The 56,431-nt window shown below is 63.9% G+C and carries 52 protein-coding genes (1 of these 52 cut by a window edge); 20 read left to right on the forward strand and 32 right to left on the reverse strand.

Annotated elements, in window-relative coordinates:
- Positions 1-240: 240 nt before the first annotated feature.
- From LPA37_RS09445 to LPA37_RS09475, 7 genes are all read right to left on the reverse strand, one after another.
- Complete coding sequence (locus LPA37_RS09445; RefSeq protein WP_229012388.1) at positions 241-927, reverse strand: hypothetical protein; 687 nt, start codon at positions 925-927, stop codon at positions 241-243.
- Positions 924-2,318 (reverse strand): selenium-binding family protein, encoded by a 1,395-nt coding sequence (locus LPA37_RS09450; RefSeq protein WP_229012389.1) that lies wholly within the window; start codon positions 2,316-2,318, stop codon positions 924-926. Before LPA37_RS09450 ends, LPA37_RS09445 begins: the two co-directional genes overlap by 4 nt.
- Positions 2,319-2,577: 259 nt before the next feature.
- Positions 2,578-3,285: an MgtC/SapB family protein gene (locus LPA37_RS09455; protein WP_229012390.1), complete on the reverse strand. Its 708-nt coding sequence runs from the start codon at positions 3,283-3,285 to the stop codon at positions 2,578-2,580.
- Positions 3,286-3,763: 478 nt separating this feature from the next.
- A complete protein-coding gene (locus LPA37_RS09460) occupies positions 3,764-4,831 on the reverse strand; it encodes an AI-2E family transporter (protein ID WP_229012391.1) in 1,068 nt (355 codons plus the stop codon).
- A gap of 91 nt (positions 4,832-4,922) precedes the next feature.
- Positions 4,923-7,115 (reverse strand): glycogen debranching protein GlgX, encoded by a 2,193-nt coding sequence (glgX, locus tag LPA37_RS09465; RefSeq protein ID WP_228983758.1) that lies wholly within the window; start codon positions 7,113-7,115, stop codon positions 4,923-4,925.
- Between the two features lie 167 nt (positions 7,116-7,282).
- The gene (locus LPA37_RS09470) at positions 7,283-7,453 is read right to left on the reverse strand and encodes a hypothetical protein (protein ID WP_407672504.1); all 171 of its coding nucleotides are present in this window, start codon (positions 7,451-7,453) and stop codon (positions 7,283-7,285) included.
- 119 nt (positions 7,454-7,572) lie between these two features.
- Positions 7,573-8,739: a metallophosphoesterase gene (locus LPA37_RS09475; RefSeq protein WP_229012392.1), complete on the reverse strand. Its 1,167-nt coding sequence runs from the start codon at positions 8,737-8,739 to the stop codon at positions 7,573-7,575.
- A gap of 397 nt (positions 8,740-9,136) precedes the next feature.
- On the opposite strand from LPA37_RS09475, the gene LPA37_RS09480 reads away from it, so the two are divergent.
- On the forward strand, positions 9,137-9,484 hold the full coding sequence (locus tag LPA37_RS09480; protein WP_407672505.1) for a hypothetical protein: 348 nt from the start codon (positions 9,137-9,139) through the stop codon (positions 9,482-9,484).
- A gap of 58 nt (positions 9,485-9,542) precedes the next feature.
- On the opposite strand, the gene LPA37_RS09485 is transcribed toward LPA37_RS09480, so the two are convergent.
- The gene (locus tag LPA37_RS09485; RefSeq protein ID WP_228983764.1) at positions 9,543-10,127 is read right to left on the reverse strand and encodes a malonic semialdehyde reductase; all 585 of its coding nucleotides are present in this window, start codon (positions 10,125-10,127) and stop codon (positions 9,543-9,545) included.
- Between the two features lie 132 nt (positions 10,128-10,259).
- Here LPA37_RS09485 and LPA37_RS09490 point away from each other — a divergent pair, with 132 nt between their 5' ends.
- The 5 genes from LPA37_RS09490 to yjfF all read left to right on the forward strand — a co-directional run bounded on the left by LPA37_RS09490 (position 10,260) and on the right by yjfF (position 15,846).
- Complete coding sequence (locus LPA37_RS09490; RefSeq protein ID WP_228983767.1) at positions 10,260-10,850, forward strand: alpha-ketoglutarate-dependent dioxygenase AlkB family protein; 591 nt, start codon at positions 10,260-10,262, stop codon at positions 10,848-10,850.
- 186 nt (positions 10,851-11,036) lie between these two features.
- Entirely contained in the window at positions 11,037-12,014 is a 978-nt protein-coding gene (locus tag LPA37_RS09495) for an ABC transporter substrate-binding protein (RefSeq protein ID WP_229012393.1), read from the forward strand.
- A gap of 105 nt (positions 12,015-12,119) precedes the next feature.
- Positions 12,120-13,688 carry a sugar ABC transporter ATP-binding protein gene (locus LPA37_RS09500; protein WP_229012394.1) on the forward strand — a complete coding sequence of 523 codons (1,569 nt, stop codon included), beginning with the start codon at positions 12,120-12,122 and terminating at the stop codon, positions 13,686-13,688.
- The gene (locus LPA37_RS09505; protein ID WP_229012395.1) at positions 13,685-14,716 is read left to right on the forward strand and encodes an ABC transporter permease; all 1,032 of its coding nucleotides are present in this window, start codon (positions 13,685-13,687) and stop codon (positions 14,714-14,716) included. Before LPA37_RS09500 ends, LPA37_RS09505 begins: the two co-directional genes overlap by 4 nt.
- Positions 14,713-15,846: a galactofuranose ABC transporter, permease protein YjfF gene (gene yjfF / locus LPA37_RS09510; RefSeq protein WP_229012396.1), complete on the forward strand. Its 1,134-nt coding sequence runs from the start codon at positions 14,713-14,715 to the stop codon at positions 15,844-15,846. The genes LPA37_RS09505 and yjfF overlap by 4 nt, the downstream gene beginning before the upstream one ends.
- A 68-nt stretch (positions 15,847-15,914) precedes the next feature.
- On the opposite strand, the gene mdcH is transcribed toward yjfF, so the two are convergent.
- From mdcH to LPA37_RS09550, 8 genes are read right to left on the reverse strand one after another with little or no spacing between them, the layout of a single operon-like run.
- Positions 15,915-16,853, reverse strand: coding sequence for a malonate decarboxylase subunit epsilon (mdcH, locus tag LPA37_RS09515; protein ID WP_229012397.1), 939 nt, complete (start codon positions 16,851-16,853; stop codon positions 15,915-15,917).
- Entirely contained in the window at positions 16,853-17,563 is a 711-nt protein-coding gene (locus tag LPA37_RS09520) for a malonate decarboxylase holo-ACP synthase (protein WP_229012398.1), read from the reverse strand. Before LPA37_RS09520 ends, mdcH begins: the two co-directional genes overlap by 1 nt.
- A complete protein-coding gene (mdcE, locus tag LPA37_RS09525) occupies positions 17,563-18,375 on the reverse strand; it encodes a biotin-independent malonate decarboxylase subunit gamma (protein ID WP_228983780.1) in 813 nt (270 codons plus the stop codon). Before mdcE ends, LPA37_RS09520 begins: the two co-directional genes overlap by 1 nt.
- Entirely contained in the window at positions 18,372-19,244 is an 873-nt protein-coding gene (locus LPA37_RS09530; RefSeq protein WP_229012399.1) for a biotin-independent malonate decarboxylase subunit beta, read from the reverse strand. Before LPA37_RS09530 ends, mdcE begins: the two co-directional genes overlap by 4 nt.
- Positions 19,241-19,546 (reverse strand): malonate decarboxylase subunit delta, encoded by a 306-nt coding sequence (locus LPA37_RS09535; protein WP_229012400.1) that lies wholly within the window; start codon positions 19,544-19,546, stop codon positions 19,241-19,243. The genes LPA37_RS09530 and LPA37_RS09535 overlap by 4 nt, the downstream gene beginning before the upstream one ends.
- Positions 19,534-20,493, reverse strand: a complete 960-nt coding sequence (locus tag LPA37_RS09540) for a triphosphoribosyl-dephospho-CoA synthase (RefSeq protein WP_229012401.1) — start codon at positions 20,491-20,493, stop codon at positions 19,534-19,536. Before LPA37_RS09540 ends, LPA37_RS09535 begins: the two co-directional genes overlap by 13 nt.
- A gap of 4 nt (positions 20,494-20,497) precedes the next feature.
- Positions 20,498-22,204 carry a malonate decarboxylase subunit alpha gene (gene mdcA / locus LPA37_RS09545; protein WP_228983788.1) on the reverse strand — a complete coding sequence of 569 codons (1,707 nt, stop codon included), beginning with the start codon at positions 22,202-22,204 and terminating at the stop codon, positions 20,498-20,500.
- A 21-nt stretch (positions 22,205-22,225) separates the two neighbouring features.
- Positions 22,226-22,990 carry a GntR family transcriptional regulator gene (locus LPA37_RS09550; RefSeq protein ID WP_229012402.1) on the reverse strand — a complete coding sequence of 255 codons (765 nt, stop codon included), beginning with the start codon at positions 22,988-22,990 and terminating at the stop codon, positions 22,226-22,228.
- A 236-nt stretch (positions 22,991-23,226) separates the two neighbouring features.
- Here LPA37_RS09550 and LPA37_RS09555 point away from each other — a divergent pair, with 236 nt between their 5' ends.
- The 3 genes from LPA37_RS09555 to LPA37_RS09565 all read left to right on the forward strand — a co-directional run bounded on the left by LPA37_RS09555 (position 23,227) and on the right by LPA37_RS09565 (position 25,376).
- Complete coding sequence (locus LPA37_RS09555; protein ID WP_228983796.1) at positions 23,227-24,525, forward strand: MFS transporter; 1,299 nt, start codon at positions 23,227-23,229, stop codon at positions 24,523-24,525.
- A gap of 298 nt (positions 24,526-24,823) precedes the next feature.
- The gene (locus LPA37_RS09560; protein WP_229012465.1) at positions 24,824-25,117 is read left to right on the forward strand and encodes a type II toxin-antitoxin system Phd/YefM family antitoxin; all 294 of its coding nucleotides are present in this window, start codon (positions 24,824-24,826) and stop codon (positions 25,115-25,117) included.
- Complete coding sequence (locus LPA37_RS09565; protein WP_228981692.1) at positions 25,074-25,376, forward strand: Txe/YoeB family addiction module toxin; 303 nt, start codon at positions 25,074-25,076, stop codon at positions 25,374-25,376. The genes LPA37_RS09560 and LPA37_RS09565 overlap by 44 nt, the downstream gene beginning before the upstream one ends.
- Before the next feature lie 76 nt (positions 25,377-25,452).
- On the opposite strand, the gene LPA37_RS09570 is transcribed toward LPA37_RS09565, so the two are convergent.
- Positions 25,453-26,379 carry a DMT family transporter gene (locus LPA37_RS09570; RefSeq protein WP_229012403.1) on the reverse strand — a complete coding sequence of 309 codons (927 nt, stop codon included), beginning with the start codon at positions 26,377-26,379 and terminating at the stop codon, positions 25,453-25,455.
- Positions 26,380-26,484: 105 nt separating this feature from the next.
- Here LPA37_RS09570 and LPA37_RS09575 point away from each other — a divergent pair, with 105 nt between their 5' ends.
- The gene (locus LPA37_RS09575) at positions 26,485-27,357 is read left to right on the forward strand and encodes a LysR substrate-binding domain-containing protein (protein ID WP_228981694.1); all 873 of its coding nucleotides are present in this window, start codon (positions 26,485-26,487) and stop codon (positions 27,355-27,357) included.
- Here LPA37_RS09575 and LPA37_RS09580 read toward each other — a convergent pair.
- The 6 genes from LPA37_RS09580 to LPA37_RS09605 form a co-directional block, all read right to left on the reverse strand.
- Positions 27,342-28,436 (reverse strand): ABC transporter ATP-binding protein, encoded by a 1,095-nt coding sequence (locus LPA37_RS09580; protein ID WP_228981695.1) that lies wholly within the window; start codon positions 28,434-28,436, stop codon positions 27,342-27,344. The two genes, LPA37_RS09575 and LPA37_RS09580, sit on opposite strands and share 16 nt — an antisense overlap.
- Before the next feature lie 81 nt (positions 28,437-28,517).
- Positions 28,518-30,200 carry an ABC transporter permease gene (locus tag LPA37_RS09585; RefSeq protein WP_229012404.1) on the reverse strand — a complete coding sequence of 561 codons (1,683 nt, stop codon included), beginning with the start codon at positions 30,198-30,200 and terminating at the stop codon, positions 28,518-28,520.
- A 10-nt stretch (positions 30,201-30,210) separates the two neighbouring features.
- Positions 30,211-31,233, reverse strand: a complete 1,023-nt coding sequence (locus LPA37_RS09590; protein WP_229012405.1) for an iron ABC transporter substrate-binding protein — start codon at positions 31,231-31,233, stop codon at positions 30,211-30,213.
- 92 nt (positions 31,234-31,325) lie between these two features.
- Positions 31,326-32,624: an iron uptake transporter deferrochelatase/peroxidase subunit gene (efeB, locus tag LPA37_RS09595; protein WP_229012406.1), complete on the reverse strand. Its 1,299-nt coding sequence runs from the start codon at positions 32,622-32,624 to the stop codon at positions 31,326-31,328.
- Between the two features lie 5 nt (positions 32,625-32,629).
- Positions 32,630-33,790: an NHL repeat-containing protein gene (locus LPA37_RS09600; protein WP_229012407.1), complete on the reverse strand. Its 1,161-nt coding sequence runs from the start codon at positions 33,788-33,790 to the stop codon at positions 32,630-32,632.
- A 79-nt stretch (positions 33,791-33,869) separates the two neighbouring features.
- Positions 33,870-35,387 carry a carbohydrate porin gene (locus LPA37_RS09605; RefSeq protein WP_407672506.1) on the reverse strand — a complete coding sequence of 506 codons (1,518 nt, stop codon included), beginning with the start codon at positions 35,385-35,387 and terminating at the stop codon, positions 33,870-33,872.
- A 516-nt stretch (positions 35,388-35,903) separates the two neighbouring features.
- On the opposite strand from LPA37_RS09605, the gene LPA37_RS09610 reads away from it, so the two are divergent.
- The 8 genes from LPA37_RS09610 (at position 35,904) to hutC (LPA37_RS09645) (ending at position 43,565) form a co-directional block, all read left to right on the forward strand.
- Positions 35,904-36,734, forward strand: a complete 831-nt coding sequence (locus LPA37_RS09610; RefSeq protein ID WP_228981708.1) for an arylamine N-acetyltransferase family protein — start codon at positions 35,904-35,906, stop codon at positions 36,732-36,734.
- Positions 36,735-36,746: 12 nt separating this feature from the next.
- Positions 36,747-37,424 (forward strand): methyltransferase family protein, encoded by a 678-nt coding sequence (locus LPA37_RS09615; protein WP_228981709.1) that lies wholly within the window; start codon positions 36,747-36,749, stop codon positions 37,422-37,424.
- Between the two features lie 338 nt (positions 37,425-37,762).
- Complete coding sequence (locus tag LPA37_RS09620) at positions 37,763-38,623, forward strand: transporter substrate-binding domain-containing protein (protein ID WP_228981710.1); 861 nt, start codon at positions 37,763-37,765, stop codon at positions 38,621-38,623.
- Between the two features lie 140 nt (positions 38,624-38,763).
- Positions 38,764-39,486, forward strand: coding sequence for an ABC transporter permease (locus LPA37_RS09625; protein ID WP_228981712.1), 723 nt, complete (start codon positions 38,764-38,766; stop codon positions 39,484-39,486).
- Between the two features lie 15 nt (positions 39,487-39,501).
- On the forward strand, positions 39,502-40,254 hold the full coding sequence (locus tag LPA37_RS09630; protein WP_229012408.1) for an ABC transporter permease: 753 nt from the start codon (positions 39,502-39,504) through the stop codon (positions 40,252-40,254).
- A gap of 39 nt (positions 40,255-40,293) precedes the next feature.
- Positions 40,294-41,085 (forward strand): ABC transporter ATP-binding protein, encoded by a 792-nt coding sequence (locus tag LPA37_RS09635; RefSeq protein ID WP_229012409.1) that lies wholly within the window; start codon positions 40,294-40,296, stop codon positions 41,083-41,085.
- An 8-nt stretch (positions 41,086-41,093) separates the two neighbouring features.
- A complete protein-coding gene (locus tag LPA37_RS09640) occupies positions 41,094-42,719 on the forward strand; it encodes an HAL/PAL/TAL family ammonia-lyase (protein WP_228981718.1) in 1,626 nt (541 codons plus the stop codon).
- 153 nt (positions 42,720-42,872) lie between these two features.
- Positions 42,873-43,565, forward strand: a complete 693-nt coding sequence (gene hutC / locus LPA37_RS09645) for a histidine utilization repressor (RefSeq protein ID WP_228981855.1) — start codon at positions 42,873-42,875, stop codon at positions 43,563-43,565.
- A 5-nt stretch (positions 43,566-43,570) separates the two neighbouring features.
- On the opposite strand, the gene hutC (LPA37_RS09650) is transcribed toward hutC (LPA37_RS09645), so the two are convergent.
- The 5 genes from hutC (LPA37_RS09650) to LPA37_RS09670 form a co-directional block, all read right to left on the reverse strand.
- Positions 43,571-44,338, reverse strand: coding sequence for a histidine utilization repressor (hutC, locus tag LPA37_RS09650; protein ID WP_228981721.1), 768 nt, complete (start codon positions 44,336-44,338; stop codon positions 43,571-43,573).
- Positions 44,335-45,204: an amino acid ABC transporter ATP-binding protein gene (locus LPA37_RS09655; RefSeq protein WP_324251763.1), complete on the reverse strand. Its 870-nt coding sequence runs from the start codon at positions 45,202-45,204 to the stop codon at positions 44,335-44,337. The genes hutC (LPA37_RS09650) and LPA37_RS09655 overlap by 4 nt, the downstream gene beginning before the upstream one ends.
- 26 nt (positions 45,205-45,230) lie before the next feature.
- On the reverse strand, positions 45,231-45,893 hold the full coding sequence (locus tag LPA37_RS09660; protein ID WP_229012410.1) for an amino acid ABC transporter permease: 663 nt from the start codon (positions 45,891-45,893) through the stop codon (positions 45,231-45,233).
- Between the two features lie 10 nt (positions 45,894-45,903).
- Entirely contained in the window at positions 45,904-46,554 is a 651-nt protein-coding gene (locus LPA37_RS09665; protein ID WP_229012411.1) for an amino acid ABC transporter permease, read from the reverse strand.
- An 89-nt stretch (positions 46,555-46,643) separates the two neighbouring features.
- Entirely contained in the window at positions 46,644-47,474 is an 831-nt protein-coding gene (locus LPA37_RS09670; RefSeq protein WP_229012412.1) for a transporter substrate-binding domain-containing protein, read from the reverse strand.
- Between the two features lie 253 nt (positions 47,475-47,727).
- On the opposite strand from LPA37_RS09670, the gene LPA37_RS09675 reads away from it, so the two are divergent.
- Both LPA37_RS09675 and LPA37_RS09680 read left to right on the forward strand, forming a co-directional pair.
- On the forward strand, positions 47,728-48,714 hold the full coding sequence (locus tag LPA37_RS09675) for an isopenicillin N synthase family dioxygenase (protein WP_228981729.1): 987 nt from the start codon (positions 47,728-47,730) through the stop codon (positions 48,712-48,714).
- Complete coding sequence (locus tag LPA37_RS09680; RefSeq protein ID WP_229012413.1) at positions 48,711-50,114, forward strand: FAD-binding oxidoreductase; 1,404 nt, start codon at positions 48,711-48,713, stop codon at positions 50,112-50,114. The genes LPA37_RS09675 and LPA37_RS09680 overlap by 4 nt, the downstream gene beginning before the upstream one ends.
- Positions 50,115-50,147: 33 nt before the next feature.
- Here LPA37_RS09680 and LPA37_RS09685 read toward each other — a convergent pair whose 3' ends face one another.
- The 4 genes from LPA37_RS09685 to LPA37_RS09700 all read right to left on the reverse strand — a co-directional run.
- Positions 50,148-53,519, reverse strand: a complete 3,372-nt coding sequence (locus LPA37_RS09685; RefSeq protein ID WP_229012414.1) for an alpha/beta fold hydrolase — start codon at positions 53,517-53,519, stop codon at positions 50,148-50,150.
- Between the two features lie 373 nt (positions 53,520-53,892).
- Positions 53,893-54,636, reverse strand: coding sequence for an amino acid ABC transporter ATP-binding protein (locus LPA37_RS09690; RefSeq protein WP_228981734.1), 744 nt, complete (start codon positions 54,634-54,636; stop codon positions 53,893-53,895).
- A 14-nt stretch (positions 54,637-54,650) separates the two neighbouring features.
- The gene (locus LPA37_RS09695; RefSeq protein WP_228981736.1) at positions 54,651-55,790 is read right to left on the reverse strand and encodes an amino acid ABC transporter permease; all 1,140 of its coding nucleotides are present in this window, start codon (positions 55,788-55,790) and stop codon (positions 54,651-54,653) included.
- 13 nt (positions 55,791-55,803) lie between these two features.
- Positions 55,804-56,431, reverse strand: the 3' portion of a protein-coding gene (locus tag LPA37_RS09700) for an ABC transporter substrate-binding protein (RefSeq protein WP_229012415.1). The gene runs 248 nt beyond the window's last position; the window shows 628 of its 876 coding nt (coding positions 249-876); its start codon lies off the right edge, out of view; its stop codon occupies positions 55,804-55,806.

Here is a 56,431-nt window from a genome sequence, read left to right on the forward strand (position 1 = left end):
GTTTCTGCGTTTACACCGCCATTCGCCTGTCTCGAGGGCTGATCCCGATGGCTTTTACCCGCCCGCAATCCCCGCCCCGTCAGGGCGGGCCATCCACCCTCAGTTCACCCTCCCGCCCCAGATAACGCCGCGACAGATGCACCCAGTACGTCGACCCAACCGGCAGCAGGGCGTCGCTGACGTCGCAACATCAAATCGGGGTAATTGTCGTCAATGCCGCTTAATTAGGTGCTAATTTACCTAAATTCCGAGCTGTATGGCTCCGCATCCAGCAAGCGACGCAGTCCACATCAAATCGAAGTTCACCCATTTCGTCCGCAGACACGCCACGCCGAACCGGTCGAAAACCAGCAGCGACACAATCCCCGTCGTGAGAAGCATCGCAATTGTGTGAACCGTCAAAGCGGCAACTGCAACGGCAGCGACAGGTCCGATGCCAGCAAGCAGCCCGCGAATACCTGGTAGCACTGATGTCGACGACCCGCCCGAAGGAAAGCCATCGCAAACTGGCAGGAGCGCCGGAATCAGCATTAGACCCGCGCCGTGTACGCCCGACATGACGAAAGACCAGGCCGTCAGTCCTGCGAATTTCGCCTGCATGCCCACCTGCGAACGCATCCGATGTCCGCGTAGTGCATGCCACGCAGCCCACCCGATCAGGATCACACCGCAAATCCGGTTCAGTACATGATGATCGACTGACATGCTCAATGACAGACCCGCAGCCAGCATACACGCGGCAGCCATCGCGTGACCGAGTGCAATCGGGATCAGCGAGAGCAGTACGACACGCCGGCTTCGACGGTAGAGGCCGAGCGCGACCGCGAAAAGCCAGCCCATCGCCGGGTTGAGTCCGTGAAACATGCCGAGCCCGGCGACGACAGCCCACGTCCACCACGGCGATGTCGAAAGATTTGCGGATGTCACGGGTAGCAGTAGGAGTCAGACGAACAGTCGCCGCCTTGCAGCCGGATCTGGTGCGGTCGATGTCCCGCAGGCCATTCGAGAAAGAATTTCGGGTCGAACGCGAGGCCGCCGTCGGCGCCGGCGTCCAGCTTGACCATCCAGCCGTCGATGCCCTCCGGATAAAATTGCGAATCGACGGCGCCGTACAGCGAGTTGGTGAAATAGACGCGTTTTCCGTCGCGGCTGATCTCCACCATTTGCGGGCCGCCGTTCAGCGCGTTGTCCGGCGCGGCCGGATGCGGCGCGCGCGAAACAATGCCGCCAATCCGCACCTTGCCTGTCAGCTTTGGCGCGAATGGGTCCGATACGTCATATTGCAACAGGTCGCCCGTGCCCCAGCACGAAACGTAGAGAAAGCGGTCGTCCATTGAGAGATCGATGTCCGTCACAAGCGGCGGCACGGCGCCGAACGACTGCAAAACGGGCGGCAGGATGTCTGCACTGGCCGGCTCAGCGGGAATATCGATGATCTTGCGCACCGCCCACGCATTGCCGTCGCGATACCAGACCCATATCGACGACGACAGGTCCTTCAGGCTGATCACGCAGTTGACAAAGCCATAAGCTTTGGTCGGATCGTGCGCCGGCCGTAGTTCGAAAACGAGCTGATACTCGGGACCGAAATCGATCTCCTGCAGGTGCTTGCGTCGCGTGAGATCCCAGAAATGCAGCTTGCGGCCGTAGCGCGCGCCTAACAGCACTTCAGGGATCAAGCCGTTTTCGAACGTGTCGGGCGTTCCCCACTCGCTGGTCACGAGCGTGTCGTAGCCGAGGTGCCACCAGCCGTCGTAGGCGAGCTGCTGTGGGCCGCGATCGACTTCCCAGCGCCCGAGCGGCTCGAAGCTTTGTGGGTCCAGCAGGAAAATTCCGCCTGGTGCGCCGCCGTCAGCGCTTCCCAGCGCCGTCACGTAGATGCCGCCCGGCCCGCAATGCACCGTATGCGGCCGCGAATAGCCGGTGCGGTTTGCGATCGTTTCTGGCTCGATGATCTTGACGATGCCCGGTTTGAGCGGATCGGCCTTCGTGTCGATGATGTAGATGCGCGACGAGCGCAATCCCGGCACGACCAGATAGCGTCGCTCGGTGTGCGGGTGCGGTGCATTCGGACACAGACACGACGAGCACGCGTTCCAGCCAAAATGATGCAGCTCGTCGCCGGTATTCGGCATCGGCAGGGTACCGACGATGCTGGCGTAATTCGCCGAACCAGGATCGACGTCGACGATTTCGATAGCGTCCGGCAGGTTGCGATCGGGATCGAATGCTGCGACGTACGCGAGCTTTTCCGGCGGAGCCTGTGCGGCAAGTCGGGGCGACGGATAAAAACTCGGGTCCGGCTTCCAGATGCTCATGACGTTCCTCCGGGTGCCGCTCACTCAGCACGATGGAATGGCACATATCAACTGTAGCTGCTTCAGGCGCGTGGCAAAGATCAATGTCGCATAAGCAAATTCATGGCTCACACGAACCTCATAGTTTTCGCACTGACCCGATGCATCGGAACGACATGCGCTGCGCCGCAACACATCGGCTAGCATCGCATCCTTCGATGAGGCAAAAAAATCGCAATCTACATGACAGGTACGCCGATCCACGCAAGGAATGATCGCGTCATTCCGGGGTGGGTTCGGCTTCTTTCGCGACCCAGCTCACGCTCGACACACTTTTTTCCATGCTGATACGGCTCGCCATCTGTTCGAGTTTGGGCTGGTCTTTCGGATGCAGCCTGAGCGTTGCCGTCACGCGGATACGCCCGGCCTGGTCGTCGACGTCCTCGCTGAGGAGGCTCTGGAACGACAGCGGCGTCGAGTACATTGAATTCGACAGCACGGTACGGATGTGGATTTCGTTATCCTCGTGACAGACGACCGTCAGCGCGTACTCGCGCACGAGATCCGCGTTCGACACGGGCGTCGAGTTGATCATGCGGCTCACTTCGCGCAGGAGGGTGTTCGTCAGCAGCACGATGACGGTGCCGGCGAGCGCCGGGCCGTAATGCCCGGCGCCGCACAACACGCCGACCGCCGCGGAACACCACAGCGTCGCGGCGGTATTGATGCCCTGAATAGAGCCCTTGTCGCGCATGATTACGCCGCCGCCGAGAAAGCCGACGCCGGATACGACATAGGCCGCGATCTGCGTGACTCCCGCGGTGCCATTGCCGGTCAGCACGCCGAGCAGGACGAAGAGGCACGCGCCGCTCGCGACGAGCGTGATGGTGCGAAGGCCGGCATTGCGCTGGCGCATCTGGCGTTCGAGGCCGATCGCGACGCCACAGATGAAAGCGGCTGCGAGCCGCAGGACAAGATCGAATGTCATGATTTGGGTACGACTGTTCATGCCTGCCCGCGCAGGATGCGTGACGCGACGACGCATCGTGCAATCGGTGAATGCGCGGGCAAAACTTGCAGGTTGAACGAAACACATGACAGTTGCGCGGAATATCCGCGCGCGGTGTCATGTGTCGCGATGCTTGCGAGCGCGAGCTTGCGAAGCAAAAAGGTAAATGCAACCGCTCCGCGGCAGGACGCGGAAATCAGAAACAGTGCACGGGAAAGAATTTGACGCGCACCGTCTGCCAGAGGGCAAGACGGCGGCAGTGAGACGTTGTCGCGGAAGTCTTGCCGTCAGGCGGCCGGCTGGATCGAGGATCGACTCGGACTACTGTCCACGATGGTTTCCTGTTAAAAAGAATGGCGCGATTTTAGGCCTTTGCGCAGAAGCGGGTCAACCCGCAGGCGTCCATCCAGGTGAATCCAGGATCGCGCGGCTCGAAGCCACGCGAGCGCATGGCGCCTCATTCTTCAATCGAAGCGCCGTGTTTGTCGCGCGTGAACAGATCCCAGCAGCTCATGAACAGCGCCGCGATGAGCGGGCCGATCACAAATCCGTTGATGCCCAGCAGCGCCATGCCGCCCAGCGTCGAGATCAGCACGACCCAGTCGGGCATTTTCGTGTCCTTGCCGACGAGTATCGGGCGCAGCACGTTATCCACCGTACCGATCACGATCGCGCAGAACGCGATCAACCCGAGCCCTTTGGCGAGCGCGCCCGTCAGCAGGAAATAGATTGCGACGGGGCCCCAGATCAGCGTCGCGCCGATCGCCGGCAGCAGTGAAAGAAACGCCATCATCACGCCCCACAGCAGCGCGCCCTGAATGCCGATGACCCAGAATGCGATCCCGCCAAGGCCGCCCTGCACGAGCGCCACCGCGACGTTGCCCTTGACGGTGGCTCGCACGACGGTCGTGAATTTGCGCAGAAGATGTTGCTTGCGGTTTTCGTCGAGTGGAATTGCTTCGCGGATCAGGCGGGATATTTCGCGCCCGTCGCGCACGAGAAAAAACAGCAGATAAAGCATGACGCCGAAGCTGACCAGAAACTGCAGCGTGTTCTGCCCTATGCTCAACGCCTGGCCCGCGAGAAACTGGCTGATCTGCGCCGCGCCGGCCGTGAGCTTGCGCTGCAGGTCGGAGATGTCGGTGAGTCCGACCTGATTGAGTACATGTTGTACGGAGAGCGGCAGTGCATGCACGACGTGGTCGAAGTAATTGCCGAAGTTCAGGTTGCCCGACTTCATCTCGCCGTACACGAGCGTGCCCTGTTGCACGAGCGTGCCGGCAACCAGCGTCAGGGGCAGGATCACGATGACGATACACAGCAGCAGCGTGGTGAACGCCGCCAGATTACGGCGACGGCCGAAGCGGACCAGAAGCCGGCGCTGCACAGGTTGAAAGATAAGGGCAAGAATACTGCCCCAGAAAATCGTGTTGAAAAACGGTGCAAGGATGAAGCACAGCGCAACGGACACCGCGAGCAGCAGCAGATAAAACGAAGTTTGATGCAGCGATTTGTTGCCATCCATGATGCGGTTCTTGTCCTTTCGATGCAGTGCCAGCATGCGTTTTACCACGGCGCAGGGTGCGCCGGGCATTCATCGTCTTCTACCGTTTTGATTACTTCCCGCTGGCCGGATCTTCGACCAGGTTTTCCGCGAGCCGGTCGAACACGCGCTGTGTGCTGCCGCGTGCGTGCAGCGCGAACAGCACGAGCGAGCGAGCCGTGATCTGACAGGTATCGCCCGAGTCGTATTCCGGCAGTTCGTCGCGCACCGGCATATTGGTGTCGATGAGGCAGGTCCACTGCTGGCTGCCCGCGATTTCCGGCAGCTTCACGTCGACTACGTCATGGTGCGCGTTCATCGCGATCAGCAGCGTCGCGTCGGCGGCCGGGCGACGGATGCCGGTTGCCTGCGCGCGGCCGTCGATCAGCATGCAGAAGCAGCGCATCGACGGATCGTCCCATTGCTCAGGCGAGAGTTCGTCGCCCGACGGGCTCATCCATTTGACGTCGGTGACGTCGAGCGCCTCGTTGTATTCGCCGACCAGAAAACGGCCGCGTCGCAAGACGGGCAGTGCATGCCGCAGCGTGGTGAGCTTGTTGACGAAGTCGGTCAGCGCGTGGCCGTCGGCGTCGATGCCTTCCCAGTCGAGCCAGCTTACGTCGTTATCCTGACAATATGCGTTGTTGTTGCCGTGCTGCGTGCGCCCGAACTCGTCGCCCGCAAGCAGCATCGGCGTGCCTTGCGACAGCAGGAGCGTCGCGAGCAGGTTGCGCTTTTGCCGTTCGCGCAATGTGCGGATGTCCACGTCGTCAGTCGGACCTTCGGCGCCACAATTCCATGAGCGGTTGTCGGAGTGGCCGTCCTTGTTGTCTTCGCCGTTCGCCTCGTTGTGCCTGTCGTTGTATGAGACCAGATCGTGCAACGTGTAGCCGTCGTGCGCGGTGACGAAGTTGACGCTCGACCACGGGCGCCGGCCACGCCGGTTGAATTTGTCGCCGGAGGCGGTCATGCGTGCGGCGAGGTCGGACGCGATGCCTTCGTCGCCTTTCCAGAACCCGCGCGTCGTATCGCGAAAGCGGTCGTTCCACTCGGCCCAGCCCGGCGGAAAGCCGCCCACCTGATAGCCGCCCGGGCCACAGTCCCACGGCTCGGCGACCAGCTTCACACTGGACAGGATGGGATCCTGCCGGCAACTGTCGAGAAAGCCGCCGCCTTCGTCGAAGCCGTGATCCTCGCGGCCGAGAATCGTCGCCAGATCGAAGCGGAAACCGTCGACGTTCATCTCCGTCACCCAGTAGCGCAGGCTGTCGGTGACCATCTGCAGCACGCGCGGATGCGACAGGTTCAACGTGTTGCCGGTGCCGGTATCGTTGATGTAGTAGCGCGGCTCGTCCGGCATCAGCCGGTAGTACGACGCGTTGTCGATGCCGCGAAACGAGAGCGTCGCGCCGCGCTCGTTGCCTTCGGCGGTGTGGTTGTACACGACGTCGAGAATCACCTCGAGGCCGGCCTCGTGCAGATGGTCGACCATCTCCTTGAACTCGGCGATCTGCCCGCCGCCGCGCGAAAAAAAGCGCGGGTCCGCCGCGAAGAACCCGATCGTGTTGTAGCCCCAGTAGTTCGTGAGCCCTTTGTCGAGCAGATAGCTGTCGTTGACGAACGACTGGACCGGCATCAGTTCCACCGAAGTCACGCCGAGCCGTCCGATATGGTCGACGACCTGCTTCTGCGTCAGTCCGGCGAACGTGCCGCGCAGCGCTTCCGGCACGGCGGGATGTCGCTTCGTGTAGCCGCGCACGTGCGTCTCGTAGAAGATCGTGCGTTCCCACGGCACGCGCACGCGCGTTGCGTGCGTCCACGTAAACGACTGGTCGACGACCTGGCATTTCTGCATGAAGGGCGCGCTGTCGCGCTCGTCGAACGTGAGGTCGTCGCCTTCGGCGTCCAGCGTGTAGCCGAACACCGCCGGATCCCATTTCAGCGTGCCGACATGCGCTTTCGCATACGGATCGAGCAGCAGCTTGTTCGCGTTGAAGCGATGGCCCGCTTCAGGTTCGTACGGCCCGTGGACGCGGTAGCCATACACGGCGCCGGGGCCGAGATCGTGCAGATAGACATGCCAGACTTCGTCGGTGTATTCGGGCAGTTCGATACGCTGCAGTTCCTTCTCGCCGCGCTCGTCGAAGAGACACAATTCGACTTTGGTCGCGTTGGCGGAGAACAGCGCGAAGTTAACCCCGCGTCCGTCCCACGTGGCGCCGAGCGGGAACGGCGAGCCCTCGGCGATGCGGATATCGTTGGCCATGAAAGAGTCCAGGCTGGATGAGTGGGCCTTCTTTGACCGGTATGGGTCTTTGTCTTGAGCTGATCGCACGCGCTAAGGGTGTAGCGCCGCCGCGGCTACAGCATGCATGCATCACATGCGGGAACCGCAGGATTTGCCGCCTGAACTACCCGTCGCGTGTAGATTTTTCAGCCGACGGGTGTCTCGCCTTCGCCGGGCTTCTTGCCGGGGCGGTCGTTCGGCGCCTGCCTGCGTCCTTCGTCCTGGCGCTCAGGCATCCTGCTCTTCTCGTTGTCGCTGTGCGTGGCGGGTTCCGGATGCTCGAGATCCGGAGGTGTCGTGTGCGTTTCAGTTGTCATTGCGGGCTCCATCATTAATCACCGTGGAGATGCATGCAAAGATCGGGCCTGATGTGACGCCTGCGCCAGGAATGCGGGGCGCATGAAATGCAGCCGGCGATTGCGGCCGGCCCGGTGTGTCAGATGCCTTCTGCGGGCACGAGTCGCACACGAGTGATTTCCGAGGGCGCGCCCAGGCGCTTTGGCGGCCCCCAGTAGCCGGTGCCGCGACTCGTATAGACCCACAGGCCGTTCATGCGCGCGAGGCCGGCTGTGAAGGGCTGCTGAAGCCGCACGAAGAAATTCCACGGGAAGAACTGGCCACCGTGCGTATGTCCCGAGAGTTGCAGCGTGAAGCCGGCGTCGGCGGCAGCTTCCGCGCTGCGCGGCTGGTGCGCGAGCAGCACGCGAATCAGCACGTCGCCAGGCGCGCCGGTCAGGGCGGCGGCCGGATCGCTGCGGTGCGCGGGATCGAAATGTCCGGCGGAATAATCGGTCACGCCCGCGATGATTGCCTGCGCGCCCTTGTGCTCGACCACGACGTGTTCGTTCATCAGCACCGTCAGGCCAAGCCGGCGAAATTCGTCGATCCACGCCTGCGCGCCGGAGTAGTACTCGTGGTTGCCCGTCACGAGATACACACCGTGCAACGCGGAAAGCCGCGACAGCGGACGCGTGTGCGCCGACAGCTGTTCGACGCTGCCGTCGACGACATCGCCCGTCACCGCGATCAGGTCCGGTTTGAGCTTGTTGACCGCATCGACGATCGCATCGACGTAGCTGCGCTTGATGGTCGGACCGACGTGAATGTCGCTGATCTGGACGATCGTGAAGCCGTCGAGCGCGGCGGGCAGATTGTCGATGGGCACATCGATCGTGACCACGCGCGCCCGGCGACGCGCGTTGAAAAGACCGATCGCGGTGGAGAGCAGCGCGAGCAGTGGAACCGCGGCGGCCGTACTGGTTCGCCAGACCGCGAGCGGCAGCGCATGCGGCCAGATTGCGTCGATCGTCAGCAGCGAGGCGAGCAGCAGATCGCGCGCGAACGTGAGCACCAGCAGCGATGAAAAGAAGCCCATGCCCATCAGGCCGATCCATGCGAGACGGTCGCCAAGCGGCTGCCGCTTTATCGTGCGCGCGAGCATGCCGAGCGGAATCACGAACACCGAAAGAACCAGCCACAGTGCGGCGAGTACACGCCATGTCGGGCCGACCGGCAGATCTGGAATCAGGCGAAACCCGACGTAAATGTGCAGCAGGATACCGATGGAGATGATGCGGGCCAGAAACGAAAATGATCGGCGCATAGAGAAGGTCAGGGACGCGGAAGGAAACACCGGCGCTGGATGACGCGCCGCAGTACCTGGAGATGAATCGACGTGCAGGCAGATCATTCTACCGAGAGTTTGGTACAGGCGTCCGCGACCGCCAGAACCGCCTCGGGCGGCTGGATGTGGACGTCGTGATGCACGCCGGATTTCATGCAGCGCAGCATGCTGCAGCGCCGCCGGATGCTCGCGCGTTTATGAACTAAACAGGTTTTGAATTGCGTGTGGAGATCGACTATTCTCAAATTGAACCGTGTGACGGCTGGGCGTGTTGCCCGTCTCGCGGGCGGGATGTCTTCCGGCGCCGCGACGGTCCATATCGATGACGTTCATGGTTCGATCTATCGCCAGATTCAGGGAGCGATGCGGGAGACGGATGATGAAAACGACACGGACGGTTGCGCATGACGGCCACACGGGCAGTCATGCGGAGCACCACGCGCATCACGTGGGTCGCGAGGGCAAGCATGTGATGTTGCCGCTGGTGGTGCTCTCGTTGATGGCGCTCGCGCTGTATTTCGGCGTCCGGCAGATCGAATTCTCGGAACTCGGCCGAAGCGCGCTCTTCGACGTCGTCATGGTCTGCGTCGCACTGGGTATCGCCGGATTCTTCGGTGTCGTGGGTGCGTGGCTACGCTCGAACGGCGACGAGGCGGAAGAGGGCTTTTGCTTCGTCGGCGCGGTGATCGGCGCAGTGGTTTTCTACGTGGCGCTGCTCACCTGAATGCCGGCGCGCCATGACCAGGCCGACATGGCCGCGTCAGCATCCGTTCAACGCAGGCTCAAACGATTTTCGCGGCTTCGTCGAACGTGAAGCGCGGGTTGCGCGCGTACAGTTTCGTCACGTCGCCGTAGCCAAGATTGATCAGGAAATTCGACTTCACCGTCGTGCCGGCGAAGAACGCCGCATCGACCGCTTTCTGGTCGAAGCCGGACATCGGACCGGCATCGAGACCCAGCGCGCGTGCGGCCATGATCAGATAGCCGCCTTGCAGCGTCGCGTTGCGAAACGCAGTGTCGGCTATGAGCGTTTCGTTGCCGACGAACCAGCTACGCGCATCGACCTGCGGAAAGAGCTTCGGGAGATGCTCGTAAAACGCAGTATCCATCGCCGCGATCACGGTAACCGGCGCGGCCATCGTCTTGTCGAGATTGCCGGGCGCGAGCGCCGGGCGCAGCTTTTCCTTGCCCTCGGGCGTCTTCACGAATACAAAGCGGCCAGGGCTCGAATTCGCGGAGGTCGGCCCGAGCAGCGTGAGTTCGATGAGTTCTTGCAGCAGCGTGTCGTCGACGGGTTTTGGCAGCCAGCCGTTGTGCGTCCGGGCGGTGCGAAACAGTTGATCGAGTGCTTCGTTCGAGAGCGTCATGAATACCCCGCAAAGTAAGAAGAAGGAATGAAAGCGCAAAATGGCGGACGACGCGCGCCAGCTTCGGCCTTCATGATAACGAGGGTTTCCCTTTAACGAATTCGCGGTGACGTGTTCACCCGAAGTGCACTTATGCCCGGCCTCTTCAACGACCTTCCCGCCCCCGACGTCGACTGGTATCCCGACTGGATTTCATCCGAAATCGCTGCCGCGACGCTCGCGCGGATCGTCGGCGAAGTCGCGTGGAAGCAGGACACGATGATGACGCCCGCCGGTCGCGTGCCGCTGCCCCGGCTGACTGCGTGGCAGGGCGATCCGGATGCGGTCTACGTGTACTCGGGGATTCGCAACGTGCCGGACCCGTGGACGCCGGCCGTCGCCGAACTGAAGGCCGCCGCCGAGGCAACCTGCGGCGCGCGCTTTAACAGCGTCTTGCTTAACCGCTACCGTAGCGGCAACGACAGCATGGGCTGGCACGCCGATCGCGAGCCCGAACTTGGCGCACAGCCGGTGATCGCGTCGGTGAGTCTGGGCAGCGCGCGCACGTTCGATCTGAAACACAACCGCACGGGTGTCGTGCAGTCGTATGGACTCAAGGACGGAAGTCTGCTCGTGATGCGCGGTGACACGCAGGCGCAATGGCGACATCGCGTGCCGAAAGAGCCGCGCGTGCAGGGCGAACGAGTCAATCTGACCTTTCGCTTCGTGACGCCGCGAAGATAGCGCCGGCCTGCGGTCGCGATCCCGCTTCGTGTGTTGCAGCGGGCGTGTCGATACCAAAACTGGTATGGGTTCCGCAAATCAAATGATTGGACGATGGGGAAGGGAGCCACTACGCTTGGTTTCGTCCCCGGCCGGCGCGGCCAGCAGGCGGGGCAACCTACACAGAACAAAGATCAGGAGACAGTCATGACCATTTCACGACGCACTGCGTTGCGTGTAATCGCGGCCTGCGTGGGTGCCAGCACGCTCACTCTCGCCGCCTTCAGCGCGCAGGCGCAGGACAAGAAAATCACCCTGGGCTTTGCGCAGGTCGGTGCCGAAAGCGCCTGGCGCACGGCTAACACCGAATCGGTGAAGTCCGCCGCCGCGGACGCGAAGATCAACCTCAAATTCTCCGACGCCCAGCAAAAGCAGGAAAACCAGATCAAGGCGATCCGCTCGTACATCGCCCAGAAGGTCGATGTGATTGCGTTCTCGCCGGTGGTGGAGTCGGGCTGGGAACCGGTGCTGCTCGAAGCGAAGGCCGCGAAGATCCCGGTGATCCTGACCGACCGCAATATCGACGTGAAAGACAAGTCGCTCTATGTGACGATGATCGGCTCCGACTTCATGGAAGAAGGCCGGCGCGGTGGCCGCTGGATCGAAGATCACTATAAAAACGACAAAGGCCCCGTCAACATCGCCGAACTGCAGGGAACAGTCGGTTCCGCGCCAGCGAACGACCGCCATTCCGGCCTGATCGAAGTGATCAAGAACGATCCCAAATTCAAGATCATCGCGTCGCAAAGCGGCGACTTCACGCTGGCCGGCGGCAAGCAGGTCATGGAAGCGTTTATCAAAACTTACGGAAATAAAATTAATTTAGTTTATGCGCATAACGATGACATGGCGCTGGGTGCGATCCAGGCCATGGAAGAAGCCGGCATGCATCCAGGCAAGGATGTGACCGTCGTTTCGTTCGATGCGACGAAGGGTGGCTTCCAGGCGATGGCGGCAGGCAAGATGAACGTCGATGTCGAGTGCAGCCCGCTGCTCGGACCGCAGCTGATGTCGGCCGTGAAGGACGTCGTGGCCGGCAAGCCGTTGCCGAAGCGGATTCTGACCGAAGAGACCGTATTCCCGATGAGCGTCGCGGCGCAGACGCTGCCCACGCGTAAATACTGATCGTGCTTTCGGACAGGTTGTAGCAGGTTTCTCCAGTGTGGTGCCTCAACGCCGTCCGTTGCCGTGACAACGGGCGGCGTCTTTTCAACCGACCACCTAAGGTCTATGGCCCATTCGACTTCTGAACCCCCATTCCCCGAAACCCTTCGGGCGTTCGCAGATGAGCGCGTGCCGGTCCTCGAAACCCGCGGCATCAGCAAGACGTTTCCTGGCGTAAAGGCGTTGCAGAACGTCGATTTCCGCCTGTATCCCGGCGAGATTCACACGCTGATGGGACAGAACGGCGCGGGCAAATCGACGTTGATCAACGTGCTCACCGGCGTATTCGCACCCGATGGCGGCGAAATCCATCTGGGCGGCACGGCCGTGCAGTTCTCGTCGCCGCAGGAAGCGGAAGCAGCCGGCATCCGCACGCTGTATCAGGAAGTGAACCTGTGCCCGAATCTGTCGGTCGCGGAGAACATCTTCGCGGGGCGCCAGCCGAAGCGGTTTGGGCGCATCGACTGGCGCGTGATCCGGCAGCGCGCCGAGGCTGCGCTCGCGCGCCTGAATGTCGCGCTCGACGTGACGAAATCGCTCGACGCCTATCCGATCGCCGTGCAACAGATGGTGGCGATCGCGCGCGCGATTTCCGTCGATGCGCGCGTGCTGATTCTCGATGAACCGACCTCGAGCCTCGACGACGGTGAAGTCGCGCAACTCTTCGAAATACTTCGGAATCTTAAGCAGTCAGGTATCGCGATCCTGTTCGTCACGCACTTTCTCGAGCAGACGTACGCGGTTTCCGATCGCATCACGGTGATGCGCAACGGCGAGCGTGAAGGCGAATACCTCGCGAGCGAACTGTCGGCGGACCAGCTGGTGTCGAAGATGGTCGGGCACGAGCGGATGAGCACGCGCCTGAAGGAGGCCGCGCGCGAAGCGCCGGCCGACAGATCGACGGTGCCGCCGTTTGTCGAACTGCGTGGCGTCGGGCGGCGCGGGATGATCCAGCCGATCGATATCGACGTGCAGCCCGGGCAGATTCTCGGTCTTGCCGGCCTGCTCGGCTCCGGGCGCACGGAAACGGCGCGTCTTCTGTTTGGCGCGGATCGCGCCGACAGCGGCACGATCACCATCGACGGCCGCGCGGTGCGGCTGCGCTCGCCGCACGATGCGGTGCGTCACGGCATCGGCTATTGCCCGGAAGATCGCAAGAAGGAAGGCATCGTCGCCGAGCTGTCGATCCGCGAAAACATCATGCTCGCGTTGCAGGCGAAACGCGGCTGGCTGCGCAAGATCAGCCGTCATCGCGCGCGCGAGATGGCCGATATGTGGATCGAACTGCTCGGCATCAAGGCCGCCGATGCGGAGCAGCCCATCGGCCTGCTCTCGGGCGGCAACCAGCAGAAGGCGCTGCTGGCGCGCTGGCTCGCCACCGACCCGAAAATCCTGATCCTCGACGAGCCCACGCGCGGCATCGACGTCGCCGCGAAGTTCGACATCATGGACCGCATGCTCGCGCTGTGCGGCAAGGGGCTCGGCATTCTGTTCATCTCGTCGGAAGTCAGCGAGGTCGTGCGCGTGAGCCATCGCGTCGCGGTGCTGCGCGACCGTCGCAAGATCGCGGAAGTGGCGGGCAACGTCTCGAACGAAGACGACATCTATCGACTCATTGCAGGAAGCGCTGAATGAAGACTCCAAACTGGCTTGGACGCGAAGGCGCCGACCGGCAGCTTCTGTGGCCGTGCGTGACGCTCGTGCTGCTGTTTCTGCTCAACCTGTGGGTCAATCCGGGTTTCCTGTCGATCCGCATGCTCGACGGTCATCTGTTCGGCGCGCTGATCGACATCCTGAATCGCGCGGCGCCGCTCGCGCTCGTCGCGACCGGCATGACACTCGTGATCGCGACGCGCGGCATCGACATTTCAGTCGGCGCGGTGGTCGCGATCGCGGGCGCGGCGGCCGCCGCGACGCTGTCCACCAACGCGATACCGACGCCCGCGCTCGTCGCGCAGGCGCTATGCGCGGCGCTCGTAGTCGGCGTGCTCAGCGGCATGTGGAACGGACTGCTGGTGTCGTTCGTCGGCATGCAGCCGATCATCGCGACGCTGATCCTGATGGTGGCTGGACGCGGCGTCGCCCAGTTGCTCACGGCCGGGCAGATCATTCCGATCGGCGCGCCCGGCTATCTGTTCGTCGGCGGCGGTTATCTGCTCGGTATCCCGTTTTCGGTCTGGGTTGCCACCATCGCGGTGCTGGCGACGGCGCTGCTTGTCGAAGGCACGGCGCTCGGGCTCTTTATCCGCGCGATCGGCGTGAATCCCGTCGCGACGCGGCTGGTCGGTCTGCGCTCGAAGGCGATTGTCTTTGCGGTGTACGGCTTTTCCGGGCTGACGGCAGCGATAGCCGGCATCCTGATCAGCTCGAACGTACGGAGCGCCGACGGCAACAACGCCGGCCTGCTGCTCGAACTCGACGCCATTCTCGCCGTGACGCTCGGCGGCACGTCGCTGCTGGGTGGGCGCTTCAGTTTCGCCGGAACAGTGCTCGGCGCGCTCATCATCCAGACGCTCACGTACACGACATATTCGATCGGCGTGCCGCCCGAGGCGACGCTCGTCGTCAAGGCGGCGGTCGTGCTTGCGGTCAGCGTGATCCAGTCGCCTTCGGCGCGCGCGATTGCGATGGCGCTCGTCACGCAACGGAGGGTGGCACGATGAGCCGCGTTCTCGCAATGTTCGCGCGCGTGTTCGATCCGCGCACCTTGCCACTCGCCGTGACGATCGCGCTCTTCTGCGCGCTCTTCGGCTTCGGCTCGGTGATGTACACCGGATTCTTCTCGTGGCAGGTGCTGCTCGATCTGCTCGTCGACAACGCGTTCCTGCTGATTGTCGCGATCGGCATGACATTCGTGATCATCGCCGGCGGTATCGACCTGTCGGTGGGCTCGGTGGTGGCGCTCACGACAATCGTCGAAGCGGTGCTCTCCGAGCACATGCATCTGTCGGTGTGGGTCATCCTGCCGGTCGTGCTCGTGATGGGCGCGCTGTTCGGCGCGGTGCAGGGCGCGCTGATTCATTTCTTCCGGTTGCAGCCGTTCATCGTGACGCTCGCAGGGATGTTTTTCGCGCGCGGCATGTGCTTTCTCATTACCACGCAATCGATCACGATTTCCGATCCGACCTTCAAGGCCATTTCCGCGTATCGCCTGAAGATCGGCACCGGCTCCGTGAGTGCGAACGTGCTGATCGCGGTCGCGGCGCTCGTCGCGGCGATCTTCATCGCGCATTTCACGCGCTTCGGGCGCAACGTCTACGCGATCGGCGGTAACGAGCGTTCGGCGCTGCTGATGGGGTTGCCGGTTGCACGCACGAAGGTCGGCGTCTATGCGCTGAGCGGATTCTGCTCCGCGCTGGGCGGCGCGGTCTTCACGTTCTATGTACTGTCGGGATACGGCTTGCAGGGGCAGGGCATGGAGCTCGACGCGATCGCCGCCACGGTGATCGGCGGGACGCTGCTGACGGGCGGCGTCGGCTATGTGATCGGTTCGCTGTTCGGTGTTGGCATTCTCGGCACGATCCAGACGCTGATTACCTTCGACGGCACACTCAGTTCGTGGTGGACGCGCATTGTGATCGGCGCGCTGCTATGCGCGTTCTGCCTGCTGCAACGGTTGATCGAACGCCACGCGCGCAGCGCGCGCCGGCCAGGCGGGACGCCTTCGGTTGCAACGGTGGACCGGAAGCGCGTTCATGGGTCCCGCGATGAAGCGCCGGCCGGTTCCGGCTCCCGGCCCGATGCGATGGGCGGCTTGCAGAAGGCGGGAAGCCAGGCGGGCAACATGGCCTAGCCGTTGCGCGGTTCACGCATGGAATGCGTTGCGGCGGTTTTGATGAAGCCGGCCACGAAGCAGGGAGTTCAGCGCCCGCCTGCTTCGATACGTCGGTGCAACGTCGCAGCGAGCCTGTCGAACGCGATGGTGTTCGCGGCGAGCGCGGATACGTCAGGAAAGGCTTCCCGCGTGATGTCGGTCAACACCCGCCCTGGCGGCGCTTCCAGCACGACGCGCGTGCCCATTTCGATCATGACCGTTAGCGCATCGAACCAGCGCACGGTGTAGCGCATGTTGGTCGCGAGATCGTCGCGAATCGTATCGGCGGTGTGCAGCGGGCGACCGCCACGATTAGCGACGTACGTACTTGCGGGCGCGTTAAACGGAATCTCTTTCGCGAAGTCGCGCAGCGCGTCGCTTGCCTGCGCGAGCAGTTCACAGTGCGAAGGCACGCTGACCGCGAGCCGGGCCGCCTTGCGCGCGCCCGCGTGAAGGGCGCGTTCGATGAACATGTCGAGCGCCGCGTTGGCGCCCGCCATCACGATCTGGCGCGGCGCGTTGACGTTGCCGATATACACCTGCGTTCCGCTTTCGCGTGCGTGGTCGGCGGTGAGCTTTTCCAGGTCGTGTTCCGTCAGCCCGCTGATCGCGGCCAGGCCGTAACCCGACGGATACGCGCTTTCCATCAGCCCGGCACGTCTGCGTACCATGCGAAGCGCGTCGTCGAACGCGAGCGCGCCGCAACTCACCGCAGCCGCATACGCACCGACGGAAAGTCCGGCGCTCATGTCCGGCGTCAGATGTTCCGCGGCGAGTATGCGCACGGTCGCGACACCCGCGATAACCATCCCGATCTGCACGGCGACAGTCGAGCGGAGCGCTTCGGCCGTGTCGAGTGTCAGGACATCGAGGTTCAGCACATGTGACGCTTCATCGAGCGTCGCTTTTGCCGGGGCATACGCGGCGAGGCGGCGCAGATAACCGTCCTGCTGCGCGCCCTGGCCGGGGAAGACAAAGGCGAGCATCACGCAACGTCCATCTTGACGGACCACGCATCGGCAACGAGACGCGGGCCGTGCGCGTGACGCGCCATTACATGCGCCTTGCCGGCGGCGAGCTCGACGAGCGCGATGCCGCCCGCGGGTGTTTCGAGTTGTGCGTCGATGCGAACGCCTGCGCGTCCGGCGTGCACGTGCAATTCCGCCAGCAACGCGAGCGCGGCTTCATGCGACAGGCGCTCCGGCGCGCGTATCAGCAGATCGAGATCGCTCGATGACGTCACGGTGGGCACCTGCGTCGCAAGCTCGAAGCCCGCGCTGCCGGCCGGTCCCCAGGCGAACCCGTTGACGATGGCCGCGTCGCGCCGCAATGCCGCGAGCGCGGCGAAGGCGGGCAGCGTGTGGCGCTCCGGCGCGGGCGCGACGTCAACGAAATCTTCGGGCGCGAACACGGCTTCGACGTCCGCATCGCGCGCCCACGTGCCGTAGCGCTCGGCCCGGCTCTTTCCGCGAATACCGATCGCGATGAAACCCTGCGCGATCTGCGCGCGCCTCACCACGGCGAACGGCGCTCGCGAGAACGCATCGCGCACCCACGCAGGCTCGCCGTCGAAGCGACTCAGGTCGCGCAATTTCAGCAGATCGTGTGCGTGCCGCTGCACGCCGCACGAACGTGCGGTCCGCGCCGATTCATCGAGGGCGTGGTCCGGAACCGGCGGCGCGGTGCAGATTTGCATCACGTATCCCACTGTTCGGCGAGGCGGCGGCGCACTTCGATCGAAGCCGCACGCGTTTCTTTCGCGTTGCCGGACTGGAGCCGGTGAGACAGATCGCGCGATCCCGTGCGTGCCGCTCGCGCCGAATCGGCCAGCACCTGACGCACGCGTTCGATCTGCGCTTCGCTGGGCGCATCGGCATCGATGCCCTCGATCAACTGGTCGAGCAGGCCCAGCTTCGCGAACGACGCCATCGAATACGACATCGGCACGATCTTTTCGCCGAGCGCATCGAGTGCCTCGACGGTGCGTCGGGTGACGCGCGCGGCGGCGTCCTTGCCCATCGCGTGAACCATCGTGCCCGGCGCGTCGAGCGCGACGATGCGGTTCGCCTGATAACCGTGTGCGAGAAACGCGCCGGACATCGCCGGCCCGACGATCAGCGCCACCACCGGGTGACCGGCGTCGCGTGCGCACGCGTACGCGTCGACGGCCGCCGCGCAGGCGAGGTGGATGCCGAGCATCTCCTCGCGATAGCCGTACGCCTGGCTCTTCACGTCGACGATTGCAACGATCGGCCGGCGTTGCGCGGCGTGGGCGTCGGCCGCGATCGTCTCGCGCACCGCGCGGGCGAGCTGCCATCCCTGTTCGAGACCGACGACGGTGTCGACCGCGCGCGGAAAACGGTTCCGCGCATCGGGCACGACCGCGATGAAGCGCGTGGTTTCGCCACCCAGCGCGGCGTCGGCGCTCCACACGGGCGCCGCAGTCGACGTCTCACCTGCCAGCGCGCGAAACCATCGCGCGCCGCGCGTCATGGTCGTGTCGTTCATACGTTCTCCTTGCCGTCAGCAACTGAGCGGAAAACCGCCCGCATCGATTCGGGCGAGACCGTTACCGGGTCGATTTCACCGAGCCGGGCAAGATACGCCGCGACGTCCTCGCTGCGATGCGTGGCCGGCACGCCGCGGGCAAACGCCTGCCGCACGGCGTGATGCACGGTGGCCACATCGTCCTGGATCAGCATGTCGGCGAGGCCGGTCACCGCGCGCTGCTCGCCGCCGATCAGTTGCCAGATGCGACGCCGGTCGCTCGCGTCGAGTTCGTCGATGCCGGCTTCCTGTTCGATGACCTCGGGGCCGTTCATGCCGAGCCGTCCCTGTTTCGTCACCACGAGATACGAGCACAGCGCCGCCGCCAGCGACATCCCGCCGAAGCAGCCGACCATGCCCGCGATCACGCCGACCACCGGTACATGGCGCCGCAACGCGACGATCGCCGCCTGGATTTCGGCGATCACCGCGAGCCCGAGATTCGCTTCCTGCAACCGCACGCCGCCGGTTTCGAACAGCACGACGGGTCGCACGATCCTGCCGCGTTCGCAGTCGCGCAGCGCCAGTTCGAGCGCGCCGGCGATCTTGCTGCCCGACACCTCGCCGATGCTGCCGCCCTGGAACGCCGATTCGATCGCGGCCACGACGGCCGGTTCGCCGTCGATCGTGCCGCGGGCGATCACCACGCCGTCGTCGGCCTGGCAGACGATGCCCTGCATCGGCAGCCATGGCGATTCGATGCGGTCGAACGGGCCGAGCAGTTCGCGGAACGTGCCGGCGTCGAGCAGCGCGCGCGCACGTTCACGCGCGGACAGTTCAATGAAGCTGTCATGCAGCAGCGTGGGAATAGCCACGTCGGTCGTGCTCATGCGGCGTCTCCCGGGCCGGCTTCCTCGACGGCTTCGGCGAGGCGCAGTGCGACCACGCCCGGCGTCGCGCCGAAGTCGTTGATCTCGATTCGCGCCGCGCCGTCATAGCGCGAAAAGAAACGGTCGAGCACATGTTTCCAGATGTGGCTGTAGCCGTCGACGCTCGTGCGCACGACCACGTGCGCCGTCATCGTACTGGCTGGCGCGAGCAGCACTTCCAGATCGCCGGAGCCGACGACGCCCACGTGCGCCCGTGTCGTGACGGCGCGGCGCGCCGGATAGTCGAAAGTCAGATGTTCCATGGTGCAGCACTCCCGCTGGGGTTTCCGCTGGCGTTGCGTTGAATGAGGGTGTCGATGAAGAGGGTGGCGGCGAGCAGATCGGCCGAGCCGCCCGGTGACGCGTTGAGCGCCATCAGTTCGGCTTCGAGCGTGGCGAGCGCGGCGTGGCCTTGCGGCGTCGAACTGCCGCCGCAGGCGAGCACGCGCAGCGCGCCCTGCCTGCCCGCGGTGAGCCCCGGCAAACCGGCGCGATGCAGCAGACACGTGTCGTCGAGCGACGCCATGATCGCGAGCAGCGTATCGATGCGCGCGGCATCCTCCGGGATGCCGCTGGCGCGGGCGCGATGGAGCGCGGGCAGGCCGACATCGACGAGATGCGGAAAGCCATCCTGCGCTTCGCGCCGCGCACCGCCGACGCGATAGCGCCGGCGCACGCGTTCGCCGTTGCTGTCGCTGACAGGCGCGGCGAAGCGATCCGGAAAGCAGGCGATTTGCGCGGCGGTTGTACAGATCGTCGTTGCTTGCGCCGCACCCATTGCCGCCGCGGCCACCTGCAGCCCGAGAATCCAGATGGCGCCGCGATGCGCGTTACTGCCGCCGGTGGCCTGCATCATCGCGATTTCGCCGGCGCGGCCGATCTGCGCCAGTTCCGCACGCAGCGTCGCGGACGGCGCGCGTCCGCGCGAAACGCGTGCGAGTGCGGCGAACGTCGGTTCGAGCGCTTCGGCCGAGCGGATCATCTTCGCGAGATCGAGGTCCCGGTGCGCGCCGCTGCCGCGCCGGTCGACGAGCGCGGGCTTCGGCGTGAGCCGTGCTTCGTCGATCAGCGCGGCAACCGCGAGCGCGGCGAGTTGCGCATCGGCAGGCGGCCGCGTCGCCACGGCGAGATCGTCGCGGCTCGCGCCATGAACGGAAGTTCGCGGCAAGGCGTGCGCGACGACGAGGGCGGCATGACTGGAAGCGCCCATCGCGTCACCAGCTTCTGAAGCGTGCCGGCGGCGCGTACAGGCCGCCAGACCACGTAACGAGATCGTCGATGCTGCGCGCGGCCAGCAGCGAGCGCTTTGCTTCGCCGCGCCGGATGCCGAGATCTTCCGGATAAGCGACGATGCCGCGCCGGCGCAGTTCAGCGGTTTTTTCAGGTTTCGCGCGCAGACCGACCGGCGTCACGCCGGCCACCGCGGCGAGCGCCGCGCGCCGTTCGTCGATGCCTTCGGCCTTGTGCAGATGCGCGATGCCTTCCTCGGTGACGACATGGCTGACGTCGTCGCCGTAGATCATCACGGGTGCAACAGGCATGCCGCTGTTCCGGCCGACCGCGATGGCGTCGAGTTCATCGACGAAGGTCGGCTCGCCGCCTTTCTTGTACGTCTCAGCGAGCTGCACGACGAGCTTGTGGCCGCGCGAAACCGGCCCCTGATCTTTCAGCAGCTTGAGCCACGCTTCGCTCGAATGACGCCTGCCGCGCGGATCGTGGCCCATGTTCGGCGCACCGCCGAAGCCTGCAAGCCGGCCACGGGTCACGGTTGACGAATTCGCGTCGGCGTCGAGCTGCAGCGTCGAGCCGATGAACAGATCGACGCCATATTGCCCGGCCAGCTGGCACAGCACGCGGTTCGAACGCAGGGTGCCGTCGCTGCCGGTGAAAAACACGTCGGGCCGCGCCTCGATATACCGTTCCATGCCGACTTCGCTGCCGAAACAATGAATGCTTTCGACCCAGCCCGACTCGATCGCGGGGATCAGCGTGGGATGCGGATTGAGCGTCCAGTTGCGGCAGATCCGGCCTTTCAGCCCGAGCGACTCGCCGTAGGTAGGCAGCAGCAGTTCGATCGCGGCGGTATCGAAACCGATGCCGTGATTCAGCGAAGTAATTCCATACGGCTCATAGATGCCGCGAATCACCATCATCGCGGTCAGCACCTGGAGATCGCCGATATGACGCGGATCGCGCGTGAAAAGCGGCTCGACCGCAAACGGCCGGTCGGCCTCGACGACGACGTCCACCCACGAGCCGGGAATATCGACGCGCGGCAGTTCATCGACGATCTCGTTCACCTGCACGATCACGATGCCGTGCCGGAACGCGGCGGCTTCGGCGATGGTGGGCGTGTCCTCGGTATTCGGGCCGGTGTACAGGTTGCCGTGACGGTCGGCCTTTTCCGCGCACAGCAGCGCGACCTGCGGCGTCAGGTCGACGAACATCCGCGCATACAGCTCGACGTACGTATAGATCGCGCCGATCTCGAGCTGCCCGTCTTCGAGCAGCTGCGCGACGCGCAGGCTCTGCGGCCCGGCAAACGAGAAATCGACCTTGTGGGCGATGCCCCGCTCGAACAGCGTCAACTGCTCGGGCCGGCTGATCGTCGAAATCAGCAGATGCACGTCGTGGACTTTCGCTGGATCGACCTTCGCGAGCGAGCGCGACAGGAAATCGGCCTGCTTCTGGTTGTCGCCTTCGAGCGCGACGCGGTCACCCGGACAGATCAGCGCTTCCAGTGCATCGACGATGCGCGCCGCGGGCAGGATGCCGTCTTTCAGCCACGGCGCGACGGCGGCGAGGCGGCGGTTTTTTTCGTCGCGACGGGTGGTCCAGGAGCGCCCGGTGGACTCAGGCCCGCCGGCCGCAGCGGAATGTGACGAGGATGAAGCGGTTGGCGTGAGGGCTTGCGGGTTCATCGACGGTTTTCAACTCCCGGGTCAGGTCGGCTTGCGGGACGCGCGCGGCCGGCGGGTTTTGGGTTGCGCGGCATCGGCCTCGATGCGCTCGGTGATAAAACGATAAAGCAGCTCGCCCGTGCCGAGCAGATGGCGCACGACGAGCGCCTGCGCCCCGGCGATGTCATGCCGGCGCACGGCGTCGAGGAGGGCGACGTGTTCCTGGTCGGATTCGCCCTTGTAGCTCGGCAAACCCAGTTTGAGCCGCAGATACCGTTCGCCGCGCCGGTGCAGCGTAGCCATCAGCTCTTCGAGTTGTGGCCGGCCGGCCGGCGCGTAAAGACTCATGTGGAACGCGCGGTTGCGGGCCGCGTAAAGCGTCGAATCGGGTTCCCGTTCGGCCACCTTGCAGAGCCTTTCGCATTCGCGCAACGTTGCCGCCGTGTGAAGCGGAATGGCGAGCCCAATCGCCAGACTTTCGAGCGCCGAGCGGATTTCGTAGATTTCCCGCGCCTCGGCCGCGGAGAGCGGTGCGACCGTCGCACCCTTGTGAATCTCGACCCTGGCCCAGCCTTCGCTTTCCAGCTGGCGTAGCGCCTCGCGCACGGGGATCGCGCTCACCGAGAAATGCCGGGCGATCGCGTCCTGTCGCAGCGGCGCACCCGGCGCCAGCGTGCCTTCGACGATCGCCGCGCGCAGCGCGTCCGCGATCACATGGGACGTGCTGGCCCGCGGCACCGCGGCCTCTGGAAGAAGAGAGACCGGTTTGCCGTCGTGTAAGGGAAAACCACTCGTTGCTTCGCTCATAAGATAAAATATTATATATGAAATGATGCATTCTCCAGCAGGAGAAACCCGGGTTCCACGACGTTTCACAGGCTTCCCGCCATGCCGGCCATGCGCCGCGCAACGGCATCGCCGGTGAATTCAGGTCGACCGGCACCCGTGGATCATAGCGGCAAGATCGCCCGGCTTTTGTCTGGCAGACGCGCTGCACGGTCGTTCAGAAGCACGTATTCCAACCGTATTACCGGAGGAGCATGATGAATTCACTGACGGACCGCGCGGCTGGCGCGCGGCATCGCACACCGCTCAACCGCTCGCAGATCGCAGGTTTCTGGGGCGCGTGGGCAGGCTGGACACTCGACGGGATGGACTCGTTCATCTACGCGCTTGTCCTCACGCCCGCGCTCACCGAACTGCTGCCGAATTCAGGATATGCGGCGACGCCGGCTAACGTCGGCCTCGCGGGCTCGATCCTGTTCGCGCTCTTTCTCGTCGGCTGGGGGCTGTCGTTTATCTGGGGGCCGCTTGCCGACCGCTTCGGCCGCACCAAGGTGCTGGCCGGCACGATCCTCACATTCGCGATTTTCACGGGGCTCTCAGCGACCGCGCACAACGTGTGGGAACTCGGCATCTACCGTTTCATTGCCGGTGTCGGGATCGGCGGCGAATGGGCGCTGGCCGGTACCTATGTTGCCGAAGCGTGGCCGGAAGACCGTCGCAAGATGGGTGCGGGCTATCTTCAGACCGGTTACTACGCGGGCTTCTTTCTTGCCGCCGCGCTGAACTACACGGTCGGCGTGCATTACGGCTGGCGCGCGATGTTCCTGACGGGCGCGGTGCCGGTCGTGTGCGCGATCCTGATCCTGCTGCGCGTGAAAGAGCCGGAGAAATGGTCGAAGACCGAAGCGCAGGCCGTACGCAGCAAACCGCTGCGCGAGATTCTCGGGCCGACATACCGTCGCCGCACGTGGGTGGCCTGCGCGCTCCTGACCATCGCGATCATCGGGCTGTGGGCGGGCGCGGTGTACGAACCGTCCGCGGTGATCCAGCTCGCGACGCGGGCCGGCATGACAAAACCCGAGGCGATCAAGATGGCGTCGATCGCGACGGGGCTGCTTTCGATCGCGACGATCATCGGCTGTCTCGCGTTGCCGCCGCTTGCCGAGCGCATCGGGCGCAAGAAAACACTCGCGGTCTATTTCGCCGGCATGGCGGTGTCGATCGTGGGCGCGTTCGGCTGGGCGTTCTATCTGCCGAACGGCCTCGCGCCGTTCATCGCGTGGCTGGTTGTGCTGGGTTTCTTCGGCGGCAATTTCGCGCTCTTCAGCCTGTGGCTGCCGGAGCAGTTCGAAACCCGCGTGCGCGCGACGGCGTTCGCGTTCTGCACGTCCTTCGGACGGTTCGTGGGCGCGGGCGTGAACTTCCTGCTCGGCGCCGCCGTGCTGAACATGCACACGCTCGGCGTGCCGGTCGCGATCACGGCGGTTGTCTTCGTGATCGGCCTGTTCATCATTCCGTTCGCGCCGGAGACCAGAGGGGAGGTCCTGCCGCAATGACCGGACAGCGGCGCGGGCGTGTTCCGCCGCGCCGCACGTTCGCAACGCCTGGTTCACTGGCCATCCGGCCGACTGTCAGTCGCCGCCGCCGCATGTCATGATTTGCCTCAAGGTTGCAGGCAGACGTGGCATCGGCGGCGGATTGTCTTGTTGTACGGTGTTCTGTACAATGGAACATCCGATGGATAGCTGTCTTGTCCCACATGTTTTCCCGCCAGGGAGGCCCGTGAAAGCAGCGCTGCCAACCCAATCTGACAGGAGCGACCGGAGCGAAACCACTCAGGTCGGGAACCCGCAAATGAACGTTCTAACTTATAGCGAAGCGCGTGCCGGCTTCAAGCAGGCAATGGATGACGTGTGCCGCGACCATACGCCGATGATGATCACGCGGCAAAGCGGCGAGCATGTCGTGATGGTGTCGCTCGATGATTTCAATGCGATGCAGGAAACCCTGTATCTGTTGAGCTCGCCGAAGAACGCTGAACGGCTTGCACGTTCCATTGCCCAGGTGAAGGCCGGCAAGGTGGTTCGACGCAACCTGCTGACACATGAGCAATCAGAAGAGCCGCAACAAAGAGGCCGCAAGGGCTGATGCCGCGTTTGCCTTCACGGACGAAGCGTGGGAAGACTATCTGCACTGGCAGCAGACCGATCACAAGGTTCTGCGCAACATCAACGCACTGCTCGAGGAGTGCCGGCGCGATCCGTTCAGGGGAACCGGCAAGCCCGAGCCGCTGGTGGGTAATCTGAGCGGCTTCTGGTCGAGGCGCATCACGCGGGCGGACCGCCTCGTGTATCTGCCGGAAGACGGTTTGATCTATGTGATCGCCTGCCGTTTCCACTACGAGTGAGCGAATGAGCGGGTGTGCGTGGCGGCGCGGTTGCGAAACCGCGCCGAACGCGCCAGACGCGCAACCACCGCGCGGTTCAACCGGAACGGGCCCGCGTGCCGGGCAGCACGACCGAAAGCAGCGGCCAGCCGAGGTTCACGCCGAGGCTCGCGGCGACGATCAACGCCATGCCAGCGAGTTGCAGCGGCGAGAGCGCGCGGCCGTAGACGAGCGCATCGACGGCGATGGCCGTGAGCGGATAGACGAACAGCAGCACGGCGATGACGGGCGTCTGCAGCTTCGGCAGCGCGCCATAGATCAGCACGTACGAGAGGCCGGTATGGAGCACGCCCATGCCGATGACCCAGAACCACTGCTGCGGCGAAAGATGTACCGACCCAAGCGGTGCAACGAATGCCGCAATCAAAGGCAGACAGACCACGCCCACCAGACATTGCGCGAGCGTCAACAGATGCGGGCGCAGGTCGCCAAGGCTCTTCGCGATCAGCGTGACGCTCGCGTACAGCACCGAGCCGGCGAGCGCTTCGCCGATCCCGATCAGGTAGCTCGCATGGCCCTGCACGTTCCCGCTCGCGATCACACCCGAAGCGAGCACGAGCCCGACGAACGCCGTGCCGATCCAGCCGAGGCGGTCGATGCCGAGCCGCTCGTTGAAGAGCGCCGCGCCCATCAGCACGACCCAGAACGGCTGCACATGAAACACGACCGTCGCGACGGCGATGCTCGTGCGATGAATCGAATCGAAGAATCCTACCCACTGCGTGACCATCAGCACGCCCGAGATGACAGCGAGCGTCACCGTGCGTCGCGTGAAAAAGCGGCGCGCGAAGAAGCCTTTCCACGCGCAGTACGCGAAGAGCGCGAGAAAACCGAACAGGCAGCGAAAAAACACGAGCGTGAGCGCGCCGAGCCGCGCCTCTTCGACAAAGATCCCGATGGTGCCCATCAGCAGTCCGCCGGCGGCCAGTGTGACGGCCCCTTGCTGGCGTTCGGTGATGTTCATGAAAAATAGCTCCCTCGCATGCGTCGACGAACCGAGTATCGATGACTTGCCGGGCACTCACAAACGAATTAAATTGAGAAATCCCATAAGCCAAATTGATAAATCATGCATCCCGAATTCGATGTCGATCTGTTGCGTACGTTCGTCGCGGTGGTGGAGGCGGGCAGTTTCACGAAGGCGTCGGTGACGGTGCACCGGTCGCAGGCGGCCGTCAGCATGCAGATCAAGCGGCTGGAACGCATGCTGGACACGACGCTCTTCATGCGCGACACGCGCAATCTCGCGCTGACGCGTCCGGGCAACACGCTGCTCGAATACGCGCGGCGGATGCTCGATCTGCACGAGGAAGCGTGGTCGGCGATTGCGCGGCCGGATGTGAGCGGGCGCGTCGTGCTCGGCGCGCCGGACGATTACGTGTCGTCGCTGCTTTCGCCGGTGTTGCGGCGCTTTTCGAACCTGTATCCGCGCGTGGAGATCGAGATCGTCTGCGCGCAAAGCACGGCGCTCGCACCGATGCTGGCCGACAACAAGATCGATCTCGCGTTCGTCACGCGTGACCGCAGGCTGCGCGGCGACTTCGTGCGTCGGGAGGAGATGGTGTGGGTCGGCGCGCCCGACGATACCTCGGTGCTCGCGACGTCGCCGCTACCGGTCGGGCTGTACGAGCATGGCTGCGTCGCGCGGGCGCATACGCTCGCGGCGCTCAACGGCGCGGGCATCAAGTACCGCGCCGCGTATAGCAGCGCGAGTCTGCTGGGGCTCGTGGCAACCGTCGATGCGGGGCTTGCCGTCGTGGCGCTCGCGCGTTGCAGCGTGCCGTCGCGGCTCTCGATTTACGGCGAGGCGCAGGGGCTGCCGGTCATCGAACCACTGGAGATCGTCGTTGCCCGCAGCGCGAAATCCGACCGTCCGACGTGCGACTATCTCGCCGCGCAGATGATGCAGGATCTGTCGGTGCGCGCTCAGGCGCGCGCGTAGCCTGTCACTTCGCCGTCGACGGCGAGCCGCACATGCTCGCCAGGCTGCGGGCTGCGATAACCCGGCACGCGGGCGCGAATCGCGGTGCCGTTCAGCGGCACAGCCTTGCCGTTTGTGTTCGCCGCGTCATCGTCCAGCAACTGCAGTACGACGCTGGCGTCCTGGCCGTTGAACGTCACTTCGCGCACGACCGCGCCGAACGTCGGCACGCCGTCGCGCGTCAGGTCGTGTGCGTGCAGCACGTGAATCTGTTCGGGGCGCACCATGACATCGATCGGTCCGTCCGCCACGGGCGCCGACAGCTTCAGTTCACCGAGCGCGCACCGGGCGATATCGGATGACGCGATGCCCGGCAGCAGCACCGCTTCGCCGACAAATGAAGCGAGTTCGCGTGAGACAGGTCGCCGGTAGAGCGTTTGCGGCGTCGCGGTCTGGATCAGCTTGCCGTTCCACAACACGGCGACTTCGTGCCCGAGCGAAAGCGCTTCCGACTGGTCGTGCGTGACGAGCACCGCAGTCGCACCCGCGGCGGCGAGCGCATCCGCTACCGCCTGGCGCGTTTCGAGCCGCAGCGCGGCGTCGAGCGACGAGAACGGCTCGTCGAGCATCACGAGCGTCGGCGAGGGCGCGAGCGCGCGGGCCAGTGCGACACGCTGCTGCTGCCCGCCGGACAACTGCTGCGGCGCGCGGTTTGCATAATCGGGCGCGAGGCCCACAAGTTCCAGCAGTTCCGCGACGCGATGCTGCGCACGACGCTGTCCACGCGGCAGGCCGAACACGATGTTGTCGGCAACCGAAAGATGGGGAAACAGCGCGCCTTCCTGCGGCACATAGCCGATACGCCGCAGCTCGGACGGCAGATGCAGGTTGTCGCCCGCGACCCGGCGGCCGTCGATTTCGATCGTGCCGCTATCGGCGTGCTCGAAGCCGCACAGCACGCGCAGCAGCGTGGTCTTGCCGCTGCCGGACGGACCCAGCAGTGCCAGCAGCGTGCCGCGCTCGACTGAAAGATCGATGCCGTGCAGCACCGTGTGACCGTCGAAGGACTTGTGCAGCCCGCTGATACGAAGATTGCTCATGTGAACCAGATGGAAAAAGCGGGGCGTCGGGGCGTTGTGAGGCGTGCGGATGCGCGCAATTATGCGTCGATTTTGCGTCCGTCAGCGATGTGCGGCGCGGTTTTGGCGCAAGGCGGGCTGTGAAACGGACTCCGAAGCCGGCTGTGATGCCGCCCGCAAAGCGGGATTGTGATCGCGCCCGAGCAGCGCCGAGCGGCCGAGCAGCGCGAACAGCAGGCCGGAGGCGCACAGCGAAATGGCCGTCAGCAGCGCGGCGTAAGGCGCGGCGGCGGCGAACGCGAGCGTCGAGGTATCGGACCATACCTGCGTCGCGAGCGTATGCGTGCCGATCGGCGAGAGCAGCAGCGTCGCGTTGAGTTCGGTGACGACCGAAATGAAAACCATCGAAGCCGCCGCACCGAGGCCCGGGCCTGCCAGCGGCAGCAGCACACGAAGGAGCGTCTGCGTCCAGTTCAGACCGAGCGCGCGGGCGGTTTCCTCGAGACGCGGTTGCGCCTGCGCGAGGGCGGCGCGCACGCTGACGAGCGCGAGCGGCATGAAGAGGATCGCGTAGGCGATCACGAGCAGCGTCGCGCCCTGATACAGCGGTTGCAGCGCATGCACGGCGAGCGAGACGATCGCGAGCGCGATCACGAGCCCGGGCACGCCCTGCGCGAGAAACACGGTGCGCTCGAAGACGGTCGCGAGCCGTCCGGGAAAACGCACGAGAAGAAACGCGAGCGGAATAACGAGCATGGTCGTGACGAGCGCGGCGGCAAGCCCAAAACCAACCGACGACATCGTCGCGTTGAACAGCAGTTCCGGCGACACCTCGGCCGGCGTGACAGCCGCCGCGCCTTCCTGCGTGAGCCAGAAGCCGATCATGCCGAGCGGCACGCCGAGCGTGACGATCGCGAGCGTGGCGAAGCCGCCAGTCACGATCCAGCGCCACTTGCCGAGGTCATAGCGCAGCGCGGCGCGGCGCGCGCCGCGATCGACGCGCTCATACCTCGCACCGCCGCGCACGCGAAATTCGAACGCGAGGCATACGAGACACAGCGCGATCAGCAGGCACGCCATCACCGAAGCGCCGCTGCTGTCGAAGCTCGTGCGGAACTCGGCGTAGATCTGCGTGGTGAATGTGCGAAAACGCAGCAGCTGGAACGCACCGAATTCGGACAGCACGCCGAGCGCCACGAGCAGCATGCCGCCGAGGAGAGCAGGGCGCAGTTGCGGCAGCACCACGCGCATGAACGTGGCATAGCGTCCGCAGCCCAGCGCGCGTGCGCTTTCCTCGAGCGCCGGATCCATGCCGCGCAGCGAGGCGGCCACCGGCAGATACACGAGCGGAAAATACGCCGACGTGATCACCAGCAGCGCGCCCGCGAAGTCCTGCAAATCGAGACTCAGCGACACCCACGCGTAACTCGTGATGAACGGCGGCATCGCGAGCGGCGCGGCGGCGAGCACGGCCCACACACGACGTCCCGGTACATGCGTGCGTTCGACGAACCACGCGGCGGCCGTGCCGATCACGCTGCACGTAAGCGTCGCGCTGACGGTAATCATCAGCGTATTGACGAACAGTTCGCCGACGAGCGGTCTGAACACGAGTTCGAGCGTGTCGTCGAAACCGAACGTCGTCGCGCGATAAAACGTAAACGCGAGCGGCAGCAGCACCAGCAATGCGCTGATTGCCGCTGCCGCCAGCAGACCGCGCGGCGCGCGTTTCGTGGCGCGCGCCGGTGCGGGAGCCGCCGTGGCGGCAATGACTATTTCACTCATCGATGGCGCGTTACAGCAGGCCCGCCTGACGCAGCAGCTTGCCGGCCTGGCTGTCGTCGCCGAGCTGTTCGAGCGTGAGCGCCGGCGGCGTCAGTTCAGCGAACGGCTTGAGGATCGGGTCGGCCGCGACACCCGCGTGCAGCGGATATTCGTAGCTGACGCGGCTCTTCGCCATCAGGCTCTGCGCGCGTTCGCTGACCAGATACTTCAGGAACTGCTGCGCGCCATCCGGGTTGTGCGCGGTTTTCAGCACGGCCGCACCCGACACGTTCACGAGTGCGCCCGCGTCGCCGTTGCCGTAGTGATAGATCGCGCTGCGCGTGGCCTTGTCGCCGAGTTCGGTGTGCAGGCGTGCCCAGTAGTAGTTGTTGATGATGCCGGTTTCGACGCCGCCACGGTTGACGGCGGCGACCACGCCTTCGTCGTCATCGAAAATCTGCGCGTTCTTTTTCAGGCCCTTGAGCCATTGCAGCGTCTCGTCATGGCCCTTCAGCGCGAGCACGGCGCTCACGAGCGGCAGGAAGTCGCCGTCGCTCGGTGCAATGCCGACGCGGCCTTTCCACTCGGGCTTCGTCAGATCGAACAGCGAAGGCGGCAGTTGCGACGGCTGCAGTTTCGTCGTGTTGTACGCGAGCACGTTTTCACGCGCTGTCACGCCGACCCACTGGCCCGCCGGCGAGCTGAAACGCGCGGGGATCGTCGCGAGCGTCGCGGGGGCGACCTTCGCGAGCATGCCCTTTTCCTCGAGCAGCATCAGTTCGGGCGAGTTTTCCGTGAAGTACACGTCGGCCGGTGTCGCCGAGCCTTCCGCGACGAGCTGCGCCGCGAGCGCCGGACCTTCGCCGCTGCGGATCTTCACCGAAATGCCCGATTCCTTTTGGAAGTCCTTCGCGAGCATGTCGACAACCTGCTCGTGCTGCGCGCTGTACAGCACAAGCGAAGCAGCGTGCGCGGCAGGCGCCGTCAGCGGCAGCGACAGTGCGGCGGCGATGAACGACGCGCCAAGGCGCGCGCGAAACCAGGATTGAGTCATGATTCTTATATCCCCTTGATGTGTTGATCCAATGCGTTGTGTGCGCGGTGCGGGCCCAGGGCTTGAAGCGACGCCCATGTGGCCCGCGCGGCCTATGTTTCGAACAGACCCGCGCCGATGTACGAACCCGGCCGCGCGCCCGGCGGGCAGGCGAATATCGCGCTGCCGACGTGCGTCGTGAACTGGTTCATCATGTCGAACTTCGCGAGCTTTTCGTTGATCGGAATGAAGCCGGTGCGCGGATCGCCCTGATGCGCGATGAAAATGAGTCCGGCGTCGTACTCCGTTTCCTGGCGCCATGGCGGCCAGCGCTCGATGTAGAAATTCGTGCCGTCGTTGTACGAATACGAGCGGCGCAGAATCTGCGCGCCGTTGTTCGATGCCTCATTCGAGAGCCGCACGTGCGCGTTCTGCGCGATGACCGGATTGCCGTCCTTGTCCTCGGCTTTGAGGTCGAGCGCGTCGACTTCGTTTTTCATGCCGATTGGCGCGCCGCTGTACTTGTGCCGGCCGAACACTTCTTCCTGGAAGCCGAGCTCCATCTGGTCCCAGTGTTCGAGCGTGATGCGGATACGGCGCACGACCGTGTACGTGCCGCCCTGCATCCACGGCGCGTCGGGCGCGTTGGCCCAGACGAACTGGTTCATCAGCGGCGCTTTCGCTATCGAAGGATTGTTCGTTCCGTCCTTGAAGCCCATCAGGTTGCGAGGCGTCTGCCCGCGCGGACCGGACAGGAAACCCGCCTGGCCCCAGCGCATCGCGATCGCGCCGTAACCCATGCGCGCGAGTTGCCGCACCGCATGGAACGCGACCTGCGGATCGTTCGCGCACGCCTGGATGTAGAGGTCGCCGCCGGTCTTCTGCGCGACCAGCTGGTCGCCGTTAAAGCGCGGCAGGTCGACGAGCGCGGCGGGCCGGCGGTTCGCGATGCCATAGCGGTCCTTACCTTCCTGCGTGAAGAGGCCAGGGCCGAAGCCGAACGTGATCGTGAGACCCTGCGGGCCGAGGCCGAGGATATCGGCCGAATCGGGCGCGGGTTTGTCGTCGGGCGTGTCGAGCGGGGCGGCGGTCGCGCCCTGTGTCATGCGCGCGGCGGCGTCGGTCCATGCGCGCAGGAGGCCGATCACGTCGTCGCGCTTGCCGGTCGTGAGATCGAACGCCGCGACATACGTATGGCTCTGCTGCGGCGTGACGATGCCGCCCTGATGCGCGCCGAAGAACGGCTCGACAGCGCGCTGCGGATCGTCCGCATGGGGCTTGCCGGGCGCAGCCTGGGCCGCCTGGGCGACGCCCGTCGCGCCAAGCCCGGCGCCCGCCGCCACCGCGGCGCCGCCTGCCTTGAGAAACCCGCGTCGCGACGGGCGCGCTGGGGGTGTGGGGTCGTTTGCCATATTGCTTACTTCGCGAGCACGAGCGTGTTCACGTCATCCTGTACGTAGTAGAAACCATCGCCTTGCGGCGTCATTGCAATGCCGAACAGGTCGCCATTACCCGGCGGCGATTGCGCCTTGTCCGTGTCGATCCAGCGTGCGTACAGCTGCTTGCCTTCGACCGGATCGATTTCGACGACCTGGCCGTTGAGCGCGTTCGTCACGAGCAGATGGCCGTTCGGCGCCGTCACCATCGCGAGCGGGCGGTGCAGCAGACCGTCGGCGCTGACCTGACGGCCGACGCCCGCGCTCGTATCGCGCGTCATCGGTTCGTCGATTTCGGTCACGCGGTTGCCGATCGCATCGGACACATACAGCAGCGACTGGTCCTTCGACAGCGCGAGGCCCGTCGGTCCGACGAGGAACACGCCCTTGTCGGCCTGCGCGCCAAAGCCGCTGCCGACGACCGTTTCCTTCTTCACGACCGGCGGCTTGCCCTGCGGGATGTCGAGGTCGAGCCGCAACACGGTGGCCTGCTTGAACACGGGCGGCGTGCCGTCGGCACCACCGACGCCGAAGCCCGCGTTGCTCACGAAGAGCGTCGCGCTCGTGCCGTTATCGACGACGGCCATGTTGCCCCACGGGTCGTTGATGTTCGGGCTCACGATCGTCGATGCCACCTTGCCCTGCGGGTCGAGCACGATCAGGCAGCCGGCGCCCTTCGTGCCGGTGGTGCCGTCATTGCTCGGCGTGCTGCCGACGATCACCCAGCCCGACTTCAGCATCGTCATCGCGGTCGACAGGCCGATGCCGCCCGGGCATGCCTTCAGGTCGCGCGGCACGGTGGCGAACGTCGACATCTGCTTCGTGTCGGGGTGATAGTCGATGATCGTGCTGCCGGTGCCCTGCAGGTTCGTCGCGTTGTTGAAGTTGCCGACCAGCACGTCGCCCTGTTTGACCGTGCCAGCGGAAACGGGCGCGACGACAATCGCGTACGGGTTCTGGTCGCCGTTGTCGGGCACCGTGTTGATGAGCGTCTCGTGATGTTTCAGCGTCTCGAGAAAGCCCTTCGATTCCGCGTGTGCCGCGCCCGCGGCGAACAGTGCGGCGAAGGTCAGCGCGGCGGTGAGCGTGGCGCGGGGGGTGCCCGTCGTGCGGCGTGCTGCCTGGCGCGTGGGGTAGGTCATATATGTCTCCGTGCCGCTCGCGCAAAACGTTGATGCCGTCATGATCGAATGCGTAGGGTTCGGTTAAGTAAGGAAAGCGTTAGAACGTGATGTTGGTTCGCACGCCGATCACAAACGTATTGCGCAGTGCCTGGGTCGGGTCGTTCGGGTTCTGGCCCGCGCCTGCGTTGAACGTGTACTGCGCGTCGGCCTGCAACTGCCACCACGGCGTGACCTGATACTGATAGGTCGCTTCCAGCACCGTTTCGCTGTTGCGGATCGGGTACGGGCCGCCGCTGAACGTGAGGTTGTCGCTATCGAAGTCGCGGGCGTGGCTGCCGACCTTGATGTACGTCAGCGCGATGCCGGCGGAGTCGTCGTCGCGACCGGCGAACGGCGCCTTCAGCACGAGGCCGAGGTTGGCGCTGGCGCTGATCAGGTTGCGGTCGCCCGGCGCGCCCATCACGCGCATGAACACACCGAGACTGCGCGGCTCGTCCGGATCGGGGCGCCAGACCATCTGGTCAGCGACCGCGTAAAAGCTGTAGTCGCCGTGATGCGATTGCGGCGTGCCGGTCGAGAGCGCTGTGTTCGCGAGCGGCACGCCCGTGTTGTCGAAGCGCTGGTCGTCGAAGCGGCCGCTGTTGTACCAGACGCCGACCTTGTACGTGCCCGGCAAACCGCTCTGGCTTACGCGGACAATTTCGCCGTCAGCCGGCTGGTTGATCGCGTACTGCAACTCGCCGATGAAGAGCGCGCCGTTGTGCAGGTTGAAGTTCGTGCCGCTGAGGTTGTCCGGATTGTTGCCGAGTGGATCGCCGTCGAAAACGCCGGCCAGCGCGGTGAGCGAGGGCGTGATCTGTCCGCGCACGCGCACGCCGGGCGCCGCCAGCGGATATGCCGGGCCACCCGACGGCATGTCATACGAAGGCACACCTGGCCAGCCGAACATCGTGTTCACGAAGAGCGCCGAATACTGGCTCGTCATGAACTCCTGGTCGATACTCTGCTGACCGACCTTGATGTCGACACGCTTGTTGAGCAGTGACTGCTGGTACCACAACTCCCACAGACGGGTTGTTGCCTGCGCCTCGATACCGCTTGCCGTATTCAACGTGCCGAGCTTGTTTTCGCTCAGATTCTGGCCGTGAATCTGCAACGCGCTCACGTTGAACAAGCCGCCTGGCAGACCGAACGCTTTTTGCGTATCGACCTGCACGGTGGCTGTCGTCAAACCGTCGTAATCGCCGCCGCGCGCGAGACCGCCGCGCAGGTTCGCGAGATATTCGCTGGTTTCGGTGAGGCCGAACGTCACGCCGTATTTGCCGAGCCACGGACGTATGCCGCCGATATCGCCCAGCAGCGTTTCACGTGTCCACACACCGGTCCATTGATCCGCGGGCTGCGCCTTGATGTTCAGATCGGCTTCGGGTGCTTCGGGCGTGGCATCGGGACTTGCCGCCGCGTAAGCCGCACTGCCGGCCATGCTCGCCAATGCGAACGCTGTATAGAACGCCGCCCTGCGAAGGGGTGGAACGCGCATCGCGCGAATACGCGACGGGGTCTTCGCACGCGGACGCGCTGTACGAGCGAGTCGGGTGGACCGGGCGAGCTTCATCGAAATCCTTGTTGTTGGTATTTGCGTAACGATTTTCGAGGCGAGAGATGCAATAGCCGGAAATCAGGTCGCGGCAGAGGTCGGTGATATGACGCACTGCGGATGTCACGAATCGTACGCATCCCGTATATCGCAGTCAACACAAATGAGAATGATTCGCATATACATTACTTTTATATATACAAAAGATTGACGGACTCCGATAAAAACCATTTGCGCGTAATTGTTAAGAAATACAAACGTAATTACATTGAAAGAATATGTTCGATTTATCGACAAGGATGGCTGGATAACCGCGCATCGAATCGTCGATATTCGCGGGGCACAATGGGATGAGCGTGCGGCCACGATCGCGTGCGAGGGCACGCGCGGCGCGCGGTGCGTATCGAAAACCGCCCAGCGCGCGACGTTGCGCGGCGTTAAGATTGCTTGCGCAGCGCGTCCATTCGACTCTGCCCGCGTGGCTTTCGCTTACGTTCTGATCCTGATTTCGATGCGACCCGGCAGGAGCCCTCGATGACCCCTTCACTCGATCTCGACCGCTATTTCGCGCGGATCGGCTACGCCGGCCCGCGAACGCCGACGCTCGATGTCCTGAGCGACGTGCAGCGTCTGCACGCGCACGCGATCCCATTCGAAAACCTCGATCCGCTGACGGGCCGCCGTGTCTCGCTCGAACTGGAGGACGTGGTCGACAAGCTGGTGGTGCGCCGTCGCGGCGGTTACTGCTTCGAGCAGAACCGGCTGTTCGCGCACGCGCTGATGCAGCTCGGTTTTGCCGTGACACCGCTGATCGCGCGCGTGTTGTGGGGCCGCGATCCGGACGCCGTGCCGGCGCGCACGCACATGCTGATGCGCGTCGATCTCGACGGCGAGCCGTGGATAGCCGATGTCGGCTTCGGCTCGGCGACACTGACGTCGCCGCTGCGCCTGATCGCGGACGAAGTGCAGCAGACCACGCTCGAAGCGTTCCGGCTCGCAAATGCATCGCACGGTGCGTTCGATCTCGAACTGCAAACCGGCGACACCTGGGCGAAGGTGTATCGCTTCGATCTGAACCGCGTCGAATGGATCGATTACGAAGTAGGCAACTGGTACACGTCGACGTATCCGACGTCGTTCTTCACGACGGATCTCGTGGTGACGCGGGTCGTGCCGGAAGGCCGCGCGAATCTCTTCGACGATCGCCTGACTGTGCGCACGAAAACGGGCCACGTGACCGAACGGCAGATCGGCGATGCGAGCGAGCTCGCCGACGTGCTGCGCGGCCTTTTCGGCATCGATACGGGCGATATCGATATCGCGGCCGTGTTCGGGCGCGTGAAAGGGCGCGCGGCGCGCACATAGGCGCCTGAAACCATGATCACGCGGCTCATTGTCCAGACCGTGCTGTGGCTCGTGGGCATGGGCGTGCTGATGTTCGTCGCGGCCGGCACGTGGGCGTGGCCGGCGGCATGGTGTTACCTGGTTGAGATGGGGGCGCTCGGGTTGTGGATCGGCCTGCGGCTCGCACGGGACGATCCCGGTCTGCTCGAAGAGCGGCTCAAGCCGTTCGTGCAGCACGACCAGAGCGCCTGGGACAAGTGCTTCATGGCCGCCGTCGCGATCGTGTGGTGTGCGTGGCTCGTGCTGATGGCGCTCGATGCACGACGCTGGCAGTGGTCGTCCATGCCGGCATGGCTGCACGTTGCCGGCGCGATCGCGATGTTTCTGTGCGTCTGGATGACGGGGTACGTGTTCCGTGCGAACAGCTTCGCCGCGCCCGTCGTCAAGGTGCAGGCCGCACGCGGACATCGGGTCTGCGACACCGGCCCGTATGCGTGGGTGCGCCACCCGATGTATGCGGCGGCGATCCTGTTTTTCGTCGGCTCACCACTGCTACTCGGCTCCTGGTGCGGGCTCGCGTGCCTGCCGGTGCTGGTGGCCGGCATCGGCTGGCGCGCCGTGATGGAAGAGCGCACGCTCGCCACGCAGTTGCCCGGCTATGCGGACTACGCCGCGCGCGTCAGATACCGGCTGGTGCCGGGCGTATGGTGAACCGGTGAATCGGTAGCGATTGCGCTGGCGTCGGCATGAACGACAAGACGCACGCGCGGGTGCGCCAGCTTGAAGCACGGGCGAGTGAGCCTGCACCAACCTGTCTAGACAAAATGCCCCATTGCAGCGCGAATATCCTCACTGCCCGCAGGCAGATTTCCTCCTGGAAGCGCCTCTGAAAGCCTTGATATATAGGGCTTACCCGAACATCTGGCGGTTTTTCGACAAATTTTCTTGCGACTGCTTTTTGTCTCGTGCAGACTTGTCTATACAAATTCGCCGGGCGGGTAATCGCTTGTCAGGTGAGCCGGTGGTTCCTCAATCCATGGAGATTCGACGTGAAGGTCAAGCGCACTACGTTGGCAAAGGCATTGGTTGGCGCAGTTCTCTGCACCGCGGCGGCAATCGCGGCACCCGTGCAGGCGAAGGAATGGAAGTCCGTCACGGTCGCACTCGAAGGCGGTTACGCGCCGTGGAACCTGACGCTGCCAGGCGGCAAGCTGGGCGGCTTCGAACCGGAACTGGTCGCGAACCTGTGCACCCGCGTCAAGATTCAATGCAACCTCGTCGCCCAGGACTGGGACGGCATGATTCCCGGTCTGCAGGCCGGCAAGTTCGACGTGCTGATGGACGCGATCTCGATCACGCCTGAGCGCGAAAAGATCCTTGCCTTCTCGCGGCCGTACGCCGCGACGCCCGCCACGTTCGCCGTGACCGACCCGAAGGTGCTGCCGAAGGCATCGCCCACGGCGGCGGCCATCAAGCTGACGGGCGACCCGAAAACCGACCAGCCGACCGTCGACGCACTGCGCAAGCTGCTGAAGGGCAGGACGATCGGTATCCAGTCGGGCACCGTCTATACGAAGTTCATCAACGACGGCTTCAAGGACATCGCCACGATCCGCGTCTACAAGACTTCGCCGGAACGCGATCTGGATCTGGTCGCGGGCCGCATCGACGCATCGTTTGACGACGTGACGTACTACGTCGCGAACAGCGACAAGAAAGAAAACGCATCGATCATGCTGGCTGGACCGAAGATCGGCGGCCCGATCTGGGGTCCGGGTGAAGGCCTCGCGTTCCGCAAGCAGGACGCCGACCTGAGAGCGAAGTTCGACACGGCAATCAGCGCCGCGCTCGCGGACGGCACGGTGAAAAAGCTGGCCGAAAAATGGTTCAAGACCGACGTCACGCCCTGAGTTCCTGGCCGGCATGACCGCGCCGCGCCGCCTCGGTCACGGCGGGCGGCGCCCGCATGCAGTATCGCTGTAACGGTTCGCCCGGCAGGTGTGGCACGCGAACCACCGGTTCATCGATGGTACAGGTTGAGGAGTAGCGAATGGCTCTGATCGGAATGCTCGGCTTCGGGCCGGAGGGCTGGGGCGGCGTGTTGCTGCTCGCGGCGTTGATGACAGTCGCGCTGACGCTCGCCGCGCTTGCAGTGGGCGCCGTGTTCGGCGGGTTTGTCGCCGCGGCCAAACTGTCGCGCTATCGCACGTTGCGCGTGACCGGCGATTTCTACACGACGGTGTTTCGCGGCGTGCCCGAACTCCTCGTCATCTATCTGTTCTACTTCGGCGGCTCGACGCTCGTCACCACAATCGGTCAGTGGTTCGGCGCGGAAGGCTTCGTCGGCGTGCCGCCGTTCGTCATCGGCGCGCTGGCCGTCGGCATGATTTCCGGCGCGTATCAGGCGGAGGTCTACCGCTCGGCGGTGCTGGCGGTGTCGAAGGGCGAACTCGAGGCGGCCCGCGCCACCGGCATGCCGACCGCGCTGGTCGCGCGCCGCATCCTGATTCCGCAAGTGCTGCGCTTCGCGCTGCCGGGCATCGGCAACGTATGGCAGCTGAGCCTCAAGGACTCGGCGCTGATCTCCGTCACGGGGCTCGCCGAACTGCTGCGCGCGAGCCAGATCGCAGCGGGATCGACACATCAATATTTCACGTTCTTCGTCGTGGGCGGTGCGCTGTATCTGCTGATGACAGGCATCTCGAACCGCGTCTTCAACCGTGCGGAAGCGCGGGTCGGCCGGTCGTTCAAGCGCAACTTCGCGCGCAACTGACAGGACGCCGCCATCATGCATCTCGACTTCGATTTTCTTTTCGACACGCTGCGCCAGCTGCTCGGCGCCGTTCCGGTCACGCTCGGCCTGTTCTTTTCGTCGCTCGTGCTGGGCGGACTGCTTTCGCTCGTGATCGTGACGATGCGCGTGTCGTCGCACTGGCTGCCGAACCGTTTCGCGCGCGGCTATATCCTCGTGTTTCGCGGCTCGCCGCTGCTGATCCAGATGTTCCTCGTGTACTACGGGCTCGGCCAGTTCGGCGTGATCCGCGAGAGTTTCATCTGGCCGCTGCTGCGTGAGCCATACATGTGCGCGGTGCTCTCGCTCGCGCTGTGTACCGCGGGTTATACGGCGGAAATCATTCGCGGCGGCCTGATCGCCGTGCCGGTCGGACAGATCGAGGCGGGCTATTCGATCGGCCTCTCGGGTTTCGCGCTGCTGCGCCGCGTGATCGGCCCGATCGCGCTGCGTCAATGCCTGCCCGCGTATTCGACCGAAGCCGTGCTGCTCGTCAAGTCGACCGCGCTGGCGAGTCTCGTCACCGTGTGGGAAGTGACGGGCGTCGCGCAGCAGATCATCCAGCAGACCTACCGAACGACCGAAGTGTTCATCTGCGCGGCGCTGATCTATCTGTTCCTTAACTTCGTCATCGTGCGTCTGCTCGGTCTGCTTGAACGCCGCCTGTCGCACCATCTGCGCGAGGCGCCGGCCGCAGCCGCGCCGCGCCCGGTTTCCGCCACCAGCGAAGCCCGCCGTGCCGCACCCTGAAGTGCCGCACCCTGAACGGCAGTCATTCTGGAGAATCACATGAACGCTACGGCACCCGTTGCATTGTCGGTCAAGAACATTCACAAGTCGTTTGGCGAGCATCATGTGCTCAAGGGCATCTCGCTCGATGCGCACGAGGGCGACGTGATCTCGATCCTCGGCGCGAGCGGTTCGGGCAAGAGCACGTTTCTGCGCTGCCTGAACCTGCTCGAAACACCGGACGACGGTTCGGTATCGCTCGCCGGCGAAGAACTGGAAATGAAGCGTCGCAGCGACGGCAAACTGCAGCCGCGCGACCGGCGTCAGGTGGACCGGATCCGTTCGCAGCTCGGCATGGTGTTCCAGAACTTCAACCTCTGGTCGCACATGACGGTGCTCGAAAACCTGATCGAAGGCCCGATGCGCGTGCTGAAGCGCACGCGCGCCGAATCGGTCGAAGAGGCCGAGGCGCTGCTTGCGAAGGTGGGTCTCTCGGAAAAGCGCAGCCACTATCCGGCGCACCTGTCGGGCGGCCAGCAGCAGCGCGTCGCGATCGCACGCGCGCTCGCCATGCATCCGAAGGTCATGCTGTTCGACGAACCGACTTCGGCGCTCGATCCGGAACTGGTCGGCGAAGTGCTGCGCGTGATGCGTTCACTTGCTGAAGAAGGTCGCACGATGCTGGTGGTCACGCACGAAATGGGTTTCGCGCGGCACGTGTCGAATCGCGTGATGTTCCTGCATCAAGGGCAGGTCGAAGCCGACGGCACGCCCGACGAAGTTTTCGGCGAACTCAAATCCGAGCGCTTCAAGCAGTTCGTTTCGAGCCACCATCACCGTACTGCAAACTGAGCGAAATCATGGCTGTTATCCGTTCCGATCGTCCTCTCGACTGGCATCAGGTTGCCGCGATTGCCGCCGGCGAGCCACTGGTACTTTCCGCCGATGCGCGCGCCCGCATTGCCGCGGCGCGCGTGCTCGTCGAGCAGATCGTCGAGCGCGGGATTCGCGCGTATGGCGTGAACACTGGTGTCGGCGCGTTGTGCGATGTGATCGTTTCGCCCTCCGAGCAGCGCACGCTGTCACGCAATATCCTGATGAGCCACGCAGTGGGCGTGGGCGCACCGCTCGGCGTCGCGGAAACGCGCGCGATCATCGCGGCGGCCGTCAACAATTTCGCGCACGGCCATTCCGGCATTCGCCTCGAAGTCGCCGACCAGCTCGTCGCGCTGCTCGATGCCGACTGCCTGCCTGAAGTGCCGGCTTTCGGCTCGGTCGGTTATCTGAGCCACATGGCGCACATCGCGCTGGTGTGCATCGGCGAAGGGCACGCGCGGCATCGCGGCGAGCGCATCAGCGGCCGCGAGGCGCTGCGCCGGCTCGGGCGCGAACCGCTCGTGCTCGAAGCGAAAGAGGGCTTGTGTCTCGTCAACGGCACGCCCTGCGTCACGGGTCTCGCCGCGCTGGCGCTTGCACGGGCCGAACGTCTGCTCGACTGGACCGACGCCGTCGCGGCGATGAGCTTCGAGAACCTGCATGGGCAACTCGCCGCGTTCGACGCCGATTCGCTCGCGTTGCGCGTTTCGCCGGGGCTGAACGTCGTCGGCGAACGGATGCGCAATGCGCTCGCCGACAGCGGCATTCTCGCGGCGGTCATCGGGCGGCACACGCAGGATCCGCTCAGCATGCGGACCATCCCGCATGTGCACGGCGCGGCGCGTGACGTGCTCGTTGCCACGGCGGATGTCGTCAATCGCGAACTCGCCTCGATCACCGATAACCCGATCGTCGCCGGCACGCCCGAAGCGCCGCGCGTGTATTCGCAGGCGCACGCGGTGGGCGCCTCGATCGCGCTCGCCATGGACAGCCTCGCCACCGCGATCGCGCAGGTCGCGGCGATGGCCGAGCGTCGTCTCGACCGGCTCGTCAATCCGCTCGTAAGCGGTCTGCCTGCGTTTCTCGCGGAGCCGGGCGGCACGTGCTCCGGCTTCATGATCGCGCAGTACACGGCGGCTTCGCTCGTCGCGCAGAACCGGCGACTCGCGGCACCCGCGAGTCTCGACGGCGGCATTACGTCCGGGCTGCAGGAGGATCATTTGTGTCACGCGACGCCGGCCGCGCTGAAGACGCTGGAAATCGTCGACAACGCGGGCCGTATCGTCGCGATCGAACTGCTGGCGGCGGCGCAGGCCTACGACCTGCAAACCATCGCCGCCGCCCGCGCGCCGCATACCGACGCGCTGTGGCGCCGGGTACGCAGTCTCGTGCCGACGTACCGCGACGACCGTCCGCTTGCCGGCGACATCGCTGCCGCGTTCCACCTGATCGCGGAGACCGCACCACCGCTTTTCCCGACGCCGGGCAAACTCGCCACGCCGCCCACGGACGACGCTGCGTTCACGTTTGCCAGCAATACGGACATCGCCACCTCCGACACTGCTAACATCGCGGCGAACGATCCTCATTCGGTGGCTAGCGCGGGCTGATAGAGCCCGTCGTGAGCCACCGGATTGACATGGCGGCGGCCCAACCGGCTCGTCCGCCGGCACTTGCGTACAACCCACGAGGTCGACGTGAATCTGAACGAAAGCACAGAACTAAAAGAGGACCGGACGGACAGCGCGCACGCAGCCGTATCGATGAAGGCGCTGCCTGCCTATGAGCAGATCAAGCGTTACGTGGTGAAGCGCATCTCGGAGGGCGTATGGAAGCCGGGCGGGCTGATTCCATCCGAAACCGAACTGGTGAAGGAATTCGGCGTCGCGCGCATGACGGTTTCGCGTGCGCTGCGCGAGCTCACCACCGAGCGTGTGCTCACGCGCGTGCAGGGCTCGGGCACATTCGTCGCGCCGCAGCGCTATGAATCGACCGTGCTGGAAATCCGCAATATCGCCGACGAGATTGCCGCGCGCGGCCACCGTCACACGGCGCGCCTCCTGATGCTCGAACCGGGCGACGATCCGCTTTCGCTCGAAGCGCTTGGCCTTGACGAGGGCCCCGCGTTTCATTCCTGCATCGTGCACGCCGAGGAGGGTGAGCCGATCCAGTATGAAGACCGCTTCGTGAACCCGAAGGTGTTCCCGGCGTATCTCGAACAGGACTTCACGCTCGAAACGCCGAATCACTACATGGTGCGCATCGCGCCGATCCAGCGGGCCGAGTTTCGCATCTACGCGCAAAAGCCGGATGCCAACGTGCGGCGTCATCTGATGATGGAAATCGGCGAGCCGTGCCTGATGCTGTGGCGCAGGACGTGGGTCGGCGACGACGTCGCGACGTCGGTGCGCCTGTGGCACCCGGCTTCGCGTTTCCATCTGGCCGGGCACGTGTGAAGCGTTTATCCCTGACGTAGCGACGTATCGGGCGTGAACCGGCAACCCAGCCGGTAACGCGATCCCGGATGCACGAAGCGTGCGTACGTAACGGCGATACCGCTCGACCACGTGCGCCGCACGAGCGTCAGGCACGGTTCTTCCAGCGCGATCTTGAGCAGCCCGGCTTCGGCGCGCGTCGGCAGTCCGGCGTCGACGATATGTTCGATGTCGTGCGCCGGAACGGTCGCGTACAGATATTCCGAAGGCCGCACGGCGGAGAAATCCTGCTGGATGAAGTCAGGCGCGATCGCCGGGTTCACGTAGCGGTCTTCGAGCTGCACCGGCAGGCCGTTCTCGCGATGCACGCAGATCACATGAAACACCGACGCGCCCGGCGCAAGCCCGAGCGCGTTCGATACGCCGGCCGGCGCGGTCTCGCGTTGCGTGAGTAGCGTGTCGCAGGTGTAGTCGTGGCCGCGTGAACGGATTTCGTCGCCGATGTGCGCGATCATGAGGAGCGTCGACTGCGGCTTCGCTTCGGCGACAAACGTGCCGACGCCGGACACACGGGTGAGCAACCCTTCGCTCGTGAGTTCGCGTAGCGCGCGATTGACCGTCATCCGCGAAACGCCGAGCGATGCGACGAGATCGAGTTCCGAGGGAATGCGGTCGCCTGGCTGGCGCGCACCGGATTCGATCGTGTCGCGAATATGGCGCTTCACCTGTTCGTAGCGCGTGGCCGTGGCGCCCGCGGCGTTTGCGCTTCCGCTACGCGAGGCGTTGCTGCTCACGCGGGTTCTCCATCGGTGCTGCCCTGAGTCCAGAACGCGTTGCGGTCGATGTAGTTCTGCAGGAACTGCCGCAGACGCGGTTGCCGCGCATCATGGAACACGTCACGCGGATTGCCTTCGACGGCAATGCGGCCCTCATCGATAAAGACGACCTTGTCCGCCACCTGCGCGGCGAAGCCCATCTCGTGCGTGACGACAGCCATCGTCATGCCGTCGCGCGCGAGCTGTTTCATCACCTGCAGCACTTCGCCGACGAGTTCCGGATCGAGCGCGGAGGTCGGCTCGTCGAACAGCATGATGTGCGGCTCCATCGCGAGCGCGCGCGCAATCGCCACGCGCTGCTGCTGGCCGCCGGAGAGCTTCGCCGGATACGCGTCGCCCTTGTGCGCGAGACCGACCGTGTCGAGCATCGCGAGCGCCCGCTTGCGGGCCACGTCGCCCGACAGGTTGCGCACGCGCCGCAGCGCTTCCATGACGTTGCCGAGCGCCGTCATGTGCGGCCACAGATTGAACTGCTGAAACACCATGCCGACGTTGCGCCGCACGCGATTGATCTCGCCCTGCGAAGCGCGCACGCGTTTGCCGTTGCGTTCGCTGTATCCGAGCAGTTCGCCTTCGATGCGCACGTCGCCGTGATCGTAGGTTTCGAGCGCGGCGAGACAGCGCAGCAGCGTGCTTTTGCCCGAACCCGACGGCCCGATGATGCAGACCACTTCGGATTTACCGATGTCGAGATCGACGCCGCGCAGCACTTCGTTTTCGCCGAAGCGCTTGCGCAGGTCGCGCACCTGGACGAGCGGCGTGGCGGTGGTGTGTGACGAACCGGACGAAGAAAGAGAAGAGGGCATGTCGGTCATTGCATTCATGTTCACGTCCAGTGTCGCGCCAGGTTTCATGCCATGAAACGGGAGAGACGGTGCTCGGCCCACATGCCCGCGCGCGAGGTCAGTTCGACCAGCGCGAGATAGGAGACGCACAGCACCAGTAGTGTCTCGACGAATGCGAACGTGGCCGAACCGATGCCGGTCAGCACGAACGTGAGTTCGGGCACGGTCACGATCGACAGCACGGCGGTTTCCTTGCTGAGCACGATGATCAGATTCGTCAGCGCGGGCACGATCAGCACCAGCATTTGCGGCACCTGGATACGCACGACCGTTTGCCAGCGCGAAAGCCCAAGGCAAGATGCCGCTTCAAGATGGCCGCGCGGAATGGACTGAAAGCCGGAGCGGAAAGCTTCTGCAAAATAGGCGCTTCCGTAAAGACCCAGACCGAGCACGCCGGCGGTCATCGGTTCGAGCGTGAGGCCGAACGACGGGCCACCGTAATAGAGCAGAAACAGCTGGACGAGAAACGGCGTGCCGCGAAAGAGTTCGATATACGCGCGCAGCACGCCACGCATCCAGCGCCCGCCGAAGAGTTGCAGGACCGCGATGACAAATCCGAGCACGAGGCCGATCAGCACGCCCGCGACCCACGTGCCGAGCGTGGTGAGGAGCCCGGCTGCGATCGGCTGGAGATTGTGCGTGATGACGGTGGGATCGAACTGCTGCATCGCGATGGCCTCAGGCGTGCTGCAAACGGTGTTCGGCGGTGTGTGCGACGAGCGACAGCGCACCGCAGATCACGAAGTAGATGAGCCCGGCAGCGACGTACGCTTCGAGCGGCCGGTACGTGCTGGCGGCGATATTCTGCGCCGTGCGCGTGATTTCAGCGACGCCGACCACCGAGATCAGCGACGACGCCTTGATGAGCAGCACCATTTCATTCACGAGCGAAGGCAGTGTCAGGCGGAACGCTTGCGGCACCTGAATACGCCGCAACATGTCGAGCGGCGACAGGCCAAGCATCCGCGCGGCCTCGATCTGTCCGGGCGGAATGCTGAGAAAGCCGCCGCGCAGAATCTCCGCGATATACGAGGCCGAACAGAGCGAGACCGTGCTGATCGCGGCGACGAGCGGCGATACGTTGATACCCACGAACGGCAGCAGGTAATAGACGAGCAGCAACTGCACCAGCATCGGGACGCCGCGAAAGAAAAACACGTAGGCGCCGCCGAACATGCGGGCCGCGCGATGGGCGGAGAGCCGCGACGAGCAGACGCCCACGGCAACGAAGAAGCCGGTCAGAAGTCCGGTCAGCGAGATTCCGACGGTGGCCAGCGCCGCATGAAGCAGCAGCGGCAGGCCCTGTGCAAAGACGGTTGTGCTGAACATGTCACCTGCAAGCGAAGTCTGGTTGCGGGGTGCGTGCCGTGTCGTTGTGTCTTTTGACCCGGACACGCACCGCGCACTGCGTCAGCGCATCAGTAGTTCGGCGTGGGCATCGTGGTCGGCGCATCCATGGCGACACCGAACCACTTCTTTTGCAGCGCGGTGAGACGGCCGTCGCCGTGCATCTTCACGAGCGCGGCATTGAATGCATCGGCGAGCGACTTGCTGTCCGCGTCCTTGCGCAGGCAATACGCGAAGTAAACTTTCGCGCCGAACGGCGGCATGACGACAGCGAAGGCTTCCGGACGCTGTTTCGCGACGTAGGCGATGTTCGTCATCGAGTTCGCGACCGCCGCAATGCGGCCGGCGGCGAGGTCGGCGTAAGCCTGGTTGTTGTCGACGTATTCGCGGATTTCAGGCGGCTTCGGCAGCGTCGCCACATAGACCTTCAGCTGGTCGAGCTGCGCCGAGCCCTTGCCCGCGCCGACGGTCTTGCCGGCGATATCCGACGACTGCTTGAGGCTCGTGTCGTTCGCGCGTTTGAGCAGCGCGTCGGTGGCGTCGGCGATGGGAAGGGTATACGTGTAGCGTTCCATGCGCGCTTTCGTCACCGTCAGCGGGCCGCCGACCATGTCGAACTTGCCGGCTTCGAGGCCCGGCAGCACGCTTGGCCAGGGCAGGTCGATGAAGCGGACCTTCACACCGAGTTCCTTGCCGACCTCCGCGAAAAGGTCCTTGTTGAAGCCTGCCTGCTGGCCGTTCTCGAGAAAATCGAACGGCGCGAACTGCATTTCCGTGCCGACGACGAGTTCGCCGGCCTTCTTCACTTTCGCGAGTTGATCGTCCGCATACGCGCTGCCGATGCTCGCGGCACACAACGTCAACGCCATCAGACGACACTTCCAGCCTGCAAGGATGCTCATGAGATTCTCCGGTGGGCAAAGCGGTGTCGCGCGATGATGGTCGACGCGAGCCATGCGAGGCAGTATATACCGCAGTTTTGGCGCGAAAAAAATAAAGCGCATGCCGGTGTGAAGGTCTGATCATTGGCCGCTGCCCGGCATTGCGCTGCACCTTGCGAAGGCGCTTTTGGCGGTATATACAACGATGAAGTCATGATGTCTTTTCCCGCCTGGGCGTCAGCCTGTGCGTGCCGGGCTTACACGGAGCGTTGCGATGCCACCTGTCACCCGTATTCCGGTCATCGACCTCGCCGGCCTGCATGGCGGTAAGGATCCGCGGACACTCGCGCGCGTGGGCCGCGAGATCTACGACGCCTGCACGACGATCGGCTTCTTCTACGTCGTGAACCATAGTGTGCCGCAGTCCGCGATCGATGCTGCGGAACACGCCGCGCGCACGTTCTTTGCGTTTCCTGTCGAAACGAAGCGGCGCGCCGCGGTGAACCAGCGGCATCGCGGGTTCAATGCGCTGGGCGACGCCACGATGTATCAGGCGAAACGGCCCGACTACAAGGAGTTTTTCAGCATCGGGCTGGAGTTGCCGGAGGACGATCCCGATGTGCGCGCGGGGCAGGCGTTGCGCGGTCCGAACAACTGGCCGGACTTCATGCCGGAACTGCGTCCGGTGTTGTACGGCTATTACGAGGCGGTGGCCGCATGCGGCGCCGACCTGCTGCGCGCGGTGGCGGCCGGCCTTGGAATCAGCGAGGATTTCTTTGCGTCGCGCTATACGAAGCGCATGCAGCGCACGCAGATGGTGTATTACCCACCGCAGCCGCCGCAGTCCGGTGCGGACCAGTTCGGCGTCGCTCCGCACACCGACTACGGCTGCATCACGCTGTTGTGGCAGGATCAGGTGGGCGGCCTGCAGGTGCGCGAAATCGCGAATGACACGTGGGTCGATGCGCCGCCGGTTCCGGGCAGCTTCGTCGTCAATGTCGGCGATCTGCTCGCACGCTGGACCAACGACCGCTTTCGCTCGACGCTGCATCGCGTGATCAACGCGTCGGGCCGCGAGCGCTATTCGATCGCGACGTTCTATGATCCGACGTATGGCGCGCGGGTCGATCCGCACGATCTGGGTGTGAGCGAAGCTGAACGCCGGTATGAACCCGTCGCAGCCGGCGACTACATCCTTGGGCGCATCAACGATTCGATGGGCTACCGGAAAAAACACGCAACACAGGGAACACCGGCATGACGATGGAACACGACGCAGCGCTGGCAGCGACACTCAACGCGCTGCGCGAGGCAATCGGCGACGACGCGGTACGCACCGGCGACGAGATCGGCGAACGGTCGATGACGGACTACACGCGCCACGCGCCGATGCGTCCCGCGGCGCTGCTGTTGCCGCGCACGACGCAGCAGGTGGCGCGCGCGATGATGATCTGCAACGACGCGCATCAGAGCGTCGTGCCGCAAGGGGGCATGACGGGTCTTGCGGGCGGCGCGATTCCCCGCGCGGCCGATATCGCGATCTCGCTTGACCGCATGAGCGGCGTCGAGGACGTCGATGTCGCGTCGGCGACGATGACCGTGCGTGCGGGCACCACGTTGCAGGTCGCGCAGGATGCCGCGGCGCGGGCGGGTTTCGAACTGACGCTCGATCTCGGCGCGCGCGGTTCATGCCAGATCGGCGGCAATCTCGCGACGAACGCGGGCGGCAATCGCGTGATCCAGTCGGGCACCGCTCGGGAGCAGGTGCTGGGGCTCGAAGCCGTGCTGGCAACCGGTACGGTGCTGACTTCGATGAGCCGGATGGTCAAGAACAACACGGGCTACGATCTCAAGCATCTTTTCATCGGCTCGGAAGGCACGCTTGGCATCATCACGCGCGCGGTGCTGAAGCTGCATCCGCCGCGTGCGTCGCGTCATACGGCGCTCGTCGCGCTCGATGGCTACGACGCGGCGGTCGACCTGCTGCGCCGTCTGACGAAGCGGTTCGGCAACGATATCGGTGCGTTCGAGATCATGTGGCCGGATTTCTTCGACTTTGGCGTGTCGCTGACCGCTGAAGCGCGCTCACCGTTTGCGCAGGCTTATCCGCTTTACGCGCTGATCGAACATGCAAGTTTCGATGCCGCCGACGACGGCCAGCGCTTCGCATCCGCGCTCGGCGATGCGCTGGAATCGCGCGCGATCCGCGACGCGGTGATCGCGCAATCGGTCGCCGATGCGCGCGCGTTGTGGGCGATCCGCGAATGCACCGCGGAGTTTCCATCGCGGCTTGACCCGGTGAATTTCGACGTGAGCCTTTCGATCGGCGAGATCGGCCGCTTTGTCGACCAGTGTCGTGCCGCGCTCGACAGAAAATGGCCGGGCAACCGTTCATATTTCTTCGGCCATATCGGCGATTCGAACCTGCATGTGACCGTCGACGGTCATTCGGTGCCGGGCGTCGGACATCATGCGATTTACGCGTTCGTCTACGAGATGCTGGGGCCGCTGAACGGCTCGGTGTCGGCGGAACATGGCGTCGGGCTTCTCAAGCGCGAGTTTCTGCCGATCTCGCGCTCGCCAGAGGAGCTTGCGGCGATGCGCGCGATCAAGCATGCACTCGACCCGAACGGCATCCTGAATCCGGGCAAACTTCTTTAGACACGAGCGCGGCTCGCGCATCGGGCATTTTGCTCAATGCGCTAGCAGATGCCGTGCAATCACCGGGTAGACATCGATCGCGGCCCGCTTGCCGAATATGCAGTCGATGTGGCCGTATCCGTTGATGATGTGGCGCTCGAAGTTATCCGGCCCGAACTGGTCGACCAGCAGGTTGTAGGTCTTCTCCGTGCTCTCGGGTAGATAAACGCGGTTCTCCGAACCGTGAATGAACGCGACCGGCAGGTTCATGCGGGCGATATTCGGCATGTAGATATCGTCGCCATCGGCGCTAACCAGGTGTCCCTTGCGGACGATTTCGGCCAGCTGGTCGAAGAGTTCCACGTCGTGTACGCCGAACAGTTCCTGCAGATTCGAATGCAGCAGGTCGTCGAGTTGCGCGTGTTCGTAGAGCAGCCCGTACAGGAACGTCGCGCGATGGCACACGGCGCTCGTGCATTCTTCATCGTCTTCCACCGGATAGAACTTCAGTGCGTCGTCGATCAGATTCTTCGGCCACGTGTCGCGTTTCGTGTACGCGGTCATGTCCTTGATGCCGATGTGCTTGAGAATGTCCGGCAGGTGCAGGCCCGCCTTGATCCGCGCGGGCAGCGGGGGCACGAGATGCGCGGAGACCTGCGAGAGCACCACGGAACGCACGCCCTTCAACCCCGACAGCAGCGACATCGTGCAGGCCACGGCGCCAAAGCAGTGCGCGAAAATCTGGATGCTGTCCGCGCCCGACAGCTCGCGCACTTTCGCGACGGCAGCGGGGACGTCGTATCGCGCGACGGCGTCGGCGGTCGTGGGGTCGGGCGCACCCGGCAGCTCGATACTCACGCGCAGATCGACGAGCCATACATCGTGCTGCGTGGCGCACAGGAATTCGACGAGATTCGTATCGATGAGATCCGTCGAATAGATACGGCTCGACACACCCGAGCCGTGAACCAGCAGAACCGGCCCGTTGTTGCCGCCGTGAAAACGCGTGAGCCGCAGCGTCTTGCCGTCTTCGGTGTTGAAGAACGAAACCTGCGGCACGGGTGCGCGCAAGGCCCGCTTCACGCGCGGCTTCGCGTCAGGGTCGAAATATTGCAGCGGCGCGGCGACGCCGCCATATTCGTTAAAGAGCACGCCGCTGAAGAATTTGCCGAACTTCACCGCCCACGCGAGCCGCGTTTCGGCGTCGGGCGCGTTGGTGATGTCGTAGGTGCGCGACTGTTTCAGGAAATTCTCGAACGTGATGATGAGCGTCGCCGTTCCGATGACGGGCGCGTCTTCGGCGGGCGATTCGCGCATCTGGCCGTAGAGCGTGTTGGTCTGCGTCCACAGTTCGAGCAGCGAGGTGTGCGTGATGATTTTCTGGCCGAAGAAGTAGTACGTTTTGCCTTCGAGGGACTGGAGCGTCATCCGGTAATTCATGTCGCGCCGGTCGACATTGTCCTTGTCGACGACGAAAAGGTTAAAGCGTCCCTCGCTGATCGTGAGCGGTTGCGCCGACAACGCAACGCACGTCATCGTGCCGGCGATGCCCGCACGATGCTGCGGATTCTTCATCATGTCGTCGAGATCGTCCGACTTGATGGTCGCCGTGAACTGCATCCTGACGGCATTCTTCGCGCCAGTGGGCGTGTAGTCGCCGATCATCGTTTCGGTAAAGCGGATGCCGACCTTCGGTTGCGACGGCGGCGCGGACGTGCCCGCCGATTCGTAGTCGATAGTCCAGCCGTGTGACGTAGCCAGTTGCACGCAGTTGCGTTCGGCCAGCGCGGAAATCGTCAGCAGCGGATTGACGCCGAGCGACATCGGCATCACGGCGCCATCCATCACGTAGAGCCCGTCGTGTACCGCGTTGCCCGCCGCGCCGCTGAACACGCGGCCGGCCTGATCGACGACGCCGTTCGCGGCATCTTCGGCCATGCCGCATCCGCCAAGCGGATGCACGGTCACGAGCCGGTCCTTGAATGCATCGAGCGAGATCGGATTACGCACATATTCGCCACCGAGCGCGACGCTCGCGTCTTCGAGCGATTGTTCGACGGTCGCATAGATCGGCTGCTTGCCCGCATTCGGCCAGCTGATGCGCGGCCGGCCGTCTTCGACCGAAATCTCGCCGCTTTCGTCGTCGTGGGCCATCACGAGATACGTCTGCGTGTTGCGCATCGCGCCGCGATACGGCCCGCGCAGCACGCTTTCGAGAATGCGCGCTTCGCTGTCGAGCGCGCCTTCTCCGGGCAGATCCGGCACGCGCACGCCGGCGACCGGAGCGGTGACGCCGAGCACGCCCATCATCATGCCGCCGATCGGCGCCGCGAGCGATCCTTCCTCGATCACGAAGCCATCCTTCACGTTGGGCGTGTCGCGATGATCGATGATGCCGCAGATCGTCGGGCCCACTGGCGGGATGTCGCCGGGCTTGTGGGTGCCCCAGCCGACGCCGTTGATTTCCGTGTCGGTGTTGAACGCGAATGCGAGGACGTCGCCGTTGCCGGTGAAATGATGGCCGAGTTGCGGCGACACGCTGAGCCCCGCCTGCTTGGAGCGCAGCAGAATCGCGCTCGAGCCGATCGTGCCGGCCGACAGGATCACATGATCGGCCAGCACGAAGAGATCGGGCGCATCATAGATTTCCCGGCCGACGTCGACCACCTGGTAGCGCACCATCCATTTCTGCGTTGCCTTGTCACGAACGACGGAATGTACGGCCGCGCCCGTGAAGATCTGCGCGCCGTGCGCGACGGCATCGGGCAGATAGTTCATGTGCGTCGAATTCTTCGCTTCGTGATTGCAGCCTGAATTGCAGTCGCCGCAACCGATGCACCGTTCCTGATGCACGCCGGCCGCGTTGGGTCCGGTCGTAAACGTGACGGTGATCGGCGGCCGGTAGAAACGGTCTTCCATGCCCAGCGCCTTCGCCGACAGTTCCAGCGCATCGAGTTTCGGCAGACGCGGATAGTCCGGCGGCACCGGCGACGGAGTCAGCATGGCGACGGCGCGGGCGTACGCCTTGTCGAGACCGTCCCTGTCGTTGCGCACCGCGGCCGGCCAGCGCGGATCGTCCCACAGACGCGGATCGGGATGCAGCGCGACGTTCGCATTGATGAGCGACGTGCCGCCAAGCCCGCAGCCGACGACAGCATTCACTTCCGCGTTGAGGTGTACTTCCAGTAGCGCGAGCGGCGAGCCGATCTGTTTGAACGCGGTGTTGTACTGCACCTGCCCGATCCCTTCGAGCGGTGTCGCCGGAAACTCGCCCGCCATGAATTCACGTCCGCGCTCGAGCAGGCACACCTTGCGTTTCGCCCGCGCCATGCGGCTCGCGGCAATGGCGCCGCCGTAACCAGACCCGACGACAACGACCTCGTAATGCGGCTCTATCGCGGCAATGGCGCTGGACAAGCGGTTCATACGATCACCTCGCATGCACGTGCGCAGGGTGGGAAAACCCTGGCAGGACTGGACGGAACGGACGGGAAGGCGCGGCGCGACACGGCGGACACGCGGCGCGTCTGTTTATCTTAGACGGCACACGTCCGCACAATTAAAAAAATGCAGGTATCCGGAGTTAGAGGTTGACGTTCGCCATGCATGCCCGCGTGGCGCTGGCCCTCAGGGGCGCCTCGCCAATACTTTCTGCATTCGGCAAATGCAGCACTGGCAGATGCCAAAGTGGCAATTGCGTCGACGCGCAAGGCTCGACCGCACGCTGGGCGCACTGTTCCGCGCAATACTTTTCCCCAGCGCCTGAGAGACCTGAACCACAACGGACCGGGGAGACCGGCTAGATACGCTTCGCTTCACGAATGCTCTTCAGGAACGCACGAGTCCGGTCACGCTCAGGCTCGCCAAAAATCTGTTCCGACGATCCCTCTTCATACACGGAGCCGTCGCACAGAAAACATACCTTCGACGATACTTCTCGTGCGAAACCCATTTCGTGCGTTGCGAGCAGCATCGTCATCCCTTCACTCGCAAGATTCCGGACGAGATTCAAGACTTCAGAAACAAGCTCGGGATCCAGTGCGGAAGTGATTTCATCGAGCAACAACACCATCGGATCCATCGCCAATGCGCGCACGATCGCCACACGTTGCTGCTGGCCGCCTGACAGCCGATCCGGATATTCCTTTGCCTTGTGTGCGAGGCCAACGCGTTTGAGCAGAGCCATGGCGCATTCTTCGGCCTCGTCCCTGGGCTGCTTCAAAACGCGGATCGGGGCTAGCGTCACGTTCTCGAGGACGCTCATGTGTGGAAACAGGTTATAGCCCTGAAACACAATGCCAATGTCTCGACGCAATGCGTTCACATCTACACCAGGACCGGTGATCCGGTCTCCATGGACCAGTATTTCGCCATCGTCAATCGACTCAAGGCCATTGATACAGCGCAGCAGTGTCGATTTTCCGGAACCAGACGGCCCAATCAGGCAGACGACGTCATGCTCTTCGACTGTCATCGCCAGGCGTTTTATAACGGGCACCTCACCGTACGACTTTGAGATGCCACGAATGTCAATGAACGACATCAGAATCGTCTCCCTCAGACTTCGCTGGCGCGCATACGTGCACGATCGCGCCGCATCATCCGCTCCACGAATCTGGTCTGTGGAATTGATACGACGATGAAAAGCAGAGCCACCGTGCTGACAGCAGAGAGGTTGTAGTAATTCGACGCAATCAACATCGACTGGTTGAATGAATCGATAACCCCGACGACAGAAACCAGCGCAGTATCCTTCTGCAAGGAAATGAAGGAATTGAGCAGTGGCGGAATAATCTGTCGAATCCCCTGTGGAATGATCACGAAACGCAAAGTCTGAAAGTGGGACAACCCGAGCGAGCGGGCCGCGGCACGCTGGCTCCCGTGGATGCTCAAAATTCCGGCGCGGTAAATCTCCGCGACGTAGGCACCTACCGTCAATGTCAATGCGACAACGACGAAGATCGTGAGGGAAAGATCTTTAAGCACCGGTATACCGGTCAATGGAATCCCGAAGCCAACCAGATAAATGACCAGCACCGCGGGAACCGCACGGAAGATATCGACATAAGCGGTTGCGATAAAACGCACGGGTTTGCCCGCTATGCCCGGCGCGAACATCGCGAGCGCCACGAACAATCCCCAGATCAGGACCAGGATCTCTGTTACGACCGAGATCTTCACGTTCATCCAGAAAGCGGAAAGTACCAATGGGAACGTCTTGACCATCAACGGTACCTGGAAAAACGTCCTGGCGACCGCCTGATGGTTGACCAGAAGGAACTGGAACACAAAAATCATGACCAGTTGCGCCAATGCATATCCCAGGGTGATAAAGCACTGGTCTCTGGCCGCCGAGCGGGCAACGCGTGCCTGCACCAGATCCTGGCGCGCAGCCGCGGCGCGGATACCACTGGACCATCGAAGTGCCCGAACCAGCGGCAGGACGATCACTATCGACAGCAGCGCCAGAAATACGGTGATGGCGTTGGTCGAGGCGCCATCGAACTGGATTGACAGGAAGAAGGTACGCAATACGGCAATCGTGTACCCACTTCCTGCTACGACGACGGATACCGCCAACACTGACGCAAGCAGCAGTGACACGGGCACGCACGGAATGCCACCCATCTTCAGACGTCGCCCGCTCCCGATAGCGCCCGGCAAAATGTCGCTCGTCTGTTGCGTTGTGTTGCTCATGGTTTCGGCTCGCTTAAGGGGTCAACACGGGCAGTTTGGTGGGATCCATGCCGAGCTCCGGAGTCAGATATTTGCTGGTCAGTCGTGCGAGCGTGCCGTCTTTCCTGAGACCTTCGATCAACTGGTTGAATGCCGCGAGATTAGGAGAATCCTTGTTAACCAGTCCGCCCCATCTTTCACCTGTGTCGAAGCGCCCGGCAACTTCCAGCGCGCCGTTTGAGTTCTTCGCGCGCAAAAGGACGTTCGGCGTGTCATAGATCACTGCGTCGACTTGCCCCGCAGCCAGTGCCGTATACATGGAAGGAGGATCGTTGAACACTTTGGGCTGCTCGGCGGGTTTGATTTTTTCAACGATGTAATCGTAGGCCGTGGTTCCCCGCTCAACCGCGTAACGCAGAGTACCCAGGCTCTTCTTGTCGACTTTGGTGCCGGCCTTAACAAGAATCCCCTGATCGGAGTCGAAGTACGGTTCAGTGAAATTCACCACCTTCTTGCGTGCGTCGGTGATGGTGATTTCACTCAACGCGATATCAAAGCCCTGGGATTGTCCCGTCAGAATCTGTTGAAAGGATCGACTGACAAGAATCACTCGATCGAGGCCCGCGCGATACGCCATGTTAGCGGCCATGCAGTACTCGAAT

This window comes from Paraburkholderia gardini (assembly GCF_907164545.1).
GTDB lineage: Bacteria > Pseudomonadota > Gammaproteobacteria > Burkholderiales > Burkholderiaceae > Paraburkholderia > Paraburkholderia gardini.

What these genes read in the sequence shown, in the direction of transcription:
- LPA37_RS09450 (WP_229012389.1), bottom strand. Translation starts at nt 2,318, where the DNA reads ATGAGCATCTGGAAGCCGGACCCGAGTTTTTATCCGTCGCCCCGACTT.
- LPA37_RS09455 (WP_229012390.1), bottom strand. Translation starts at nt 3,285, where the DNA reads ATGACATTCGATCTTGTCCTGCGGCTCGCAGCCGCTTTCATCTGTGGC.
- LPA37_RS09460 (WP_229012391.1), bottom strand. Translation starts at nt 4,831, where the DNA reads ATGGATGGCAACAAATCGCTGCATCAAACTTCGTTTTATCTGCTGCTG.
- glgX (WP_228983758.1), bottom strand. Translation starts at nt 7,115, where the DNA reads ATGGCCAACGATATCCGCATCGCCGAGGGCTCGCCGTTCCCGCTCGGC.
- LPA37_RS09470 (WP_407672504.1), bottom strand. Translation starts at nt 7,453, where the DNA reads ATGACAACTGAAACGCACACGACACCTCCGGATCTCGAGCATCCGGAA.
- LPA37_RS09475 (WP_229012392.1), bottom strand. Translation starts at nt 8,739, where the DNA reads ATGCGCCGATCATTTTCGTTTCTGGCCCGCATCATCTCCATCGGTATC.
- LPA37_RS09480 (WP_407672505.1), top strand. Translation starts at nt 9,137, where the DNA reads ATGATGAAAACGACACGGACGGTTGCGCATGACGGCCACACGGGCAGT.
- LPA37_RS09485 (WP_228983764.1), bottom strand. Translation starts at nt 10,127, where the DNA reads ATGACGCTCTCGAACGAAGCACTCGATCAACTGTTTCGCACCGCCCGG.
- LPA37_RS09490 (WP_228983767.1), top strand. Translation starts at nt 10,260, where the DNA reads ATGCCCGGCCTCTTCAACGACCTTCCCGCCCCCGACGTCGACTGGTAT.
- LPA37_RS09495 (WP_229012393.1), top strand. Translation starts at nt 11,037, where the DNA reads ATGACCATTTCACGACGCACTGCGTTGCGTGTAATCGCGGCCTGCGTG.
- LPA37_RS09500 (WP_229012394.1), top strand. Translation starts at nt 12,120, where the DNA reads ATGGCCCATTCGACTTCTGAACCCCCATTCCCCGAAACCCTTCGGGCG.
- LPA37_RS09505 (WP_229012395.1), top strand. Translation starts at nt 13,685, where the DNA reads ATGAAGACTCCAAACTGGCTTGGACGCGAAGGCGCCGACCGGCAGCTT.
- yjfF (WP_229012396.1), top strand. Translation starts at nt 14,713, where the DNA reads ATGAGCCGCGTTCTCGCAATGTTCGCGCGCGTGTTCGATCCGCGCACC.
- mdcH (WP_229012397.1), bottom strand. Translation starts at nt 16,853, where the DNA reads ATGCTCGCCTTTGTCTTCCCCGGCCAGGGCGCGCAGCAGGACGGTTAT.
- LPA37_RS09520 (WP_229012398.1), bottom strand. Translation starts at nt 17,563, where the DNA reads ATGCAAATCTGCACCGCGCCGCCGGTTCCGGACCACGCCCTCGATGAA.
- mdcE (WP_228983780.1), bottom strand. Translation starts at nt 18,375, where the DNA reads ATGAACGACACGACCATGACGCGCGGCGCGCGATGGTTTCGCGCGCTG.
- LPA37_RS09530 (WP_229012399.1), bottom strand. Translation starts at nt 19,244, where the DNA reads ATGAGCACGACCGACGTGGCTATTCCCACGCTGCTGCATGACAGCTTC.
- LPA37_RS09535 (WP_229012400.1), bottom strand. Translation starts at nt 19,546, where the DNA reads ATGGAACATCTGACTTTCGACTATCCGGCGCGCCGCGCCGTCACGACA.
- LPA37_RS09540 (WP_229012401.1), bottom strand. Translation starts at nt 20,493, where the DNA reads ATGGGCGCTTCCAGTCATGCCGCCCTCGTCGTCGCGCACGCCTTGCCG.
- mdcA (WP_228983788.1), bottom strand. Translation starts at nt 22,204, where the DNA reads ATGAACCCGCAAGCCCTCACGCCAACCGCTTCATCCTCGTCACATTCC.
- LPA37_RS09550 (WP_229012402.1), bottom strand. Translation starts at nt 22,990, where the DNA reads ATGAGCGAAGCAACGAGTGGTTTTCCCTTACACGACGGCAAACCGGTC.
- LPA37_RS09555 (WP_228983796.1), top strand. Translation starts at nt 23,227, where the DNA reads ATGAATTCACTGACGGACCGCGCGGCTGGCGCGCGGCATCGCACACCG.
- LPA37_RS09560 (WP_229012465.1), top strand. Translation starts at nt 24,824, where the DNA reads ATGAACGTTCTAACTTATAGCGAAGCGCGTGCCGGCTTCAAGCAGGCA.
- LPA37_RS09565 (WP_228981692.1), top strand. Translation starts at nt 25,074, where the DNA reads ATGAGCAATCAGAAGAGCCGCAACAAAGAGGCCGCAAGGGCTGATGCC.
- LPA37_RS09570 (WP_229012403.1), bottom strand. Translation starts at nt 26,379, where the DNA reads ATGAACATCACCGAACGCCAGCAAGGGGCCGTCACACTGGCCGCCGGC.
- LPA37_RS09575 (WP_228981694.1), top strand. Translation starts at nt 26,485, where the DNA reads ATGCATCCCGAATTCGATGTCGATCTGTTGCGTACGTTCGTCGCGGTG.
- LPA37_RS09580 (WP_228981695.1), bottom strand. Translation starts at nt 28,436, where the DNA reads ATGAGCAATCTTCGTATCAGCGGGCTGCACAAGTCCTTCGACGGTCAC.
- LPA37_RS09585 (WP_229012404.1), bottom strand. Translation starts at nt 30,200, where the DNA reads ATGAGTGAAATAGTCATTGCCGCCACGGCGGCTCCCGCACCGGCGCGC.
- LPA37_RS09590 (WP_229012405.1), bottom strand. Translation starts at nt 31,233, where the DNA reads ATGACTCAATCCTGGTTTCGCGCGCGCCTTGGCGCGTCGTTCATCGCC.
- efeB (WP_229012406.1), bottom strand. Translation starts at nt 32,624, where the DNA reads ATGGCAAACGACCCCACACCCCCAGCGCGCCCGTCGCGACGCGGGTTT.
- LPA37_RS09600 (WP_229012407.1), bottom strand. Translation starts at nt 33,790, where the DNA reads ATGACCTACCCCACGCGCCAGGCAGCACGCCGCACGACGGGCACCCCC.
- LPA37_RS09605 (WP_407672506.1), bottom strand. Translation starts at nt 35,387, where the DNA reads ATGAAGCTCGCCCGGTCCACCCGACTCGCTCGTACAGCGCGTCCGCGT.
- LPA37_RS09610 (WP_228981708.1), top strand. Translation starts at nt 35,904, where the DNA reads ATGACCCCTTCACTCGATCTCGACCGCTATTTCGCGCGGATCGGCTAC.
- LPA37_RS09615 (WP_228981709.1), top strand. Translation starts at nt 36,747, where the DNA reads ATGATCACGCGGCTCATTGTCCAGACCGTGCTGTGGCTCGTGGGCATG.
- LPA37_RS09625 (WP_228981712.1), top strand. Translation starts at nt 38,764, where the DNA reads ATGGCTCTGATCGGAATGCTCGGCTTCGGGCCGGAGGGCTGGGGCGGC.
- LPA37_RS09630 (WP_229012408.1), top strand. Translation starts at nt 39,502, where the DNA reads ATGCATCTCGACTTCGATTTTCTTTTCGACACGCTGCGCCAGCTGCTC.
- LPA37_RS09635 (WP_229012409.1), top strand. Translation starts at nt 40,294, where the DNA reads ATGAACGCTACGGCACCCGTTGCATTGTCGGTCAAGAACATTCACAAG.
- LPA37_RS09640 (WP_228981718.1), top strand. Translation starts at nt 41,094, where the DNA reads ATGGCTGTTATCCGTTCCGATCGTCCTCTCGACTGGCATCAGGTTGCC.
- hutC (WP_228981855.1), top strand. Translation starts at nt 42,873, where the DNA reads ATGAAGGCGCTGCCTGCCTATGAGCAGATCAAGCGTTACGTGGTGAAG.
- LPA37_RS09655 (WP_324251763.1), bottom strand. Translation starts at nt 45,204, where the DNA reads ATGAATGCAATGACCGACATGCCCTCTTCTCTTTCTTCGTCCGGTTCG.
- LPA37_RS09660 (WP_229012410.1), bottom strand. Translation starts at nt 45,893, where the DNA reads ATGCAGCAGTTCGATCCCACCGTCATCACGCACAATCTCCAGCCGATC.
- LPA37_RS09665 (WP_229012411.1), bottom strand. Translation starts at nt 46,554, where the DNA reads ATGTTCAGCACAACCGTCTTTGCACAGGGCCTGCCGCTGCTGCTTCAT.
- LPA37_RS09670 (WP_229012412.1), bottom strand. Translation starts at nt 47,474, where the DNA reads ATGAGCATCCTTGCAGGCTGGAAGTGTCGTCTGATGGCGTTGACGTTG.
- LPA37_RS09675 (WP_228981729.1), top strand. Translation starts at nt 47,728, where the DNA reads ATGCCACCTGTCACCCGTATTCCGGTCATCGACCTCGCCGGCCTGCAT.
- LPA37_RS09680 (WP_229012413.1), top strand. Translation starts at nt 48,711, where the DNA reads ATGACGATGGAACACGACGCAGCGCTGGCAGCGACACTCAACGCGCTG.
- LPA37_RS09685 (WP_229012414.1), bottom strand. Translation starts at nt 53,519, where the DNA reads ATGAACCGCTTGTCCAGCGCCATTGCCGCGATAGAGCCGCATTACGAG.
- LPA37_RS09690 (WP_228981734.1), bottom strand. Translation starts at nt 54,636, where the DNA reads ATGTCGTTCATTGACATTCGTGGCATCTCAAAGTCGTACGGTGAGGTG.
- LPA37_RS09695 (WP_228981736.1), bottom strand. Translation starts at nt 55,790, where the DNA reads ATGAGCAACACAACGCAACAGACGAGCGACATTTTGCCGGGCGCTATC.